This window comes from Opacimonas viscosa (assembly GCF_024199005.1).
GTDB lineage: Bacteria > Pseudomonadota > Gammaproteobacteria > Enterobacterales > Alteromonadaceae > Opacimonas > Opacimonas viscosa.
In genome coordinates this window covers 115,343-173,013 of the sequence record NZ_JANATA010000001.1, presented here as the reverse complement: position 1 = coordinate 173,013, position 57,671 = coordinate 115,343, and the positions used below count along the sequence as shown (strand labels likewise).

Annotated in this window: 57 protein-coding genes and 6 tRNA genes (2 of these 63 running past the window's edge); 31 read left to right on the top strand and 32 right to left on the bottom strand. The window is 40.6% G+C overall.

What is annotated here, in order from left to right; all coding sequences use genetic code 11:
• From NLF92_RS00825 to pedF, 5 genes are all read right to left on the bottom strand, one after another.
• Positions 1–410, bottom strand: the 5' portion of a protein-coding gene (locus tag NLF92_RS00825; RefSeq protein ID WP_284700324.1) for a 4Fe-4S binding protein. It extends 1,675 nt beyond the left edge of the window; 410 of the gene's 2,085 nt are visible here — the first part of the coding sequence; its start codon is at positions 408–410; its stop codon lies off the left edge, out of view.
• A 73-nt stretch (positions 411–483) separates the two neighbouring features.
• Complete coding sequence (exaC, locus tag NLF92_RS00820) at positions 484–2,004, bottom strand: acetaldehyde dehydrogenase ExaC (protein WP_254097875.1); 1,521 nt, start codon at positions 2,002–2,004, stop codon at positions 484–486.
• A gap of 357 nt (positions 2,005–2,361) precedes the next feature.
• Complete coding sequence (locus NLF92_RS00815; RefSeq protein WP_254097873.1) at positions 2,362–4,146, bottom strand: methanol/ethanol family PQQ-dependent dehydrogenase; 1,785 nt, start codon at positions 4,144–4,146, stop codon at positions 2,362–2,364.
• A 213-nt stretch (positions 4,147–4,359) separates the two neighbouring features.
• Positions 4,360–5,238, bottom strand: coding sequence for a substrate-binding periplasmic protein (locus NLF92_RS00810; protein ID WP_254097871.1), 879 nt, complete (start codon positions 5,236–5,238; stop codon positions 4,360–4,362).
• Positions 5,222–5,653, bottom strand: a complete 432-nt coding sequence (gene pedF, locus NLF92_RS00805) for a cytochrome c-550 PedF (RefSeq protein ID WP_254097869.1) — start codon at positions 5,651–5,653, stop codon at positions 5,222–5,224. The genes NLF92_RS00810 and pedF overlap by 17 nt, the downstream gene beginning before the upstream one ends.
• Before the next feature lie 206 nt (positions 5,654–5,859).
• Between pedF and NLF92_RS00800 the strand changes: the two genes are divergently transcribed.
• The 4 genes from NLF92_RS00800 to NLF92_RS00785 are packed head-to-tail and all read left to right on the top strand — an operon-like array spanning position 5,860 to position 9,501.
• Entirely contained in the window at positions 5,860–7,020 is a 1,161-nt protein-coding gene (locus tag NLF92_RS00800; RefSeq protein WP_254097867.1) for an ABC transporter substrate-binding protein, read from the top strand.
• Between the two features lie 32 nt (positions 7,021–7,052).
• Positions 7,053–7,994 (top strand): PQQ-dependent catabolism-associated beta-propeller protein, encoded by a 942-nt coding sequence (locus NLF92_RS00795; protein ID WP_254098311.1) that lies wholly within the window; start codon positions 7,053–7,055, stop codon positions 7,992–7,994.
• Positions 7,991–8,719 (top strand): ATP-binding cassette domain-containing protein, encoded by a 729-nt coding sequence (locus tag NLF92_RS00790; protein ID WP_254097865.1) that lies wholly within the window; start codon positions 7,991–7,993, stop codon positions 8,717–8,719. Before NLF92_RS00795 ends, NLF92_RS00790 begins: the two co-directional genes overlap by 4 nt.
• Complete coding sequence (locus NLF92_RS00785; RefSeq protein WP_254097863.1) at positions 8,716–9,501, top strand: ABC transporter permease; 786 nt, start codon at positions 8,716–8,718, stop codon at positions 9,499–9,501. The genes NLF92_RS00790 and NLF92_RS00785 overlap by 4 nt, the downstream gene beginning before the upstream one ends.
• 6 nt (positions 9,502–9,507) lie before the next feature.
• Here NLF92_RS00785 and NLF92_RS00780 read toward each other — a convergent pair whose 3' ends face one another.
• Positions 9,508–9,702 carry a hypothetical protein gene (locus NLF92_RS00780; protein WP_254097861.1) on the bottom strand — a complete coding sequence of 65 codons (195 nt, stop codon included), beginning with the start codon at positions 9,700–9,702 and terminating at the stop codon, positions 9,508–9,510.
• Positions 9,703–9,810: 108 nt separating this feature from the next.
• On the opposite strand from NLF92_RS00780, the gene NLF92_RS00775 reads away from it, so the two are divergent.
• From NLF92_RS00775 to rssA, 18 genes are all read left to right on the top strand, one after another.
• On the top strand, positions 9,811–11,262 hold the full coding sequence (locus tag NLF92_RS00775) for a flavin-containing monooxygenase (RefSeq protein ID WP_254097859.1): 1,452 nt from the start codon (positions 9,811–9,813) through the stop codon (positions 11,260–11,262).
• Between the two features lie 73 nt (positions 11,263–11,335).
• Positions 11,336–12,178: an SDR family NAD(P)-dependent oxidoreductase gene (locus NLF92_RS00770; RefSeq protein WP_254097857.1), complete on the top strand. Its 843-nt coding sequence runs from the start codon at positions 11,336–11,338 to the stop codon at positions 12,176–12,178.
• Positions 12,179–12,197: 19 nt separating this feature from the next.
• Positions 12,198–13,076: an alpha/beta fold hydrolase gene (locus NLF92_RS00765; RefSeq protein ID WP_254097855.1), complete on the top strand. Its 879-nt coding sequence runs from the start codon at positions 12,198–12,200 to the stop codon at positions 13,074–13,076.
• Positions 13,077–13,143: 67 nt separating this feature from the next.
• On the top strand, positions 13,144–14,730 hold the full coding sequence (locus NLF92_RS00760; protein ID WP_254097853.1) for a cation:proton antiporter family protein: 1,587 nt from the start codon (positions 13,144–13,146) through the stop codon (positions 14,728–14,730).
• A gap of 148 nt (positions 14,731–14,878) precedes the next feature.
• Positions 14,879–15,346: a bacterioferritin gene (gene bfr / locus NLF92_RS00755; protein WP_254097851.1), complete on the top strand. Its 468-nt coding sequence runs from the start codon at positions 14,879–14,881 to the stop codon at positions 15,344–15,346.
• Between the two features lie 9 nt (positions 15,347–15,355).
• A complete protein-coding gene (bfr, locus tag NLF92_RS00750) occupies positions 15,356–15,823 on the top strand; it encodes a bacterioferritin (protein ID WP_254097849.1) in 468 nt (155 codons plus the stop codon).
• A gap of 515 nt (positions 15,824–16,338) precedes the next feature.
• Entirely contained in the window at positions 16,339–17,775 is a 1,437-nt protein-coding gene (gene ccoN, locus NLF92_RS00745; protein ID WP_254097847.1) for a cytochrome-c oxidase, cbb3-type subunit I, read from the top strand.
• 10 nt (positions 17,776–17,785) lie between these two features.
• The gene (ccoO, locus tag NLF92_RS00740) at positions 17,786–18,391 is read left to right on the top strand and encodes a cytochrome-c oxidase, cbb3-type subunit II (protein WP_254098309.1); all 606 of its coding nucleotides are present in this window, start codon (positions 17,786–17,788) and stop codon (positions 18,389–18,391) included.
• A complete protein-coding gene (locus NLF92_RS00735) occupies positions 18,391–18,564 on the top strand; it encodes a cbb3-type cytochrome oxidase subunit 3 (RefSeq protein WP_254097845.1) in 174 nt (57 codons plus the stop codon). The genes ccoO and NLF92_RS00735 overlap by 1 nt, the downstream gene beginning before the upstream one ends.
• A gap of 2 nt (positions 18,565–18,566) precedes the next feature.
• Positions 18,567–19,529, top strand: coding sequence for a cytochrome-c oxidase, cbb3-type subunit III (ccoP, locus tag NLF92_RS00730; RefSeq protein WP_254097843.1), 963 nt, complete (start codon positions 18,567–18,569; stop codon positions 19,527–19,529).
• Between the two features lie 110 nt (positions 19,530–19,639).
• Positions 19,640–20,143: a FixH family protein gene (locus NLF92_RS00725; RefSeq protein ID WP_254097841.1), complete on the top strand. Its 504-nt coding sequence runs from the start codon at positions 19,640–19,642 to the stop codon at positions 20,141–20,143.
• A 7-nt stretch (positions 20,144–20,150) separates the two neighbouring features.
• Positions 20,151–22,589, top strand: a complete 2,439-nt coding sequence (locus NLF92_RS00720; RefSeq protein ID WP_254097839.1) for a heavy metal translocating P-type ATPase — start codon at positions 20,151–20,153, stop codon at positions 22,587–22,589.
• A gap of 93 nt (positions 22,590–22,682) precedes the next feature.
• Positions 22,683–22,916 (top strand): cbb3-type cytochrome oxidase assembly protein CcoS, encoded by a 234-nt coding sequence (gene ccoS / locus NLF92_RS00715; RefSeq protein ID WP_254097837.1) that lies wholly within the window; start codon positions 22,683–22,685, stop codon positions 22,914–22,916.
• Positions 22,909–23,565: a sulfite exporter TauE/SafE family protein gene (locus NLF92_RS00710; protein ID WP_254097835.1), complete on the top strand. Its 657-nt coding sequence runs from the start codon at positions 22,909–22,911 to the stop codon at positions 23,563–23,565. The genes ccoS and NLF92_RS00710 overlap by 8 nt, the downstream gene beginning before the upstream one ends.
• Before the next feature lie 26 nt (positions 23,566–23,591).
• The gene (gene fnr, locus NLF92_RS00705; protein WP_254097833.1) at positions 23,592–24,317 is read left to right on the top strand and encodes a fumarate/nitrate reduction transcriptional regulator Fnr; all 726 of its coding nucleotides are present in this window, start codon (positions 23,592–23,594) and stop codon (positions 24,315–24,317) included.
• Between the two features lie 126 nt (positions 24,318–24,443).
• Positions 24,444–25,367, top strand: a complete 924-nt coding sequence (gene uspE, locus NLF92_RS00700) for a universal stress protein UspE (RefSeq protein ID WP_254097831.1) — start codon at positions 24,444–24,446, stop codon at positions 25,365–25,367.
• A 41-nt stretch (positions 25,368–25,408) separates the two neighbouring features.
• Positions 25,409–26,314 carry a tRNA 2-thiocytidine(32) synthetase TtcA gene (ttcA, locus tag NLF92_RS00695; RefSeq protein WP_254097829.1) on the top strand — a complete coding sequence of 302 codons (906 nt, stop codon included), beginning with the start codon at positions 25,409–25,411 and terminating at the stop codon, positions 26,312–26,314.
• Positions 26,311–27,213: a patatin-like phospholipase RssA gene (gene rssA / locus NLF92_RS00690; protein WP_254097827.1), complete on the top strand. Its 903-nt coding sequence runs from the start codon at positions 26,311–26,313 to the stop codon at positions 27,211–27,213. Before ttcA ends, rssA begins: the two co-directional genes overlap by 4 nt.
• A gap of 6 nt (positions 27,214–27,219) precedes the next feature.
• Here the strand turns inward: rssA and NLF92_RS00685 are convergent, their stop codons facing one another.
• From NLF92_RS00685 to uvrY, 14 genes are all read right to left on the bottom strand, one after another.
• Complete coding sequence (locus NLF92_RS00685; protein ID WP_254097825.1) at positions 27,220–27,873, bottom strand: DUF2987 domain-containing protein; 654 nt, start codon at positions 27,871–27,873, stop codon at positions 27,220–27,222.
• A complete protein-coding gene (locus NLF92_RS00680; protein WP_254097823.1) occupies positions 27,870–28,817 on the bottom strand; it encodes a glucosaminidase domain-containing protein in 948 nt (315 codons plus the stop codon). Before NLF92_RS00680 ends, NLF92_RS00685 begins: the two co-directional genes overlap by 4 nt.
• Positions 28,795–29,544: a hypothetical protein gene (locus NLF92_RS00675; RefSeq protein WP_254097821.1), complete on the bottom strand. Its 750-nt coding sequence runs from the start codon at positions 29,542–29,544 to the stop codon at positions 28,795–28,797. Before NLF92_RS00675 ends, NLF92_RS00680 begins: the two co-directional genes overlap by 23 nt.
• A 31-nt stretch (positions 29,545–29,575) precedes the next feature.
• Positions 29,576–30,214: a LysE family translocator gene (locus NLF92_RS00670; protein ID WP_254097819.1), complete on the bottom strand. Its 639-nt coding sequence runs from the start codon at positions 30,212–30,214 to the stop codon at positions 29,576–29,578.
• Positions 30,211–33,333 carry an efflux RND transporter permease subunit gene (locus tag NLF92_RS00665; RefSeq protein WP_254097817.1) on the bottom strand — a complete coding sequence of 1,041 codons (3,123 nt, stop codon included), beginning with the start codon at positions 33,331–33,333 and terminating at the stop codon, positions 30,211–30,213. The genes NLF92_RS00670 and NLF92_RS00665 overlap by 4 nt, the downstream gene beginning before the upstream one ends.
• Positions 33,326–34,390, bottom strand: a complete 1,065-nt coding sequence (locus NLF92_RS00660) for an efflux RND transporter periplasmic adaptor subunit (protein ID WP_254097815.1) — start codon at positions 34,388–34,390, stop codon at positions 33,326–33,328. Before NLF92_RS00660 ends, NLF92_RS00665 begins: the two co-directional genes overlap by 8 nt.
• Positions 34,391–34,647: 257 nt before the next feature.
• Positions 34,648–34,734 (bottom strand) — tRNA-Leu (locus NLF92_RS00655).
• 59 nt (positions 34,735–34,793) lie between these two features.
• Positions 34,794–34,869, bottom strand: a tRNA-Gly gene (locus tag NLF92_RS00650).
• A gap of 31 nt (positions 34,870–34,900) precedes the next feature.
• Positions 34,901–34,987, bottom strand: a tRNA-Leu gene (locus NLF92_RS00645).
• 21 nt (positions 34,988–35,008) lie between these two features.
• A tRNA-Cys gene (locus NLF92_RS00640) sits at positions 35,009–35,082 on the bottom strand.
• 26 nt (positions 35,083–35,108) lie between these two features.
• A tRNA-Gly gene (locus NLF92_RS00635) sits at positions 35,109–35,184 on the bottom strand.
• Positions 35,185–35,335: 151 nt separating this feature from the next.
• Positions 35,336–35,902 carry a CDP-diacylglycerol--glycerol-3-phosphate 3-phosphatidyltransferase gene (pgsA, locus tag NLF92_RS00630; protein WP_254097813.1) on the bottom strand — a complete coding sequence of 189 codons (567 nt, stop codon included), beginning with the start codon at positions 35,900–35,902 and terminating at the stop codon, positions 35,336–35,338.
• 13 nt (positions 35,903–35,915) lie between these two features.
• The gene (gene uvrC / locus NLF92_RS00625; RefSeq protein WP_254097811.1) at positions 35,916–37,742 is read right to left on the bottom strand and encodes an excinuclease ABC subunit UvrC; all 1,827 of its coding nucleotides are present in this window, start codon (positions 37,740–37,742) and stop codon (positions 35,916–35,918) included.
• Positions 37,742–38,386, bottom strand: a complete 645-nt coding sequence (gene uvrY / locus NLF92_RS00620; RefSeq protein ID WP_254097809.1) for a UvrY/SirA/GacA family response regulator transcription factor — start codon at positions 38,384–38,386, stop codon at positions 37,742–37,744. Before uvrY ends, uvrC begins: the two co-directional genes overlap by 1 nt.
• Positions 38,387–38,615: 229 nt before the next feature.
• On the opposite strand from uvrY, the gene NLF92_RS00615 reads away from it, so the two are divergent.
• Complete coding sequence (locus tag NLF92_RS00615) at positions 38,616–38,897, top strand: helix-turn-helix domain-containing protein (protein WP_254097807.1); 282 nt, start codon at positions 38,616–38,618, stop codon at positions 38,895–38,897.
• A 295-nt stretch (positions 38,898–39,192) separates the two neighbouring features.
• Here the strand turns inward: NLF92_RS00615 and NLF92_RS00610 are convergent, their stop codons facing one another.
• From NLF92_RS00610 to NLF92_RS00600, 3 genes are all read right to left on the bottom strand, one after another.
• Positions 39,193–39,729, bottom strand: coding sequence for a hypothetical protein (locus NLF92_RS00610; protein ID WP_254097805.1), 537 nt, complete (start codon positions 39,727–39,729; stop codon positions 39,193–39,195).
• Between the two features lie 9 nt (positions 39,730–39,738).
• Complete coding sequence (locus tag NLF92_RS00605; protein ID WP_254097803.1) at positions 39,739–40,452, bottom strand: SIMPL domain-containing protein; 714 nt, start codon at positions 40,450–40,452, stop codon at positions 39,739–39,741.
• 133 nt (positions 40,453–40,585) lie between these two features.
• Positions 40,586–41,395, bottom strand: coding sequence for an OmpA family protein (locus NLF92_RS00600; RefSeq protein ID WP_254097801.1), 810 nt, complete (start codon positions 41,393–41,395; stop codon positions 40,586–40,588).
• A gap of 219 nt (positions 41,396–41,614) precedes the next feature.
• Between NLF92_RS00600 and pdsR the strand changes: the two genes are divergently transcribed.
• The 3 genes from pdsR to NLF92_RS00585 all read left to right on the top strand — a co-directional run bounded on the left by pdsR (position 41,615) and on the right by NLF92_RS00585 (position 45,901).
• Positions 41,615–42,313: a proteobacterial dedicated sortase system response regulator gene (gene pdsR / locus NLF92_RS00595; protein ID WP_254097799.1), complete on the top strand. Its 699-nt coding sequence runs from the start codon at positions 41,615–41,617 to the stop codon at positions 42,311–42,313.
• The gene (gene pdsS, locus NLF92_RS00590; protein ID WP_254097798.1) at positions 42,310–44,532 is read left to right on the top strand and encodes a proteobacterial dedicated sortase system histidine kinase; all 2,223 of its coding nucleotides are present in this window, start codon (positions 42,310–42,312) and stop codon (positions 44,530–44,532) included. Before pdsR ends, pdsS begins: the two co-directional genes overlap by 4 nt.
• A 319-nt stretch (positions 44,533–44,851) precedes the next feature.
• Positions 44,852–45,901 (top strand): hypothetical protein, encoded by a 1,050-nt coding sequence (locus tag NLF92_RS00585; RefSeq protein ID WP_254097796.1) that lies wholly within the window; start codon positions 44,852–44,854, stop codon positions 45,899–45,901.
• A gap of 761 nt (positions 45,902–46,662) precedes the next feature.
• On the opposite strand, the gene NLF92_RS00580 is transcribed toward NLF92_RS00585, so the two are convergent.
• Positions 46,663–46,754: transfer RNA gene (locus NLF92_RS00580), tRNA-Ser, on the bottom strand.
• 210 nt (positions 46,755–46,964) lie between these two features.
• Between NLF92_RS00580 and NLF92_RS00575 the strand changes: the two genes are divergently transcribed.
• The 4 genes from NLF92_RS00575 to NLF92_RS00560 are packed head-to-tail and all read left to right on the top strand — an operon-like array spanning position 46,965 to position 48,655.
• Complete coding sequence (locus NLF92_RS00575; RefSeq protein WP_254097794.1) at positions 46,965–47,630, top strand: Bax inhibitor-1/YccA family protein; 666 nt, start codon at positions 46,965–46,967, stop codon at positions 47,628–47,630.
• Positions 47,631–47,677: 47 nt separating this feature from the next.
• Positions 47,678–47,986: a DsrE family protein gene (locus NLF92_RS00570; protein WP_254097792.1), complete on the top strand. Its 309-nt coding sequence runs from the start codon at positions 47,678–47,680 to the stop codon at positions 47,984–47,986.
• Positions 47,987–47,993: 7 nt separating this feature from the next.
• A complete protein-coding gene (locus tag NLF92_RS00565) occupies positions 47,994–48,323 on the top strand; it encodes a hypothetical protein (protein ID WP_254097790.1) in 330 nt (109 codons plus the stop codon).
• Positions 48,323–48,655 carry a TusE/DsrC/DsvC family sulfur relay protein gene (locus NLF92_RS00560; protein ID WP_254097788.1) on the top strand — a complete coding sequence of 111 codons (333 nt, stop codon included), beginning with the start codon at positions 48,323–48,325 and terminating at the stop codon, positions 48,653–48,655. Before NLF92_RS00565 ends, NLF92_RS00560 begins: the two co-directional genes overlap by 1 nt.
• A gap of 49 nt (positions 48,656–48,704) precedes the next feature.
• Here the strand turns inward: NLF92_RS00560 and serS are convergent, their stop codons facing one another.
• The 6 genes from serS to lrp all read right to left on the bottom strand — a co-directional run bounded on the left by serS (position 48,705) and on the right by lrp (position 55,498).
• Positions 48,705–50,000 carry a serine--tRNA ligase gene (gene serS, locus NLF92_RS00555; RefSeq protein ID WP_254097786.1) on the bottom strand — a complete coding sequence of 432 codons (1,296 nt, stop codon included), beginning with the start codon at positions 49,998–50,000 and terminating at the stop codon, positions 48,705–48,707.
• Between the two features lie 8 nt (positions 50,001–50,008).
• Entirely contained in the window at positions 50,009–50,380 is a 372-nt protein-coding gene (crcB, locus tag NLF92_RS00550; protein WP_254097784.1) for a fluoride efflux transporter CrcB, read from the bottom strand.
• A gap of 88 nt (positions 50,381–50,468) precedes the next feature.
• On the bottom strand, positions 50,469–51,791 hold the full coding sequence (locus tag NLF92_RS00545; protein ID WP_254097782.1) for a replication-associated recombination protein A: 1,323 nt from the start codon (positions 51,789–51,791) through the stop codon (positions 50,469–50,471).
• A gap of 2 nt (positions 51,792–51,793) precedes the next feature.
• Entirely contained in the window at positions 51,794–52,456 is a 663-nt protein-coding gene (gene lolA, locus NLF92_RS00540; RefSeq protein WP_254097780.1) for an outer membrane lipoprotein periplasmic chaperone LolA, read from the bottom strand.
• Position 52,457: 1 nt separating this feature from the next.
• Entirely contained in the window at positions 52,458–54,944 is a 2,487-nt protein-coding gene (locus NLF92_RS00535) for a DNA translocase FtsK (protein ID WP_254097778.1), read from the bottom strand.
• Positions 54,945–55,006: 62 nt separating this feature from the next.
• Positions 55,007–55,498: a leucine-responsive transcriptional regulator Lrp gene (lrp, locus tag NLF92_RS00530; protein WP_284700332.1), complete on the bottom strand. Its 492-nt coding sequence runs from the start codon at positions 55,496–55,498 to the stop codon at positions 55,007–55,009.
• Positions 55,499–55,619: 121 nt separating this feature from the next.
• Between lrp and ald the strand changes: the two genes are divergently transcribed.
• Positions 55,620–56,750 carry an alanine dehydrogenase gene (ald, locus tag NLF92_RS00525; protein ID WP_254097774.1) on the top strand — a complete coding sequence of 377 codons (1,131 nt, stop codon included), beginning with the start codon at positions 55,620–55,622 and terminating at the stop codon, positions 56,748–56,750.
• Between the two features lie 86 nt (positions 56,751–56,836).
• Here ald and pyrF read toward each other — a convergent pair whose 3' ends face one another.
• Positions 56,837–57,529 (bottom strand): orotidine-5'-phosphate decarboxylase, encoded by a 693-nt coding sequence (gene pyrF, locus NLF92_RS00520; RefSeq protein ID WP_254097772.1) that lies wholly within the window; start codon positions 57,527–57,529, stop codon positions 56,837–56,839.
• A 2-nt stretch (positions 57,530–57,531) separates the two neighbouring features.
• Positions 57,532–57,671 carry the end of a lipopolysaccharide assembly protein LapB gene (gene lapB / locus NLF92_RS00515; protein ID WP_254097770.1) on the bottom strand. The gene runs 1,036 nt beyond the window's last position, so the window shows 140 of its 1,176 coding nt (coding positions 1,037–1,176); its start codon lies beyond the right edge, outside the window; it ends in the stop codon at positions 57,532–57,534.

Here is a 57,671-nt window from a genome sequence, read left to right as displayed (position 1 = left end):
ATCATAAAACGTTCACGGATAGAATGTCCGGTATATTGTGTAATAAACTCCAATAATGGCTCAGGCCCTAAACCATGCACAAATATTGGTTCATTATGTTTAATGAGGCGTAAGCCCAGTAGGTTTCCGTCCGGATCTAAGCCAATGAGGATATTGATTGGCTCTCCTGTGAAACCCATGAACGGTGCAAAGTCTTGACTTTCAAAAACGTAACCAAGCAACTGGTTTAATTGATAAACCGGTGTAACAGGAATATCTGGATCTGGTGCGCCTATTCGAGTTGCAGTGGGAAATATCTCATCTATCGCAGTAGGAATATCAGTCACATCCCCTTCTTTTCCGAACGATAAATGGCTTAAAGAGATACAAAAAAATAAACATAACCACACTGAACATTTGTGTATATTCATTTGTCTATACCCTTATCATTACTGTAGAAAATAAACAGGCGACTCATGTCGCCTGTTTATCTCTGAGTAAGATTTAGAAGAAACCTAATGGATTTGTATCATAGCTCACAAGTAAGTTCTTTGTTTGTTGATAATGGTCAAGCATCATCTTATGCGTTTCTCGACCAATCCCAGATTTTTTGTAACCACCAAATGCTGCATGAGCAGGATATAAATGATAACAATTAGTCCAAACACGTCCAGCCTCAATCTTACGGCCCATACGATAAGCGCGATTTGCATCTCGCGTCCACAGACCCGCACCTAAACCAAACACTGTATCATTTGCAATTGCCAATGCTTCTTCTTCAGTTTTAAACGTTGTCACGGCGATAACAGGTCCAAAAATCTCTTCTTGGAAAATACGCATGGAGTTATCACCTTTAAGGATAGTCGGTTGAACATATGCACCATTAGTTAACGCTGCTGATTGTGTTTCCACATCACCACCAGTAACGACTTCAGCGCCTTCTTTTTTACCGATATCGATATAGGACATGATTTTGTCAAATTGTTGATTGGATGCCTGAGCACCAACCATACAATCCGTATCTAGCGGATTACCTCGAACAATCGCTTTAGTTTTAGCTAACACACGCTCCATAAACGCATCATAAATATCTTCTTGAATCAGCGCACGAGATGGACATGTACATACCTCACCTTGGTTGAAGTAACCCAACACAAAACCTTCAGCACATTTGTCAATGAACTCATCTTCTTGATTCATAATATCGCTAAAGAAGATATTAGGTGATTTACCACCTAGCTCAACAGTGGAAGGAATAAGATTTTCAGCCGCACATTTTAGAATATGTTCACCTACAGGCGTAGAACCTGTAAATGCAACTTTAGCTATGCGCGTAGAAGTTGCGAGAGCTTCACCAGCTTCTTTACCAAAACCGTTAACGACATTAATCACACCTGCAGGTAAAATATCTTGGATAATCTCCATAAGTAATAAAATAGTGGTAGGTGTCTGCTCAGCAGGTTTTAACACAACCACATTACCGGCAGCTAACGCTGGGGCGAGTTTCCATGCAGCCATTAATAATGGGAAGTTCCAAGGTATGATCTGACCGACCACGCCATAAGGTTCATGATAGTGGTAAGCGACTGTATTTTCGTCAATCTCAGATAACGTGCCTTCCTGAGCGCGAATACATCCTGCATAATAACGGAAATGGTCAATACATAATGGGACATCTGCATTTAATGTTTCACGAATAGCTTTACCATTGTCCCAAGTCTCTGCAACAGCAAGCATCTCAAGATTTTGCTCCATGCGGTCGGCAATTTGTAATAATAAATTAGAGCGTGCAGCAACAGATGTGGCTGCCCAAGAAGCTTTTGCTGCGTGTGCTGCATCTAATGCTAACTCTACATCTTCAGCGGTAGAACGTGGAACTTGACAAATATCACTGCCATCAACAGTCGATGTGTTAGTAAAATATTCACCTTTAACTGGGGCAATCCATTCGCCACCGATAAAGTTTTCATATTTTGCTTTAAAAGTTACGACAGAGCCTTCACTTCCTGGATTTGCGTAGATCATAATAACCTCGAGTAATTGAAAAGAGATACCTATAAGCATCTTTAAATAATAATTTTAATTGTTAAATTTTTATTAATTAACGGTAATATCTTGCGCAAATAAGCGCATTTGTTCTATTGATCAAAGGAGGTAAAAAAACCCTACTTTGGGAGGAGAAATAAAAGAATGAGAAAAATAATGGATTGAATTGCTTAGGTAAATTCATTTATTGGTTAGTCAAGGAACACACCTTGATATGTAATATTCTATTTGTACATATGACCTTTTATTTGGTAACTGGGCCTTATACAAAGTACACAATTTACATTAGGCAAAAAAAAGACCTCAAATGAGGTCTTTAAACTGTTTAACCGGTGATTAATTACTGGCTAAATCGTATTTCTTAGGTAATTTAAATGTCCAAACACTGCCACCTTGGTTTAAGTGCTTAACACGTTTTGCTACGTCACCACCCCATAATGGAACGGCACCGCCCCACCCTGAAAGTACTGAAATATACTGCTCACCGTCCATTTCCCATGTAACTGGTGAACCAACAATGCCTGAACCAGTATTAAACTTATACAACATTTCACCTGTTTTAGCATCAAACGCCATTAAATAACCTTCTGGGTTACCAGTGAAAACTAAGTTACCAGCAGTGGCAAGTACACCGCCCCATAATGGCGCATAGTTTTTATAAGACCAGACTGTTTCACCTGTTTTAGGATCTATTGCTTTGAGCACACCGATGTAATCATCATTAATAGATTTAATGGTAAAGCCAGCACCTAAATAAGCCGCGCCTTTTTTATATGCTGTAGGTTCATTCCAAATGGACATTTCCCACTCATTAGAAGGCACATAGAATAAACCAGTATCTTGGCTGTATGCCATTGGCATCCAGTTTTTACCACCTAAAAATGAAGGCGCTGTGACAACTGTTTTACCTTTTTTACCATCGGCCATATCCGCTGGGTTACCAGGACGATTTGCAGGAGCGTAGATAGGACGTCCATTTTCATCAAGTCCCTCTGCCCATGTAATTTTATCAACAAAAGGGAAGCCACGGATGAAATCACCATTTTCACGATTAAGTACGTAGAAATAGCCATTACGATCTGCTGTCGCTGCTGCACGCACAGTTTTACCTTGGTCATCGTAATTAAATGAAATTACCTCGTTTACACCATCATAATCCCAACCGTCATGAGGGGTTGTTTGGAAATGCCACTTAATTTTACCTGTATCAGGATCAATCGCTAAGCGTGAAGAAGAGAAATAGTTATCCCCCGGACGTAAATGAGAATTCCAAGGTGCAGGGTTACCAGTACCAAAGAATAACGAATCCGTTTCCGGATCATATGTGCCACCTAACCAAGGAGCTGCACCACCCGATTTCCATAAGTCTGCAGGCCAAGTTTGACCAGGTGCGCCACCAGAAATACCATTTTCAATTTTCTTACCATCGACGTAGATGTAGCCCATATGACCTTCTACTGTCGGACGCTCCCAGACAAGTTTGCCATTTTCTGCATCATAAGCTCTTACTTTACCGACTACACCAAATTCACCACCAGCAATTCCTGTGATAACTTTACCTTTAACCACTATAGGTGCAGCAGAGATTGAATAACCCGCTTTATAATCTTCAACCTTTTTCTTCCAAACTACTTTGCCGGTATCTTTATTTAGTGCAACAAGTTTTGCATCCAAAGTACCAAAAATAACCAAATCGCCATATAACGCCACACCACGGTTGATAACATCACAGCAAGGCATAATGCCATCGGGTAGACGCGCTTCATATTGCCAAAGTTCATCACCGGTTTTTGCATCAATCGCATAAACACGAGAGTAAGAACCCGTTATATACATAACACCATCTTTAATCATAGGTTGTGATTCTTGACCACGTTGCTTTTCACCACCCAGTGAAAAAGACCAAACTGGACGTATATCTTCAATGGTTTGGGTGTTAATTGTGGATAGCGGACTGAATCTTTGTCCTTGAAGTCCCATACCGTTGGTAACGACTTCATCTGTAGAGAGGTGATCATTAAGAATATCTTTATCTGTTACTTTTGCATTAGCCGTACCTGCGCAAGCTAAAGTAACTAACATTGATAACGAAAGTACCTTCACTTTATCTTTGTTAAACATATGTATTTCCTCTGAAATAATGATTTTAGTATTCAATATAATTTGCAAACTTGCGCAACGTATCGTTGAAAGTGTTAATAGCAAGTTAACATGATTGTAAAACGGGGAAATAATGAAACCTATCAGACAGTATGCCGATTTTTTTCATCCCTTGGGATGAGAAATGGTTGATAATTACCAACGCAGGCTTTACTTAGTATGGTTGTAAGAAACTTATTCTATCTCTTGATAATAGGTAGGTTTTTCATATATGGCAGCGTACTTTTTAAAGATTTTCTGCATTTCACCATTGCGCACCAAAGCACTGACAACATCACCGACTGCATATCCTAAGGCGCGATAATCTGTCTTAACAGCCATCCCAATATCCCATTTTTGCTTACCTATTAATGGAAATGCGTTTTCAGCTAGACGGTATTGTTGGGTATCTAGTTGACTGTGTAAGTAACTGATTTGAGAGCGCAGCCCCATAACTGCATCAACCTCCGTATCTTTCATGCCTTTAATGGCTAACACCAAATTATCATATTGTCGTGTTTGCTCTCTGAGCCCGCCTCGAAAAGCAGAGGTAAGATAAAAATGCGGTATTGAATCTATTTCTGCACCTATTTTATGATATTGAAATAATGCCATGGTAGCTACGTCAGGCAGACGTTCCTGATTAAAAACGATTTGCCAAGATTCGGTGTGGTATGGACCAAACATGTGAACCAACTCATGTGCTAACAAGCCGACATCATCACGTTTTTGCGAGTAAGCTCGGTCATAAGGAACACGTAACATGACATCAGCAACAGTGCGGTCCAAATAATGGCCTTTCCAAATATGATTGCGTAAATCATCATCTGTCGTTTCACCTGCAGTCATCCATTTCAGACGCAGTTCAACGCCAAGACTAAGTGCAATCTTTTGGGCAATGTCAATATCAATACCAGTTGCAACATCCCCTTTTCTTTCAGAAAAAGGGGCGTAGTCATCATAGACTGCGATAACAATGTATTGAGATTCTAAAATATCATCTAATGAACGTGCCTCAATATTGAAGCAACATGCACAAAATAATATTAAAAGATACTTACATCTGTTCAGCACGTGTTTCAATCCAGCTTCGAATTGCCCAAAGTGCTTCTTGATTTAAGTGTTCAGTCATTTTTGGCATATACACAGCGCCATTGCGTACAGCGCCGTTTTGTACCCTGTAGATATACCATTCGTCCCCGTCATAATCAGCTGGTAGTTCACGTAAATCTGGGGCAATACCACCACTAATCGCATCTAAACCATGACAACGTGCACAATTTTGGTTGTAGGCTGAAGCACCGACACGGTCAATTTCAGCTTTTACGTCACCTGCCAATTCACGATACGGATTTTCATCAACCCATTCCTCGCCAATAGCTGGAATAGTTGAAGTATCAATCGACTGAGGGGTAACTGGCCCATGTGCCATAACCGCACTTGAAACAAATAATAAACTTGCTAAGCTAAGTTTTTTTGTGAGATTCATATAACATTCCATTAATAAGACATTTAAAAACACCTGTAATATACGTGAATGGCAATAGGCGGTGGATGATACTTTAGCGCAAACCTTTCTCATCCTTTGGTAGGGTTTTTCATTTAAGGCATTGAACAACCAATATTTTTATCTAGTATGATGCCATGTATAACGGCATACGGCCGTTGGCAAAATTGGCTATAAGCATGACCTGTATGAGTAACAAATTATTAACACTTCTCGGTGTATTGAGTGTTTTATGGTTGTTCCCAACATCTAGCTGGGCACAAACACAACAGACATTGACCATCCATTATCTTTATTCTCTACAGGAAAGTGCTAATACTATTCCCAAAATCAACCAAGCCCCAGAGAATAACGGACTAGCAGGACTTTTAGTCGGACTACAAGATAGTAATACGACGGGTAAATTTATGGGATATAAAATCATCCTAAAAAAGCACCTCATTGATGCAACATATTCGATAAATCAGGCGCTTTCTAATATTCCCTCAGGCCCAATTTTAGTTCACCTAAACACATTGCAAACCCAACAAGTATTTACTCTCGCGACGAAAGAACATTTAGTCATAAATGTGGGTAATGCAGCCACCGAATTACGTCGCGATGTCTGTGCGAGCAATATTTTTCATACCAGTCCAAGTTATCCCATGCTGGCTGATGCCCTAGGCCAATGGTTAGTCAAAAAACAGTTAGATTCAGTATTATTAATTAGTAGCGAGGATGAACTAGCTACTGATTATGTAACTGCCATAAAGCGAACATTACAACGTTATCGTATTGCTATTATTGCAGAGAAAAACTGGTCATTTACGACAGATTTACGGCGTACTTTAGAACAAGACATACCGCTTCTTACACAAACCGCAAAAACTTATGATGCAACTATTGTCGTTGATCCTCAAGGTACATTTGGTTATTACCTACCCTACAATACTTACTACCCAAGACCGGTTGTTGGTTCTGCAGGATTACAAGTGGATAGTTGGCATGGCAGTATTGAGCAATGGGGTGCAAGACAACTACAGAATCGAGTTCAGGAAGTGGCAGGACGATTTATGACTGGTGTAGATTATACGCATTATGTGGCCGTTATTGCATTGGCTCAGGGGCTACAAAAAAACACTCAATTTACAGTCGCTCAAATGTCAGATTACCTGCGCTCTTCAGATTTTTCACTCGCTGCATATAAAGGCAGAAAGCTGTCTTTTCGACCTAAAAATGGGCAATTGCGTATGCCCTTGTCATTGTTTCATGCCAGAGGGGTTGTCTCACAATCACCACAAACTGGTTTTATGCACCCTGTTACTGAGTTAGATACACTTGGATTAACCCCAAACGAGATATGCCAATGAAAAATACACTTTGCACTGCACTAATATCAAGTATGTTGATATGCTCAACGGCATCATTACAAGCCAAAGAATTAGCCTATGTAACGAATGAAAAAAGTAACAGTTTATCAGTGATAGATCTCGATGATTATACTGTCATCAAAGAAGTCCCAGTGGGTGAGAGACCCCGAGGGTTTATCTTTAATCATGACCAAACTTTGGCGTATATTTGTGCCAGTGATTCAGATCGGATCCAAATATTTGATGTCGCAAGCGATATGATAATTGGTGAGTTACCATCAGGTGAGGATCCAGAAACAATTGCATTACATCCCAATGGCCAAACCATATATACCGCAAATGAAGATGATGCATTATTAACTGTCATTGATATTGCTTCACAAACCGTCACGACACAAATTGATGTAGGCGTGGAACCAGAAGGATTAGCCGTGAGTCCCGATGGAAAAATATTGGTAGTGACTTCAGAAACAACTAACATGGTGCATTGGATCAACACTAGCACCAATCAAAACTATGCCAATTCTTTGGTCGGTGCCAGACCTCGAGCTGCGATGTTTACTAAAGATGGTAAAGAGCTTTGGGTGACATCTGAAATTGGTGGAGAACTAACTGTATTTGATGTTGCCACCCAAACGGTTAAACATATATTCACTTTTACTATTCGTGGTATGCACAAAGACCGGATCCAACCTGTAGGCATTGTTTTAATGCAAAAAGCAAACAAAGCATTCGTCGCTTTAGGGCCGTCCAACCATGTTGCCGTTATTAATACAGCAAACATGGTGATTGAAAAATATATATTGGTTGGGCGTCGAGTGTGGCAGCTTGCTTTAAATGCTGACGAGTCATTACTACTAACCACTAATGGTGTTAGTTCTGATGTTTCAATTATCGATACACAAACAGCTAAAGTAGAAAAATCGGTTAAAGTTGGTCGTTACCCTTGGGGAGTGGCTGTTAAACAACTATGAGCATAAAAATTTCTGATATATCCTATAAATACGGGAAAAAACAAGCTTTACATAATGTTAATCTAGAGCTATGCCAAGGGTTCAACGTTTTACTCGGTCCAAATGGTGCGGGTAAATCTACACTTTTTTCTTTATTAACCGCTCAGTTTTCCATACAAAATGGGAGTATCTGTTTTGGTGGAAGCTCCTTGCACCCACCTAGCAGAGAATTATTCAAAAAAGTGGGTGTCGTTTTTCAAAATACGACACTTGACCTTGATTTGACGGTTCAACAAAATTTAACATATTTTGCGGCATTGCATGGGATTGGAAAACATACCGCCTTAGAACAGCTACAACCTATTTTATCCGCTTTATCTCTAATGCCACACCTGAATGAAAAAGTACGTCAATTAAACCAGGGACATAGACGCAGAGTTGAATTAGCCAGAGCAGTCCTGCATCAACCTCATTATTTGTTTTTAGATGAGCCTACTGTAGGTTTAGATGTACCAAGTAGAGAAGCTATTATTGCATATGTAAGGCAACTTGCAGATACCGGTGTGACCATTTTATGGACGACTCACTTATTAGATGAAGTACAAGCAGATGATGCGTTAGTTGTGTTATGTGATGGCCAAGTATTGTTATCCGAACGCTGTCAAGTGGCACTCCAATCCATGCAAAAACAATCGGTATTAGATCTTTATCAATCCCTCACCAAGAAAGTAGTCCAAGCCATATGAATTCATTACCAGCCGCATCACTTTGGTATACTTTTCAAGCCATTGTCGTCAGAGAATTATTACGGTTTTTTCAGCAAAAATCTCGTCTTTTTAGTGCCCTAGTACGTCCATTACTTTGGTTGATTGTGTTTGCTGCAGGCTTTAGAAGTGCATTGGGGCTTTCTATTACACCGCCATACGAGACATATATCCTCTATCAAGAATATATCGTACCTGGTTTGTGTGGAATGATTGTATTGTTCAATGCGATGCAGAGTTCCTTATCTATGGTGTATGACCGAGAAATGGGGAGTATGAAGGTACTACTGATGAGCCCTGCTCCAAAGGCTTTTCTTCTTTTTGCCAAATTATGTGGTGGCGCCATTTTATCCTTATTACAAGTAGTAATTTTTGTATTACTCGCATGGGGATTGGATGTAAACATTCCTTTATTAGGTTTACTTTATTCTATTCCAACAATATTTTTAACCGCCTTTTTCCTAGGCAGTTTGGGCTTGATTTTGGCAAATCATATCAAACAATTAGAGAACTTTGCTGGGGTGATGAACTTTGTTATTTTCCCTATGTTCTTTCTATCAAGTGCATTGTATCCACTCTGGAAAATTCAGGAGTCTAGTCTGTATTTATATTGGTTATGCAAATACAACCCATTTACCTTCGCTGTTGAGATGCTGCGCTTTTCTTTGTATGAACAGTATAACGTCGAACTTATTGCACTGGTTTCAGGTGTTACTTTGTTGTGTGCTTTTTTCGCCATAAATACCTTCAAAGCAAAAAAGTGATTGCCATCATGACAAACATTTAGCCTTTTCCGGAGAATGTAATTTCTGTTGGATATCCAACAAGGCAATGGTTTCGAGTTCTTTCTCACAAGCATCAGCTCTACCATCTGCTATATTTAAACTATTCACCAATTCATTAAGTAAACTTTTTTCAGCAGACAACGTTTTAATAGACTGATATTGTTGAATTAGACGTTTCATTTTTAGTTCCTTGTAAAAACCTCACTATTATTACAATATAGTAGAGCTTTATACTTTTGTATAATAATTAGTCAAAAAAATAATAATAAGTCATTAAGGACTGTTGTAGTGCATCAAATCATAATCATAGGCACAGGTTTTGGTGCCCAAGCGATTGCTCTAGCGCTGATCAAACAAAACATTACCGATTTTGTAATGCTTGAACGTCGCTCTTTTGCCGGAGGCACTTGGAAACAAAATCGTTACCCGGGGGCAGCGGTTGACGTCCAATCTCCTTTGTACTCATTATCGGCCACGCCCTACCCATGGACTCGGATGTTTGCTAAACAAGCTGAGTTAGCAAAATATACCGATGATATGTTTGACCGTTTTAATCTATGGGCTTATATAAAATTAAATCATAATGTCATACGCAGTGTCTGGGATGAAGAAGCCCAATCTTGGCAAGTCGATATTGCTGATCAGCCCAGTCTTAAAGCTCAATTTTTAATTAATGCTACAGGTCCCTTATCCACACCTGTTATACCTAATTTTATTGGCAAAGAACGTTTTAGAGGTACACATTTTCATACCAATGATTGGCCGGCTGATTTTTCTTTGCACAACAAGAAAGTCGCAATCATAGGCAGTGGTGCTTCAGCGACACAAGTGATTCCTGCTATTGTTGACCAAGTAAAACATCTTCATGTGTTTCAACGAACACCGCATTGGGTAATCTCACGACCTGATATGAAGTTCCCCAAATGGGTCCAACGGCTGTTAAATAAAAAATGGTTTTATTTTCCGTTAAGAGCAGCGATTTATTGGGCTTTAGAAACTCGTGTTATCGCGTTCAAATACTTCCCAGGTATATTGCGCTTTGTGGGAGAGTGGCCGGCACAACGGTTGTTAAAAAAACAGGTTTCTGATCCTAAATTACGCGCTGCTTTAACCCCTGATTATACGATTGGTTGCAAGCGAATTATCATGTCTGACACCTTGTATCCTGCATTGACAAAAGCCAACGTCTCCTTCCATGACAAAACCGATGGCATTGGAGAAATAACTGCCAACGGTGTGACTACCTCGCAAGGAGAATCAATAGACCTGGATGTCATTGTGTATGCGACGGGTTTTGATGCAACAGACGGATTGATATCATACCCCGTAACAGGTATTGACCAACAAACATTAAGCGATTTTTGGCACGATTATCCCAGAGCTTATCTTGGGACTTCGGTCCCTTTTTGTCCTAATTTTTTTATTATGACAGGACCAAATACTGGGATTGGTCATACGTCAGCGATTGTCGTTATCGAATCGCAAGTTGAATATATCATGCAAGCTATCAAGGCTGTACGGGACCAAAAATGCCAAAGTATTGCACCGACAGTTGAAGCAGAAGCGTCTTACACAAATTTTGTGCATTCAGAGATGGAGAATACCGTTTGGCACAAAGGCGGTTGTAACAGCTGGTACAAAAGCGCATCTGGTAAAGTCATTGCAATGTTTCCAGGTTTTAGTTTCACTTTTCGAAAATTATGTAAAAAGTTTAAACTTGGTGACCACACATTGGTATAGCCTGAAAAAAGCCGGTGTAGTTTAGTAAAACGATGGTGTACAAAACAAATATAAGAAGAAAAAAGAGGTCAACATGAGTCATTTTTATACCAACAAAACAGTCGTTATCACTGGTGCAGCGTCAGGAATGGGGCGCAGTTATGCCGTCTTGCTCGCGCAAAGAGGCGCTCGCGTTTTACTCACGGATATTGATGAAGATGAGTTATGCGTAACCGCGGAGCTGGTAGCCAAGTACAATGGGACATTGCCTTTAACTATGGTACATGACGTGAGCAAAATATCACAATGGCAAGCTTTGGCTAAACTGTGTAAAAACACCTATGATGGTTGTGATATCTTGATTAATAATGCAGGAATAGAAGGTGCAGCAGTTCCTGTTTGGGCTTCAGACATGAAAACCATAAAACGCACCATGGATGTTAATTTTTATGGTGTAGTCCAAGGTACCAAGACCTTTTTACCTCTATTAGCCGCCTCTCCTGCTTCTGCGTTAATTAATGTTTCGAGTATTTTTGGGTTTATTGGTACTCCCAATGCCTCAGACTATTGTGCGAGTAAATTTGCTGTACGAGGTTACACAGAAGCATTAATGGTTGAATTAGCACAGGTTCATCCACACATTCAGGTGCATTTAGTTCACCCAGGCGGTGTGGCAACTGACATCGCTCGCTCGGAGCGCACAGCAAAATTTAAAGAAAAATTTCTGACCACTCCTAGTGACGAAATGGTGAATTATGTTTTACAAGAAGTGGCAGCAAATAATCCTCGAATTGTTTATGGTAATCATGCGCGTAAAACCTATTGGAGTAGTAAATTACTCAGCTTATCAGCTTTGCAGAAAATGATTGGTAAAGGGATGAAAAAGCTCGCTCATCCAGATGACTATGCGAAAGATCACAAAGGTTTCAAGCTTTAGACTAAACGAGAGAATCAGCATGAATAGACGACACAAACCTATTGGGCAGCATTTATTAACGTGGGCAACAGCCCTTGAAAGTCGTCTCTATGGATTCTCGACAAAACACCAAAGAGTGGGTGAATTCTCCTATGAATACTGGGATAGTGGCGCTCAGGATAAACCTGTGTTGATTTTAATCCATGGTTTTACTGCTGATAAAATGGTTTGGTTACGCTGCGCCAGATATCTCACTAAAGTATATCGCGTTATTATTCCTGATATTGCTGGGCATGGAGGAACGGACTTTATTCCTGATCGAGGTTATGGGATCCCCAAACAAGCAGAACGTCTAAACTACTTCATCAAGAGCTTACAACTCTCCTCTAAACCTTGTATTGGAGGAAATTCGATGGGAGGCTTTTTAGCTGCTCAGTACGCGTTAACATATCCAAATGAAGTCCACAAAATCATCTGTGTAGATCCTGCAGGCATTGTTTCTCCAGAAAAAAGTACATCACAAAAACTGGCAGAGGCTGGGGACAATCCATTTTTAATGGATGATATTGAGGCCTTCCCACGCTTTTATGAACTCACTATGGCAAAACCACCCTTCTTACCACAATTAATCAAAACTGCCATTGCTTACAAATATGTCGACCGGAAAATGGACTTTACCGAAATATTTCATGATTTTTTTGCTCCAGAAGATATGCTTAATGGTAGGCTGCATCAAATATCTTGTCCGGTATTGTTACTTTGGGGCGCCAAGGACCAATTAATTCATATTAGTGCTGCACAAGTGTGGCAATCTGAAACCAATGGCATTACTGTAATCTGGGATGATTTAGGTCACATGCCAATGATGGAAGCTCCAAAACAGTGTGCTCAGGAAATGTTGAGATTTTTAGAAGCTTGAGCATAATAGCGTTTCATCATACTGTTTTATCAACACAACATTTTTTACCAGAGGCTAGCGCCACAATATGGATATTATTTTTTTACTCGTAGCATTCGGTTTTGGCTTAATTGCTAAATTTGCTCACCTCCCTCCTTTAATCGGCTTTTTGGCAGCGGGTTTCGTACTCAACGCCTTGGGTTATGAAAATAATGATTCCTTACAGATGATTGCCGATTTAGGCATTACCATCATGTTATTTACGATCGGCTTAAAATTACATATCAAAGATCTTACTACCAAATCAGTATGGTTAGGCAGCCTTGCTCATATGGGGTTGTGGATTGCCTTGGGCACCTTTTTACTTGCCGCAATGGGTGCAGTCTTTGCTTTTGAATTCTTTTCTATCAGTATGAGCACGGCGGCTTTAGTGGCTTTTGCGTTTAGTTTTAGTTCCACCGTTTGTGTCGTAAAAATTCTGGAAGAGTCAGGAGAAATAAAATCCAGACATGGCAAACTCGCTATCGGAATTCTTGTGATGCAAGATATCGTGGCTGTGGTGTTTTTAGTTTTCGCCACGGGTGTAGTCCCGAGTATTTACGCCCTTTGTTTACTCTTGCTGATCCCTGCGCAACCTTTCCTACACCGTTTATTAATGAAATCAGGACATGGTGAAATGTTACCCCTGACGGGATTCATTTTTGCTTTTGGTGCTTATCATTTATTTAGTTTGTTTGCTGTGAAAGGCGACTTGGGTGCACTCATCGCTGGTGTATTACTCGCCTCACACCCTAAAGCGAATGAGCTTTCTAAAGCTTTACTAGGATTTAAAGATCTATTTTTAATTGGCTTCTTTTTAACCATCGGTTTGACCGCAATGCCAACTTTGTCAATGGTCGCTATCGCAGTCGCTCTTTGTGTACTTCTGCTAGGGAAATTTGGTCTCTTTTTCTGGCTCTTTACAAAATTACAGTTACGCGCTAGAACCGCCTTTTTGAGTGCTTTACTGTTAGCAAATTACTCGGAATTTGGCCTAATTGTGGGGGCAGTTGCTGTTTCTGCAAACTTATTGGATGCGCAATGGCTCGTTATTTTAGCATTAGCTACTGCGCTGTCTTTTATCTTTACGTCTGTATTATACCGTCAGGCACACTCCACATTTACTCAGCATAAAGATAAATTAAAAGTTTATGAGAACCCAACGCCTTTACCTCAAGACGTTTATCCAAACCTAGCATGTGGCAGAATTTTAGTGATTGGTATGGGCCGTGTTGGTAAAGGTGCATTTTATGCTTTACATCAACAAATGGGTGAACAAGTCTGGGGGATGGATGCCGATCCACAAAAGGTCAAGGATTTAGCTGCTATAGGGAAAAATGTTATTATTGGTGATGGAGAAGATATTGATTTGTGGGAAAATTTAGATGTATCGCAACTACAGCTTGTCTTAATTGCACTACCCTCTGTAGAAGATACCATTAATATCACGTGTCAGTTGAAGCAATCTGGTTATACTGGAAAGCTAGCGGCCATCGCAAGATATGAGGATGAAGTTGCTCCGCTAGTTGACCAAGGCGTGGATCGTGTCTTTAATTTCTTCACCGAGGCCGGTTTAGGGTTTGCAGAAGAAAGTATTCAATGGGCAGGTCTGCAAGAAGAGCAGAGTTCTTCATAAAAATACGTATTGGAAAATATGCAAAACAATCTAAAAATACAGTTGCAAATGCAAACACTTATCATTTTAACTCATTGATAAATATATTTATTTTGCCAAGACAGAATGTCATTGCTATACTTTAGATATTGCCTAAAAAGGATATTTTATGAAACACTCTCCTGCTGTACTAGCAACACTTAATAAAGTGTTGACCGCTGAATTGACTTCCATCAATCAATACTTTCTCCACGCGAGAATGAACAAGAATTGGGGTTATGCGAAATTAAACACAGCGGCTTACAAGAAATCTATTCTTGATATGAAACAAGCTGACGATCTGATTGAAAGGATCCTGTTTCTAGAAGGGTTACCTAATTTACAAGCGTTAGGCAAACTCATGATTGGCGAAACACCTGAAGAAACCCTCAGTTGTGACCATCAATTTCAGAATAACTATGTGACTTTACTCAATGATGCAATCACATTATGTGAGGCTGAACAGGATTTTGTTTCCAGAACGTTATTAGTTAAATTTTTGGAACAAGAACAAGACTATTTTGATTGGCTAGACACCCAGCTTGGGCTGATTCAGTCACTATCGCTACCAAAGTACTTACAAGCGCAGTTAGATTAAGGAAAAACCATGTTACATAACACAAAAATTATCGACGCTTTAAATCACCTTCTCAGCTTTGAGCTCGCCGCGATGGATCAGTATTTTTTGCATGCCCAAATGTATGAGGATTGGGGCTACACTAAATTATATGAGCGTATTGCTCACGAATTTGATGATGAGAAAGGCCATGCCACCGTATTGATTCAGCGTATGTTGTTTCTTGAAGGTGCTCCTGATATGCAAACCCGTACAGGTTTCCAAATAGGTAGCGATGTACCGAGTATGTTAGAAAGTGACTTACGCGTTGAGTATGCGGTTGCCGATGCGCTAAGAGAGACCATAGCACTGTGTGAAGTGGAAAAAGATTTTGTCACAAGAGATATGCTGTTGACATTGTTGGACGATACTGAAATGGATCATGCACACTGGTTAGAACAACAACTCAAACAAATAAAGCATCTTGGTTTAGAAAATTATCTGCAAGCGCAACTGTAAATTTTTACTTTCGAAATCGTCCTGTGAAAACCGACAAATCTATACTTTAAGGGCAAATATTTTGCCCTTAGAGTAAGCTTCATTTTACACATTGTTTATATTTAGTAATAGTCCAAGAGATTTCACGACCAAAGTATTATTTTTTTCATGCTAAAGGACTTTTTTAAGTAACAACTCTGTAATAAATACGCCTTTGGTCGTATTTTTCATCAAAAAATCATTTATTTTTATAAATACAAGAGTAAAGTTAATTGAAATTAAGGACTTAACGCTTTAAAAATCACATTTATTGTTAGCATAATCTTACCCAAAAGTTAATTTAATGTTAACAATATTGACCTTGATCAAGACTTCATGTTTTAACCTACCATTTTCCCCTCAAAACCTTTATCATTCTCACGTTAAACGTTCTGCGTTCGATAAATATAATGCCCTTTTATCGAGCCTCAAAAGAATCGATTAACGCGAGAATTATCTCAGCAAGAAATTTAACTTACTAATGGAAGAACGACCCAATGAGCGAAGCTACTCAGGTTCAACCTGACTACAACTACAAAGTAGTTAGGCAATTTACGGTTATGACCGTTATTTGGGGTATCGTAGGTATGTCTATTGGTCTTTTAATTGCGACCCAATTATTTGCACCGGCGTTAAACTTTGACATTCCATACCTTACCTATTCACGTTTACGTCCTCTACACACCAACTCGGTCATTTTTGCGTTTGGTGGATGTGCTTTATTTGCAACATCGTATTATGTAGTGCAACGTACCAGTCAAGTCCGTCTATTTTCAGACAAACTGGCTGCGTTTACTTTTTGGGGCTGGCAGGCCGTTATTGTTCTTGCGGCAATTACCCTACCATTAGGTATGACGTCTTCAAAGGAATATGCAGAACTTGAGTGGCCAATTGATATTTTGATTACTCTGGTATGGGTCGCTTATATTATCAATTTCTTTGGTACGATGATTATTCGTAAAACATCGCATATATATGTTGCAAACTGGTTCTTCGGTGCCTTTATGCTAACAGTCGCGGTGCTGCACATTGGTAACTCAATGGCGATTCCCGTTTCATTTACAAAATCATATTCATTATACGCCGGTGCGGTTGATGCAATGATGCAATGGTGGTATGGACACAACGCTGTTGGCTTCTTCTTGACTGCGGGCTTCTTGGGCATGATGTATTATTTTGTACCAAAACAAGCTGGTCGTCCGGTTTATTCTTATCGTTTATCTATCATCCACTTCTGGGCATTAATTTCGTTATATATTTGGGCGGGTCCTCACCACTTGCATTATACGGCACTCCCTGATTGGACTCAGTCTTTAGGTATGGTGATGTCGATCATTTTATTCGTACCTTCTTGGGGCGGAATGATCAACGGTATCATGACGCTATCAGGTGCTTGGCATAAACTCCGTACGGATCCAGTATTACGCTTCTTAATCGTATCTTTATCATTTTATGGTATGTCTACGTTCGAAGGGCCGATGATGGCAATCAAAACGGTGAATGCATTATCTCATTATACTGACTGGACAATTGGGCACGTTCACTCTGGAGCCTTAGGTTGGGTTGCTATGGTATCTATTGGTTCTGTGTATCACTTGGTTCCTATCTTATTTGGTCAACCAAAAATGTATAGTACTTCATTAGTGAATGTACATTTCTGGTTAGCGACGATTGGTGTTGTTTTGTATATCGTAGCGATGTGGATGTCTGGTGTATTACAAGGCTTAATGTGGCGTGCGGTAAATGCAGACGGTACCCTCACCTACAGCTTTGTTGAATCATTGGAAGCATCTAAACCGTTTTATGTATTACGAGCTATCGGTGGTGCCTTTGTTGTCGCAGGTATGTTAATCATGGCGTTCAATTGTTATAAAACAATTCGTGCACCTAAAACTGCAGATGTGAAAACATCGTCAGTCGCAGCAACAGCATAAGGAGCACATGATGAAAAATCCACATGAGTTAATTGAAAAGAATGTTGGTTTATTAACAATCCTGGTTCTTTTCGCGATTGCTTTAGGAGCGATGGCGCAGATTACTCCATTGATGTTCCAACAGCAGACGATGGAGCCAGTCAAGAACTTACGCCCATATACAGCGTTAGAAATGGAAGGTCGTGACATTTATATACGTGAAGGTTGTGTTGGTTGCCACTCGCAAATGATTCGCCCTTTCCGTGCAGAAACTGAACGTTACGGTCACTACTCTGTTGCTGGAGAGTCTGTTTGGGAACACCCGTTCTTGTGGGGTTCTAAGCGTACTGGTCCAGATTTAGCTAGAGTCGGCGGTCGCTACTCTGATGAGTGGCACCGTGTACATTTGATTAATCCACGAAACGTGGTACCAGAATCAAACATGCCTGGTTACCCTTGGTTAGCAGAAAATGTTTTAGACGGCGAATTAACGGCTAAAAAACTGGCTGTATTCCAAGATTTTGGTGTGCCTTATACAGATGAAGATATTGCTAACGCTAAAGCAGAAGTTGCAGGTAAAACTGAAATGGAAGCTCTAATTGCTTATCTACAATCACTTGGGACTCATTTACAGTAATGGACCAGGGAATTATCGGCAGTATATTTACTGTAATCGTCTTTGTTGCTTTTATCGGCGTTGTTTATTGGGCTTTTACTAGTCGTAATAAAGAACGCTTTGATGAAGCAGCCAACTTGGTCTTTGCTGATGAAGAGAAAGACCAAACCAACAAAAAAAATCAGGAGTCTTAAACATGACTACGTTTTGGACAATATGGATATCGGTGATTACCTTAGGGTCAATTATTGGGTGTTTTTTCTTATTGCGCTGGGCACTTGCCAACAAAACAGGTGTTAAAGAAGGTGAATCAATGGGCCATGAATTTGATGGCATCATTGAAATTAACAACCAACTGCCGCGCTGGTGGACTATTTTATTTTATATCACCATCGTCTGGGGCTTTATCTATTTAGCCTTATATCCAGGCTTAGGTGCTTATAAAGGCCTATTAGGTTGGCAGAGTTCCAACCAAACTGTGACCTCTTTAGCTGAGTCTGAAGCTTCCTTAAAAGCTTCGTTAGAAAATGGTTCAATGATTCAATATGATCGTGAAATCAAATTTGCGAATGAACAGTTTGACCCTATTTTTGAAGCTTATGCTCAAATTCCCGTGGAAGACTTAGCGACTAACCCTGAACATGCAGATGCCGTAAAAGTTGGCCAGCGTCTATTTTTACAAAACTGCGCCCAATGTCACGGTTCTGATGCACGTGGTCAAAATGGTGGCTTCCCTAACCTAACAGATGATGATTGGTTGTACGGCGGTTCTGGTGCGAAAATCAAAGAAACTTTACATTTAGGTAGAAATGCATTGATGCCTGCTTGGTTGGATGCATTCGGTGAACAAGGCATTGAAGAAGTTGTTGCATATACACTGAGTCTATCAGGACGCAAAGTTGACCCAGTTTTGGCTGATGCAGGTAAATCTCGCTTTATGGCTTGTGCGGCTTGTCACGGCGCTGATGGTAAAGGCAACCAAATGATCGGTGCTCCTAACTTAACGGACACTGTTTGGTTATATGGTGGCAGTAAACGTTCAGTTACAGAAACCTTAACTTATGGTCGAAATGGTGTTATGCCAGCCTTTGATAAAACGCTAGGCAGCGATAAGATACATGTTGTCGCCGCTTACGTGTATAGCTTATCTAATAAATAAGCGAACATAGCTCCAAGAGCCTCGTGTGTACGGGGCTTTTTTTTGAGTCGTATTTATCACTATAGCGCAATAAGCTGTTATAATGATTCGTCATTTTATGGAACCTAATTATGCCCCATCCTTCTCCTCGTGAAGATACCAAACCTTGGTACAAACATTTTTGGCCATGGTTTCTAATTTGTGTACCATTGACCTCAATGTTTTTTACCGCCAATTTTGTGCGCTTTGCTGTGACGACCGAAGACAGTTTAGTTATTGATGACTATTACAAAGAAGGACGTGGTATTAATGCGCGTCTGGATAAAATTGAACGAGCTAAACGACTTTCTATCACGTCTGAATTATTCGTGACCGATGGTACTGTTGAACTGAAATTTCTCAGTGGCCAACCCGAATCTGGCTCTGCACTTGAACTGGCTTTTTTCCATGTGACCCAACAGACCAAAGATTTTACTATTTTGTTAACAAAAGATGCATCAGGAACGTATCGAGGCACTTTTGAACAAGATATTGATGGCAAATGGCGCGTAACATTGATGCCATTGGACCAAGTTTGGAAAATTCAACAAAAAGTCTCTCTACCAAGACGCAGTGCGTTTACATTTAATCCATAGGTGAACTTTGTCGACTTGTTTTCATTGTGGCCTTGATAACCCCAAAGATACTCCATATTCAGTGGTTATTTTTGAGCAACCAGAACCGATGTGTTGTCCTGGTTGTGCAGCCGTAGCTCAGTCTATCGTCGATAACCAACTTACTGATTTTTACCGTTTTCGTACAGAAAAGTCTCTGACAGCGCCATCAATCGAAGAACAAGCAGATATTTTGGCACAGTTATCACTCTACGATGAGCCAGAATTACAAGAGGATTTTGTAACCAGCACTGACGCTTTCCAAGAAGTTCAGCTCACGCTAGAAGGTATAACTTGCGCGGCTTGTGGATGGCTAATCGAACGTCACCTTGCGAAAGCACCTGGTATATTGCAAAACGCAGTCAATGTCAGTGCTGCTAGAGCCGTCATAAAATGGGACCCAAACATCACAACATTAGCCACTATTATGGCTGATCTTAAACATATTGGATATTCAGCATACCCCTTTTCACCGGAACAAGAAGAACTCTCCTACCAAAAAACACATAAACGTTTCATTAAACAATTAGGCCTTGCGGGTATCATGACTATGCAGGTAATGATGCTGTCTATGGGATTTTATTTTGATTGGTTGGGGAATATTGACGAGGATATGCGTTCTTACTTTCAATGGATCAGTTTAGTGCTAACAACACCTGTTGTTTTTTATTCAGGTTCTATTTTCTATCTTGGCGCATTAAAGGCTCTCATGTTACGCGGAGTAAACATGGACGTGCCAGTATCACTGGCAATTCTAGGAACCTATATTGCAGGAATCAAAGCCACGGTGTTGGGCACCGGTGAAGTCTTCTTTGAATCTATCTGTATGTTCGTTTTTTTCCTGCTTACCAGTCGTTTCTTAGAACATAGAGCGCGTTATCGAGCGACAGAAATAGCATCGAATACAATGCAATATATGCCCGTCTCTGCAACGTTATACCAAGCGGGTAAAACCAAGCTTATTCTGGCCAAAAAGTTAACGATTGACGATATCGTACAAGTAAAACCAGGCGAAGTTATCCCTATCGATGGGATCATTATTACTGGAGATACGCAAATCGAAGAGTCGATGCTCAGCGGAGAATTTCTTCCTGTTGATAAAGGTATAGGCGATATCGTTTATGGGGGCACTATAAACCAATCACAAACAATAACGGTTAAAGTCACTAAATCGCCCAAAGATGCACTGGTCAATCAAATTCTTAACTTGCAAGCACAAGCAATGCAACAAAAACCATCCATTGCATTGATGGCAGATAAACTCTCCCAATATTTTGTGTTAGCGGTACTAACCATTTCTTTATCCACCTTTTTTATTTGGCAATCCTTGGGAAATCCTGATGCATTTTGGATTATGATTACAATTCTCATTGCCACGTGCCCTTGTGCGCTAGGTTTAGCGACACCGAGTGCTCTCACATCCGCAATGGCGAATTTACAAAAACAAGGGGTTCTGTTAAAGAGGGCTGATGTTTTAGAAGAAATGACCGAACTCACACATATATTTTTTGACAAGACCGGCACCCTAACAGAAGGTTTATTTTCCATTAAAAAGGCTTGGATTGGGGATGATAGTGCAAAAGATGTATTTGAATCTGCAGCGTATAAAATCGCCTGTAGTCTAGAAAACGGTTCAGAGCACCCCATAGCACATGCGTTTAAAAAAGAGGATTTATATCCTGTCGAAAACCTAGAAAACCATCCACAAATGGGCTTATCTGGAACGATTAACGGTACCAAATACTATTGTGGTAAACCCGCATTCTTACCATGTATCATCCCTGATAAGTATTTAGGTGCCCATGTGTTATTGGGTACAGAAACCACACTATTGGCCGCATTTTGGCTTGATGATCAGCTCAAAGGTGACTCGTTTAGCACTGTTGTAGAATTAAATGAGCATTACACCTTAGGCGTGATCAGTGGCGATACTGAAAAAAATGTTAACGCCTTGGTAAATGACCTGTCCTTACAAGAAATCCATACCCAAGCATCTCCTGCTGATAAACTCGCTATTATCGCGAAGCATCAACGCATAGGACATAAAGTCATGATGCTAGGTGATGGGATCAATGACGCCCCAGTGCTTGCCCAAGCCAATATATCGGTTGCTGTAGGCAATGCTTCAGATTTAGCAAAGCACGCAACAGATATTATTTTCTTAAATGCGTCTATCCAGCCGGTACCTAAAATGTTGGAGTTGGCACAGCAAACAAAACGTACAATTAAACAAAATTTCTGGTGGGCTATTGGCTATAACATTTCTGTATTACCCTTTGCTATAATGGGCATGATGACACCTTGGATGGCCGCACTTGGGATGTCTTTAAGTTCGATTATTGTCGTGTATAATTCCTCTCGTTTATTACGTGAAACTGGTGTGCGTACTGATTACGCAAACCTAAAAGCACAACATAATATTAAGTGACAAAAAACAGTACTAATCATGCAAATATTCTTCAATATCAACCCAAATGAAAACAGGTTATATTGTTAATCATCCAACCAATAAGAGTCAGTAATGAGTATCATCTACGTATTAATTCCCTTAGCTATTTTGATCGTAGCACTTGCTGTAGTGATATTTTTTTGGGCTGTCAAAAACAATCAATTCGATGATCTAGAAAGACAAGGTCATAGTATCTTATTTGATGATGATATAGCGCCCAAAACCACTAGTATTGACAATAGTCCAACTCCCAAAGACAAAATGTCAGTCCCTAGCCCACAACAGAACGAGTCAAAGCGTGACTGAATATGGCTTTTACCTTACCGCATTCTTAATCGGTTTAGGTGGCAGCGTACACTGTTTAGGTATGTGTGGAGGGATTGCAGGCAGCCTGCTATTTAGTGCCACACCCAATGTAGGTCGAACTCAACTCCTATTGTCGTACAACTTTGGTCGCATATTTAGTTATTCGCTCATGGGCTTAATACTGGGCTTTGTATCAGAAAAATGGTTATTGCAAATTCAAGAAAGTCTCGTTTATCTACGCTATCTTGGTGCAATGATGTTGTTGTTGATGGGGTTATATATCAGTCAAATTTGGCAAGGTTTACGGCATTTTGAAAAACTCTTCATGCCATTCTTTACACCTTTAAAAATACTCTCAAAACGCTTCCTTCCTCTCACAAATCCCTTGAAGGCGATACCTTACGGAATGTTGTGGGGCTGGTTACCCTGTGGTTTGATTTACTCCACTCTAGCCTGGAGCATGAGTGCAGGCTCAGCTATACACAGTGCCTTAACCATGTGTTTTTTTGGCCTAGGCACACTACCGGGTCTCATCGCTATTAGCTTAACCACCGACACTCTTAAAAATCTATTGCGTCACCCATTAACCAAAAAAGTAGTTGGTTTTTTCGTATTTACGTATGGGATAGTGTTGCTATACTTAACGTGATAACTCTTACATAGAATGAACTAACAATGAAAAAAACGGAACTTTCCATTCACTGTCAATCGTGCAGTTTCAGTCACTTATGCTTACCAGTAAGTTTAAATCAGGATGAATTAGACTCTCTAGATAATATTATCGAACGTAAAACACCATTACACAAACACGATATTTTGGTAAATAAAGGGGATAAATTTCGCTCTTTATTTGCGGTTCGTTCTGGCTCATTCAAATCAGCAATTCACACCGAAGACGGCCAAGAACAAATTGTTTCTTTTCACCTTCCTGGTGATTTAATCGGATTTGATGGTTTATATTCAAAGCGCTATGGCTCCACTACAACTGCGTTAGAAACGGGTATGGTTTGTGAATTACCTTATGAAAACCTTGAGGAAATGTCGGCTCTCTACCCTAATGTAAAACAACAAATCATGATCCACATGAGTGGAGAAATTCAACAAGATCAAGAAATGATTATGTTATTAAACAAGCGCACAGCAGAACAAAAACTTCTGCATTTTCTATCATTTCTAGCTCAACGTTTTGGGGAAAGAGGTTTTTCAAAAAAAGAGTTCAACCTTTCTATGACCCGTAATGAAATTGGCAACTACTTAGGGCTGACAGTAGAAACGATTAGTCGCTTATTAACCCGTTTCCAAAAGGAAAACCTCATCAAAGTGGATGGCAAGTTAATTACGATTATTGAATCCAACAAAATTGTAGCAAAAGCAAACAACCTTGAAGAATCGTTGATATAAAGTTGGATTTAGATCAATCATTGGTCTAAATTTGAACAAACAATCCATAAAATTGTCATTTTTATAGTACAATAAAAATGTACGAAGCTATTCAAGGCTTTATAAACGGATTTTTATGGAGTAGTTATGATAAACATAGAGTCAATCATCGTGGTTATCGAACCCGAACAAACGCAACAACCTGCGCTCCAACGTGGGATTGATCTTGCGCTAAAAACTAATGCAAAATTGATGATTATGCTTTCTGTTTATCATGCAGGCTATGATTTAACGGCCATGCTCTCCAGTGCTGAACGAGAAGAATTCCGTGCAGAATATATCTCTGATCGATACAGCTGGATGGAAGAACTCCTTGAGCAATACACACTACCAGAAGGTACTTTAACTGCTGTACATTGGCACAACAAAGTCTATGAATCAGTAGTGCAGACAGCCTTGGAAGAAAATGCAGACCTTATAATTAAGTCAACCAAACACGATCCTGTTGTCACAAGCCCTGTCTTCACTCCCTTAGATTGGAATTTGATTCGTAAATCCCCTATTCCTGTTCTGATGGTAAGTACACATAACAAGACGTCTTATTCCAATATTGTTACTGCAGTGAACACGGGTGATGAAGATAGAGTGCATTCTCAACTCAACGAGAAATTAACAGGTTGTGCGGGTGATTTTGCACGATTATTCAACTCTGACGTGCATTTAGTGAATGCGTATCCGCCATCGCCAAAACCGATGTCTTTGTCGACACCTTCATTTTCTTACACTAATCTGGACCAAGCAATCAAGAATCATCACAACCAAGCATTAAATATGTTTGGTGAAAGACATCGTATTAAAATTGCAAATCGCTATGTGAAAGAAGGTTTACCAGAAGAGGTTATTGCCAAAATAATCCAATCAACGGATGCTCAGTTGCTCGTTATTGGTTCGGTGGGTCGCATAGGTAAAACTACCGAAACTATGGGTAATACAGCAGAAATCGTCTTAAATAATATCAAATGTGATGTTTTAACGATTAAACCTGACGGATTTATTCCCCCCTTACAGTAATCTGTTTATAATATGGTTTGTTAAATCAGATAAGCCATATTATGAATCACACTGACAAAAACCAGTTAGCTGCACAAAAACTCACAAAAAAACTCCAAAAAGAAACAGGTAAGGCTGTCGTTGATTTCAATATGATCGAACATAACGACAAGGTTATGGTGTGCTTATCTGGTGGTAAAGACTCTTATACGCTCCTAGACATGTTGTTACACTTACAAAAAGTGGCGCCGATTTCTTTTAGTATCGTAGCGGTTAATTTGGATCAAAAGCAGCCAGGCTTCCCTGAACATGTCTTACCTGAATACCTGTTGCAAAAGGGTATTGATTTTAAAATTGTGGAAGAAGATACCTATAGCATTGTGACGGATAAAGTCCCCGAAGGTAAAACGACTTGTGGCCTTTGTTCCAGATTACGTCGGGCTATTCTATACAAAACTGCAAAAGAATTAGGCGCGACCAAGATAGCGTTGGGCCACCATCGAGATGATATGCTCGAAACACTGATGTTGAATATGTTCTATGGCGGTAAGTTAAAAGCGATGCCTCCAAAATTAATCAGTGATAATGGTGAACATATTGTGATTCGACCGCTGGCTTATTGTCACGAAGCGGATATTGCGAAATATGCACAAAATGTCGGACATCCAATCATTCCCTGTAATCTGTGTGGTTCCCAAGAAAACTTACAGCGACAAAACATAAAGATGCTACTCCAAGACTGGGAACAACGTTTCCCTGGTAGGATCCAATCTATGGCAACCGCTCTACAAAATGTCGTCCCCTCACATTTAGCTGATTCAGAAATTTATAACTTTGCCGATTTAAAGGTAACAGGTCAACCAAACTCACAAGGTGATATTGCTTTTGATCCGTTCACACCGACGATGCATTCGAATCCGGATGATCACACTACAGAAGTGCAAACAATACAATTGGGTAATGAATGAAAATAGGCTTAGCGTTAGGCGCTGGTGCTGCGAGAGGATGGGCACATATAGGCATTATTGAAGCCCTTGAAGAACTGGGATTGGAAATTTCAGTTATTTCTGGGTGTTCTATCGGTGCATTTGTCGGCTCAGCTTATGCCAGTGGTAAATTACCGGAACTAAAAGAATGGGCGTTTTCCTTGTCTGAATGGCAGGTTCTATCATTATTAGGTGTGGGTGTAAATAAAGGTGGCCTAGCCAGCGGTGATAAAGTTTTTCTCAAACATAGTAAAGAGTTTTGTGCCCCTACTTTTGAACAAATGAAGAAGCCATTTGCTTTAACGGCGACTGATTTGTCTACAGGACGTGAAAAAATATTTAATCAAGGGAATGTTGACCAGTCCATCCGTGCATCTTGTGCTATTCCAGCTCTCTTTCCACCGGTGGCTTTTGAGGACAGATGGTTAGTAGATGGCGCAGTCGTAAATCCAGTTCCCGTCAATATATGCAAGCAGTTAGGGGCTGATTTTGTTATTGCAGTGAACTTAAGTGCTGATTTTAGACCCGAGATGCTAGACAACCATAATAAAGAGCATTTAGCTGTTCAACAAAAAACTGATGATATATTTGCCCGCAGTCAATCTATGTTTCGTTCATGGTTTTCGGCTGAAGATAAAGAGAGCAATACTCCTCCCGGGATAATGACTGTAATGAGTACGTCTTTGGATATTATGCAAGCTAGAGTAACCCGTTCTCGTCTTGCTGGTGAACCACCGCATGTTCTTATCGAACCGCATTTACGCGATGTGAGTCTCCTGGACTTTCATCGTGCTGAAGAAATGTATACGGCTGGAAGAGAGGCAGTGAACCGCCTAAGTGAACAAATTCTTTATCAATTTAATTATATAAAGAAATTATAAATCGCTTCATTTTGCAGTTAGAGCGGTTATGCGTAACGGCTTAACAGGAAGATTTAATTGTTTCAGCTGAGCTAGCTGCGGTTTCTTAATTCTTAACATACCTTGCTCTATACGTAAGTCATTATTGATCACAATATCCAGATTCGGATCTGAAAACTGGAAATTAATCCCTTCAACACTTGGCATCATAAAAGACATAAAACTGCCCATGGCATTAAAAAACGCTGAATATTGCTGATATATGTTATTAAGTTCCGAAGTGTTATACGTTGTTTTCAAAAGTGCTTTAGTAGTTTCTAGTTGTACACTCATATCGCATTGATTGGCATTTTCAGCCAAATCAATCCGGATCTTAGCTTCAGCTAACTTCAGGGCCTTTTCTGTCGGTACGGTAAATCGATATTCAGGGCTAACATTCAAGGGTAACGTCACTTTTTGTGTCACTACCTCAGCGGAATGAACGGTACATAACACGCCAGGTTTGCGCACGTTGATAAAGCCAAAAGCAAATTGTAGATCTTGGGTATCTTCGTTATTTAACTTTTTGGTATGACTATAAAAACGTTTGTACTCCACTTCTAGAGTTTCCGCCAGTGTAACGTGACTTGTCCCTACCATGACAATAGTCGCAAGCGTTAAAAAATACGGTAATAATTTCATAATAAATCCTTATTTACGCGCAGCATAGCGTGTAATTCTTCTATATATGCATCTCCTCGTTGGGAGTATGCGCGTAAACCATTAATCATGGCATAGGCTAAATCAAAATCATCTAGAGTAATATTTTGAGTACGTATATCGCGCATCGCCTCATAAGCATTGTTGCGATTTAGATTGCGCATATAGGCATACATTGCTTCTGGGAGTGACGCAAACTTGGCCACTTCATGAGAAGCGTCAGCGTCTCTGGCTGCAGGAACAAAACCGCATCCTTTTTGATAACACCAAAGGCCAAAGAAGTTGTAGCCCTGAACGGCAAAGCGTGACATCCCCCAACCTGATTCATTGGCAGTCTGGACTTGAACTAAACTGACAGGAATAACATTAATTTTAGCAAGCAGCTGTTCACGCTGTGCTATAAACGTCTTGGCTTTGACCCGATACTCTTGTAATAAAAAAGACCATGCAGCAATGATGTCTGCATTTTGGTTTTGCAGGTTTTGTATATTTTTCATCTGATCCAGAACAAACTGCCTCTGCAGTGCAATAACGGCATTGATATCCATCGCAGTAGTTTTAATGTACTTAAAGTAGAGTTTTTTCTTGGTTTTTACATCTACGATGGCTGCAAAATCAGGGATAGGCTCAACTACCTGAAAGGTTGGTTGCAAATTTATAGCCCCCTCAGCTAAGGACAAGTTGAACTCACTTATATCATGATGAATGATTTGTTTTTCAATCTGCTGAATGAGTTCAGGGCTCAGTGGTTGTACTGATGATTGTGTAGTAATGCTAGGATGTCCTATTACAGCTTTTGTTACTGGGACTTCCGTTGGTAAACCCTCAGCTTTTTTGTAATGCTGCACAACGGGATATACCGCCAAATAAGCAAACAATATGATGAGGAATAGTTTCATTAGTTTAAGCGGCAAAAGTTGCGTCATCCTTACGCTCTTCTAGAGTGTCAATATCATCTTTATCGGACATCCCAAACAAAGCAATATAGATTTTGCCCTTTAAAATGTAATACATGGGTAAGATGTAAATGAGTAGAATGCCAAATGTAGCAATCCCTAAAAATAGACCACCTAAAAACAACAAATTAAACAATGCCATTTGCGAAAAATAGTTATTGACTACACGTATAGACAAATACACAGCTGCAAGGGGTTTCATTCTCTTTTCGGCTATCAATGGTAAAACAAACATAGTGGCGATAAGTAAGTATATCCCTGGTACGACTAACAGTACCATGCCAACACTGATCCACATGCTCAAAAACACCGAAGTTAACCCTAAAACAAAAATGCGCGGGAAATAAGCCAAAATATCTAACGGTTGTAAGGATTTATTATTTGCTCCACGAACGCCCATCATCAACAAACCGGTAAAGAGTGGTGCTAGAGCAAAAGAAAAGAAAATCTCTAATTTTAACTGCAAGGATTGCTCAATCGCAAAGGGGTCAGTGATTTCAAAAAAAGATAACACAATCATCCCCAGTACTGACATTCCCAAAAACACCAGTAACAGTGCTCCCACAAAAACAGGTATTTTGCCCAGTACTAAAGGGTGGCTCTCTTTGAGGAGTGATAAAACATCTATTTGAGTCGTTTTCGCCAGGGCTGCTTTGATGGCTTGAGTATTGGGAGTATGTTGCTTGAACGATTGCATAATTTCTATTATTTGACCTTTTCGTCATTATCTACCAGTTAACGACCAAACTCAATGCTATCACGATTAATATGCCACCCATGAACCTGTCTATCCAATGAGCATAACTTTGTATTTTTCGTTGCACGATAGGGTGTGTTAACAAAACACTTAACATGCAAAACCACAAGCCTGTAGCGGTAGCCAAATAAATACCATAAAGTGATTTCATCATAAGGGGTGTAGATGGCTCAATTACGACAGTGAACAAGGAAAGAAAAAACAATGATGCCTTTGGGTTGAGACCATTGGTGATAAAACCCAGTTTAAACCCTGCCGCTGCAGACATGGTGGTTGACTCGTTTGAGGCTGGCCCTTGTAGTGAAACATTCTCGGACTGTTTGCTTGCCTGTATGGCGTTAATACCAATGTAAAGCAGATAAACAGCACAGCACCACAATAATACTTGGTACAACCAAGGGGTCGTCTTGAACAGAATATTAATACCTAGTAAGGAATAAATCACATGAATTAGGATCCCTACCCCGATCCCAATACTCGTATATATAGCAATTCGACGCGGTTGCGTTAATGCCACTTTTAATACGACAGCGAAATCAGGCCCAGGACTAGCAACTGCTAATAAATGCACTAACGCTATCGTAGTAAATTCTAACCAAACATTTGTCATAGTGAACGTTCATTAGCAACAGAGGAACTGGTACTTACGGGACGGGCTAATTTGCCATGTCTGTTTTTCGCAATCACCATATAAATCGTTGGTAACACCAATAACGTAAACAAAGTGCCTAACAACATACCTGCCACCAGTATAATCCCAATACTATTACGGGACTCAGCACCGGCACCGGTCACTAAAATCAAAGGGAAATGCCCCAATACTGTCGCGGCTGTGGTCATCAAGACCGGACGCAAACGAGTTTTGGCAGCCGCCTCAATCGCTGCTAATTTTTGGTAACCTTGTTCTTGCATATGTTTAGCAAACTCGACGATAAGAATACCATTTTTTGCTACTAACCCTACCAAGGTAATAAAGCCGACCTGAGAATATATATTGATTGTTGTGAAGTCTAAAAATGCAAACAACAAGGCTCCAGATAGTGCTAAAGGAACTGAACCAAGTAACACAACAAGGGGATCCCTAAACGAGTTAAACTGGATAGCCAATAATAAAAACACAAATATTAGAGCGATGAACAACACTTCTTCTAGTGAGTTTCCGTCTCGACGTATTTCTCTAGACTCACCCGCATAGTCCATATTATAACTGCTAGGAATAATCTCTTTGGTAATTTGTTCAAGCCTTGCTAAACCCGCTTCCTTAGTAATATCTGGCCGCGGACCCGCAAAAATTCTGAAGGCATTCTTTTGTTGAAATTTGGACAACACTCGAGGTCCAACTTCCATGTTTATATCAGCAATATCAGAGAAGGTAATCCAATCTTGGTTAGGGGTGAGTAACGGCATATTCAAGATAGCATATAGTGATTGTCGTGCCTCAGGCTCTACCATAGGGATAACGCGATAAGCTTTACCTAACAGGTCAAAACGATTAACGAAATTGCCAGACAGTAAAACACTAAGCTGATGAGAAACACTGCTAAGATCCATTGCTAAATCAGCGATTTTTTCTTTGTTCAACAATATCCGAGCCATCGGTAAATCAATTTTCAAATCAGAGTCTACAAATAAAAACTCTCCAGTAGCCCGCGCGTTTTCTAGGATTTTTTCAAGATATGGCTGCATAACGGCATGCGATTGTGTACTCATAACGACTAACTCCACACCAAAATTACCAGCTGTAGGTAGCGCAGAATCCAACACCGGAAAGGCTTTTACACCTGGTACCGTATTAAGAGAGAAAAATGCATCCCAATAAAGGTCTTGAATGTGTTGGTCTCGTTGCTCTGGTTCTACAAAATCCATACCACCGAAGGTTGCACCGGGGTTGACCAGTTGCCACATAAAAACACTTCCCGGTAGAGCAAACATTGTATCTACAACGTCATTCATTTGCTTTTCACTGTACTCTAAAGAAGCTTCTGGCGGTGCTTCTACGATAACAGATATGCTGGATTGGTCTTCGGTGGGTGCCAATTCTTTTAATGCAATGAGATAAAACGGTACAACTAATAGCGACAGAAATACAGCCATAAAAATGATTTGACGTTGCCAGCCCAAAGACCATCGTAAATAACGACCATAGATTTCAGATAACGATCCAAAAAAAGCATTGATACGTTGCGTTAATCGCCCTTCTTTCCCTTCTTCGGCATTGGCATAAGCACTCATGATCGGTGAAAGTGTCAGTGCGACTATTCCTGAAAGCAGAACAGCAATGGCCAACGTAAAAGCAAACTCTTTAAATAATGCACCGGTTAAACCACCTAGTAATCCGATTGGGGCATACACTGCAGCGAGTGTGATTGTCATAGTGATGATAGGGGTTAAAAGCTGTCTTGAGCTGATTAAAGCCGCATCAATCCGACTCATACCATTACGCATATGGCGTCCCACATTTTCCACAACAACGATGGCGTCATCTACCACTAAACCAACTGATAACACGATGGCTAGAACCGTTAGCAGATTCAGTGTAAACCCCATAGCATAAATCGCGGCAATCGCCCCTAGAATGGAAATTGGGATCGTTATCAAAGGAACGAGTGCTGTTCTTAATGACCCCATCATAATAAGTACTACTAGCCCCACCAAGATAATCGTTTCGACTAGGGTGAGAAAAATCTCTTGTAAGGCACTACGCATATAAATGGTGCCATCATAACCATCAGAAATAGACATACCTGCAGGTAATACTGTGTTGAGTTGTGCGACCCGTTGATAGAGTTCGTCACCGATAGCAAGCTCATTAGCTCCTGGAACAGGCCATACCGATAAATACAACACGGTATTCTTGTTCAAACGAGCAGATGACTCCCCTTCTTCTTCAGCTAACTCAATAATCGCAACATCACGGACTCGGATAAATGTATCCCCGCGTTGTTCAATAATTACATCTGAAAACTCCGATATCGTTTGTAAATTAGTATTCGTCATTAAGCTTAAACGACCACTTGCATTTTCTGTCTGGCCTAGCGTAGCCAATAAATTATTAGCTCGCAGCGCTTGCTGTACAGTGTCAGGAGAAATATTCAAAGATTGGAGTTTAGGCATGTCTAGCCAAATACGCATAGCTGGTGAACGGGCCCCCTCAATTCCCACTCTTTGTACATCAGGAATAGTGGATAAGACAGGAACAACTTGTCGCGTTAGATAATCCGTAGCTTCTGTACGAGTTATCCTGCCGTTGGACTCTGCAAAATTGACGGTTAAATAAAATACTGCAAAAGGACGATCTGCTCGTACAACTTGAATAGCCGGATCTTCTGCTGCTTCAGGTAATTCAAAGCGAATTTGGTCCAAACGAGCCGAAAGTTCAGCCAATGCTTTCGCACTATCCACATTGAGATTTAACCAAACTGTAACGCGACTCAAACCAGGCGTAGTAGCTGAATCAACATAATCAACACCAGGTATAGCACTTGCAGCACGTTCTATAGGATCAGTAATAAACCCTTGGACAACTTCAGCTGAAGCGCCGATATACGGCGTGGTGATCTGAATCGAAGCACTGGCAATTTGAGGAAATTGTAAAACAGGTATTTGCTGTAAAGAGCGTAAACCGATTAACAGAATAGCGAGTGATAACACAATCGCAATGACAGGTTTAGTGCTAAATACATCTAACCATGATGACTTTTGATAAGCAGAGATTTCTGAACTATTCATCGTTAGCAACCTTCACTAACAAATTCGGACTGAGTTTAAACGCCCCATCCGTAGCAACCAAGAGCGTTTGTGGTAAGTTATTCTCGACTATAATGTGATTTGTTTTTTGCTCCAACACATTCACATCAAAACGCTGTGCACGTGTTTGGCCACTATCATCTTCCACTACCCCATAAATATACGTACCAATGGGGTCATAGCGCAATGCAATCGACGGTAAACGAAGCGCTGTATGTTGTTGAGGGTTACTTAAAGAAATATTGACTTGCATATTCCCTTTAAATAAAGGCCCTTCAGTAATCGCATAACGATAAGTTAATTTTCGTGTCATTTTTGAAACTTGATTCGCACTAGATACTAATTTTACTGTGACTGACTGTTCATTAATGCTTAATTGCATGTCATCTGATAACCAAGAAGCCTTATCTAAAGGAATAGAAAAATCGACCCAATAACCAGCGTTTTCATTAAACAAACTGACTAATGGAGTCTGTGCTTGGATAAATTGTCCAACCGTTAATTCATGTAAACCAAGCTTCCCAGAAAAAGGAAAACGAATAGATTTTTTTTCGATTAAAGCACGTACTGCCGCGTATTCAGCTTCTGCAACAATTAATTCTGCATTAGCAATGTCCAAGGCTTGTTGGCCTGTAGCATTTTGTTGAAATAATTGAGTTGCCCTTTGTACATTAATTTTTGCTAACGCAATTTTTGCCTCTATCGCAGCTAATTGAGATTCTTCTTGGGATGAGGAAAGTGTAATAAATGTTGTCTGTGCCTTCACTTGTTCACCTGAAACAGCATTTACTTCGGTTATTACACCTGAAAACTCAGACATTAATGTAACTTCTTGAGTAGGTTTAACCAAACCTGAGACTTGATAAGTTGCTTGCCAATTAACGGGTGTCAGCGGGCTTACGTTGACTGTTTCACTTGGTTCAGGAAATGATTCGCCGAATGCAATAGCGGCTTGGATTTGGGTAAACTTAATAAAACCGAGGGCGATTAGAAGAGCAAAAGAAATAAATAGTGTGATAAGCCACTTTTTGACTTGCATAGACATTTCCAAAAAAATAAATAGTAGACCAACATTATACATTGAATGTAGCAAATTAGATTCATGTAAAACGAAACTTAAACAGAAAATGCGATACAAACCAAAGGATTAATAACAAACTTCAATACAGGAGGTAAACAATCATGTGAGATATGAACTGTAGCAAACGTTACAAAAAAGCAATGCTCAATAACTGTGGACTATTGATACATGAAGTATTTAGGAGAAGATATTTATATATAACTTGTATAATGTAATGGTGCCCAGGGCCGGACTTGAACCGGCACGCTGTTACCAGCGAGGGATTTTAAATCCCTTGTGTCTACCAATTTCACCACCCGGGCAAAGGATGCGCCCAAAGGCGATTCGTGATACATAAGTATTGGTACTTATGATAAGAATTTGGAGCGGGAAACGAGATTCGAACTCGCGACCCCAACCTTGGCAAGGTTGTGCTCTACCAGCTGAGCTATTCCCGCTAAGAAAACTTAAATTAAATTGTTCCACTAATGGTGCCCAGGGCCGGACTTGAACCGGCACGCTGTTACCAGCGAGGGATTTTAAATCCCTTGTGTCTACCAATTTCACCACCCGGGCAAGGTGCTCTTTCGAGTAAAGTGGAGGCGGAACCCGGAGTCGAACCGAGATCCACGGATTTGCAATCCGCTGCATAGCCATTCTGCCATTCCGCCAGAATGTAATACCAACTAAAAGAAGTTGGAGCGGGAAACGAGATTCGAACTCGCGACCCCAACCTTGGCAAGGTTGTGCTCTACCAGCTGAGCTATTCCCGCTAAGTCATTTGAAGAGATGGCGTCTCATCAAAGAGTGCGTGCATTCTACCTGTAGGAGCAAAACTGTCAACAGCAAAAGTGTATTTTTTTCGTGTTTCTTACAAATATCTGCTCGTATGCTTTATTTTTATGCAATATGTATAAATGGCGTTCAGCTGCGTGCTGAAATATGAGGCCAGGCCGCTTTTGTATAGATCCACATGGACCATAAAGAAAGAACAGTTGCGATATAAAGCATAATATAACCAAGTGATACCCAATAAATACGATACCCCATAAAATATTCCAAACCTGATAATAAACCTATCAATGCTAACATTTGTGCAGTGGTTTTCAGTTTACCAATGAAAGAGACTTGTACGTTGGCACTTAGCCCTTGCTGTCCCATCCATTCTCGTAAAGATGATATATAGACTTCACGAGCAAGCAACAGAATCGCTGGCAGGGTTATCCACAAATCATTGTAGGTATGAGTGATCATTAACAATGCGGTTGCTACAATTAATTTATCTGCAACAGGGTCAAGAAATGCACCAAATGCACTGCTTTGTTGTAATTTTCGTGCCAAGTAACCATCAAACCAATCAGTGATTGCTGCAAACCAAAAGATAAAGGCGCCTAATTCTTTGGCATAGGCATAATCTAAAAAATATACCGTCACGAAAACAGGAATAAGAACAACACGGAACATGGTGAGTAAATTTGGAATGGTATACATAGTACGTCTTTATTTATGCGTGCAAATGGTCATAAATCGTCTCAGCTAATTCTGCACTTATGCCGGGCACTTTCTGAATTTCCGCCATACTAGCACGCTTCAAGCCATGTAAGCCACCCATGTACTTTAACAAACTTTGCCGACGTTTAGCTCCCACACCAGGTATTTGTTCAAGTGATGACGTCGTTTTCACTTTTTGACGACGACTTCTATGACCAGCAATAGCAAATCTATGTGATTCATCGCGAATATGCTGAATCAAATGTAGGCCAGGTTGATCAGGATTCATTGGGATGGTTTCATGAGAGCCTGCTAGTATGAGTTTTTCTAATCCCGCTTTCCGAGAGGTTCCTTTTGCCACACCTATTAACAAAGGCATTTTCGCAAAAGGCCAATTTGCAAAATGTTTTTCTGCTTGGGCTAACTGCCCTTTTCCGCCATCTATAAAAACGATATCTGGAATTTTATCCTCATCTTGCTGAGTGTATTTGTAGCGTCGAGCTAACACTTGAGCCATTGCAGCATAATCATCGCCACCCGTGATCCCTTCAATGTTGTATCTGCGATAATCTTGAGTGAGAGGTCCATCACGATTGAACACCACACAAGAAGCAACGGTTTGTTCGCCTGACGTGTGGGATATGTCAAAACACTCCATACGTTGAATCGGCGTATCTCGGTCCAGCGTATTTTCTAAATCAAGATAACGAGCTAAGACGGATTGTTTTTGTGTATGCTGACTATCTAATGCGTTTTGTGCATTTTTATTAGCCAAATCAAGGTAGCGACGTTTCTCTTCACGAACACCTTGGAATAAAGATACTTTGTAACCGGCTTTTTCACTTAATGCTGCAGCTATCGCATTTGCATCGGTTAAAGTGATAGGGATAACTATTTGTTTGGGGATACTTTTATTCCCGGCTAAGTAAAACTGTAAGAGAAAACCTTGAAAAATTGCTTCTTCATCCAATACTTTGGGAATTTTAGGGAAGTAAGATTTTGCACCAAGTAACTTACTGTCACGAATAAACATCGCTTGAATACACGCCGTACCGTGTTTATATGCAAAACCAAACACATCTAGCTCAGCCTGACTACCACTCACCCATTGTTGTTCTTGAACTTTTCTGAGAGCGGAAATGCGGTCTCTGTAGCGTGCAGCCGACTCGAAGTTTAAAGCCTGACTCGCCTCTTCCATTTTGCCAACGAGGTTTTCAATGACCTGTTGATCTTTGCCCTTTAAAAATAACTTGGTAAGTAAAACTTGCTCGCTGTATTCTTGATCCGTCACAAATCCCTCGACACAAGGAGCTGAACAACGCGCCATTTGATGCTGTAAACACGGACGAGAACGTGCTCTGTAATATGCATCTTCGCATTGTCGAACTTGAAAAATTTTTTGAAACGAACGCAAACTTTCGCGAACTGACCAAGCACTAGGGTACGGCCCAAAATAATCACCTTTCGCTTTTTGGGGACCTCTATGGACACTTATCTTAGGGTGTTTATGGTCAGAGATATGAATAAAGGGGTAAGATTTATCATCCTTGAGTAAGACATTATACTTAGGCTTATATTTCTTTATAAAATTGTTTTCAAGAATAAATGCTTCAGTTTCACTAGAGACAACGGTGACATCCATACTCGCAATATGGCTAACTAGTGCAGATGTTTTGTTATTATGAGATTTGACAAAATATGAAGAAACGCGTTTTTTGAGGTTTTTCGCTTTACCGACGTATATAACCTCTGCATCGAGGTTATACATCCGGTAGACTCCAGGAGATGAAGTTAGTTTGTCTAAGAACTTTTTATAGTCAAATTCGTTTTTCGATGGCATTACAACGCTTCGGAGGAAATCAACTTATAGCGAATAGCTAAATGCGTTAACTCAACATCCGTGTTGATATTTAATTTATCAAACATGCGATAGCGATAGGTGTTCACCGTTTTTGCACTGATATTAAAAGAACCAGCAATTTCCGGGACCCTTTGCCCTTTGACTAACATAAGCATAATTTCTAACTCTCGGTCAGATAACTGTTCAAATGGATTTTTATCATCCATGTCCAATTTACCAATCGCAATCTGCTGTGCAATTTCTGGTGCTACGTATTTCTGACCAGCTGCCACTTTGTGGATCGCTAATATCATTTCTTCTGGAACAGCATCCTTGGTCACAAAACCATAAGCGCCCATTTGCATGACTTTAGCTGGGATCGGGTTCTCAGTGTGCATTGATAAGCAAATAACACGTGTATTTTCAGATAATCTAACAATCTGTTTAGTTGCTTCGAGGCCACCAATGCCGGGCATGTTCACATCCATCAGAACAACGTCGGGTGCGTCTTTGCGACAAAAACGCAAACCGTCTTCACCACTTTTGGCTTCACCAACCACCTCAAACTCGGGCACTTCTTCTAGTATCAAACGTAAGCCTGTTCGGACTAGCTCATGATCGTCGACTATTAATATTTTTACCACAATGTACATCCTATAAAGAAAATGTATGGCATCCTTTGCCATTGTAAACACATTAAAACACGAAAAGAATCACTAATCACGAAAAAAATTTTCGATTATGCCCTACAGACTATATATATAATTGCCACATACATACTTTAGTTGTTCGCTTACGTTTTTAATGGCGAATTAACTTGTTATTAAGTGCATTGAGTCTATACTGAAAACAAATATAAATAAGGTTTTAATTGTGACATACATTAACCATCCAGAACATCTCGGGCATATATTAAGAAACATTAGACATTCTTTTTCTTATACCCGTGCGCACATGGCTTACATATTAGGTGTTACAGAGCGGACCATTCAAAATTACGAATCAGGACATTCTAAGTTAACTATTGAAAACTGGGTACGTTGTATTTCAATATTAGAGCGTCATATGACAACTGACAAAGAAAAAGAGACATTCCAAAAAGAACATTTACCTGAGCAAGTCGCAGAAATCGTGAAAAACCTTTTACAAGATTAATGCTTTAATCTAACCTTATCAATTAAAAGAAGCCAACTTACGTTGGTTTTTTTGTGTCTTATTTTTAAGGCTTTATTCACAAAGTAAGCAAAATTTCCATCAGCGATTAAGCACCCCCCCCATTTAATATAAAAGCTCATAGCCGTCTAATAGTCCATAAGACAATTATTTCTCGACAAACAAAAAACCCGCGCTTAGCAGTTGTAAAGCTTGCAAGGAAACTTGGGAATAGCAAATACTAACCCCCCATATCTTTTATCTGTGGCATACACATCAATAAATATGGGGCGTATTATTACTCCAAGCAGGTAGCCACATCGCCTGGATTTTCAAGCGATACTCGAAAATGGTAACCACCAGGGACAACACGATTGCCTTGTAATGTACTTAATAAAACATGGCCATGCCGGTGCGTGTTTAATTCGTAGATATATTCAAACTTTCCGGTGCGTTTCAACTCCTCAATAAACAAATAGAGTTTCTCATCGTAGTACTGATTTCGTGGCAACACGGGTTTGCTATGATGAAGCATAATCTCTACATTTCCCGATTTTACTGCAAAGGTATTTAGCCAGCCAGAGGCCGCAATATTGTAGCTCTCATCATAAAGCGTTCGGTGAATGTCTAGCGTATTACCTAGTGGAATATCTATATATTTGCCATGCACCCCTTGTCTTAGGGTACAGGAAACCTTGACACTCGCCTCTGTGACTTGAATCGATTCATGATGCGCCAACCAATTCGCAAAACTCATCTCAAATGAGTCTGGCTCGTGAGCTTGTGCGTTTGGGACTATCAACCATAAGATGGTGAGGAGATATCGGTATTTCATGTTCATTTCCTAATTATCCAAATAATATTCAACGCTTGTGACTACTCGAACCGTTTTAGTGAGCTTTTTGGTGTCCGAGTACGACTCCCCAATATCCAAAATCGTAAACCGACCTTGCGAGGCATCTCGAATACCGCCAATATCCGCCCCCACATTATCCGCAAATTCTTGCGCAGCTATACGCGCGTTTTGCGTCGCTTCTTTTATCATGTCCGGTTTGATGGCGTTTAGCTGTGTGAAATGATATTCAGGCTCCTTATTGGTCAAAGCAATGCCCTTGGCAATGAGTTGATTGAGTGATGTGCGAGAGGTTTTTACCAAATCGACATTATTAGTAATAATGTTGATATCTCCCGTGAGGGTGCGTTTGGTTTCTACTAAGTTATTATCTTCATCGCGCAGATCGTAAAAGGTGATATTCGCCACATCAATCTCAACCTCATCAGGGGTAAACCCTTGTGCGATTAGTGCGTCGTATACTGCTTGGGTATCTTTTTCGTATTGCTGATACAAATATTCGGTACTGATTGAATCATCACTCGTCTTAAGTCCTTTACTGACCGTCCAATATGCCGTGTCGGCTTTAACTTCGCGCTCGGCTAAGCCTTTCACACGAATGGTATTGAATGATTCGTTGGATTTCACGAGCGTTTGGCTGATAAAAAATCCTGCCAACGCAATGCCGATGGCAATAAAAAGCATGTTGTACTGTTTTAACATCATGATAGTGTCCTAGATGGTTTGTTAAAAATAAAAAGTAGATTGAGCAATCGCTGGATTAACCCATTGAATAAAAGTGCAGTCCTTTGCCATACGTCCATTAAACACGAGCTCCACTTGATTGTTAGGCGGAGGGTTATTGCTGTGCGACTTGTACATCGGAAACGGGACGAATATCGATAGACACGCGACGGTCAAACATCAACTGCTCCATATCAATATCTAATTCAGTCATATCTAATGCAGTGTCCGTCATATTCGCCTGAGCGGTTTGCGCCTCGCCTGCACCTTTCACCATGATGTTGGGCGTTTTGTTATTGCCAAGCTTGGCTTGCAAGCCTTGCGTTAAATAGTCTTTCACCTTTTGTGCACGTGAACGAGATAAGTCATAGTTAAAGGCATCATCCCCGCGCATATCGGCATGCCCAGTGAGTGTCACTAGCCAATTATCATGACTTGCTAATAGTTCAACCAACAAATCCAACTGAGGCTGATAAATAGGTGAAATCGTACTTGCGCCTGTGGCGAACTGAATGTGGGTCAGTAACTCAGGGATAATCGCTTTCGTTGCTGGTGTCTGGTTCAGACTGACCTGTGCATACGTGGCGGCCTCAGTACTGATTTTATCGCTTAGCTGAGCAAGCTCGGTTTGCTGTGATGCAATCAGCTGCGCTTGCTTGGCATGCAACGCCTGTAAGGTTTCTATTTCATTGTGCGTATTGATATCATCAACAACCATGCCACCAAAGGCACTGCCTAATACCAAGCCAATGGGGCCTCCCACTAGCGTCCCAATCACCGCCCCTGTGCCAACGCCATAATACGACGGTACAGGCTCCACCAAAGGTGTTGGAGCATCAGGTGCGTGTGTGTTTTGCGGTGCGGCATAAAGCGAAGTTGAGCTCATGGCAAGCGCGAGAGTCGAAAGTAAGTAGGTTTTTTTCATATCTAATGTCCTTTATTTGTAAAGTAGTTGTTTATCAATTTGTGTTTCGATAGGCGCCATTAAACAGGAGGAACATGGCCATTTAAGCGTTCAAATATGGCAATGTGGTGAGCAATTGTGGCGAAAATATGGAAATTGCGGTTTGGGGCTAGCGAGAAATGAAAAAATCGTTATAGTGAATACATCTTATGAAGTAACACATTGAAAAGCTGATTATTTATGGCAAAACACATTGCCTTAGTAGAAGACGATTTGGCATTACGTGAAAACTACATCGCCGCCCTCACCGCGCAAGGGTATGAGGTCAGCACCTATGTAGACCGAACATCTGCGCAAGCGGCATTTACCCAATCATTGCCTGATTTGGCCATTATTGATATTGGTTTAGGGCATGAGCATGATGGTGGATTTGCCGTGTGTCAGTTTTTAAGACAGCAATCAGCTAGCCTGCCCATTATGTTTTTTACCGCACGAGACAATGACATTGATACCATCAGTGGCCTGCGTATGGGCGCTGATGACTATCTCACCAAAGACATCTCGTTAGCACATATGCTTGCGCGAGTTGCTGCACTGTTTCGCCGTACTGAACTCCAGCAAATGCCTACACCTGAAGCATCTGAATCAGAAACCATCAACATTGGGGATTTAGTGGTTGATAAACACCGTATGACAGTTACATGGCAAGAGACCTCCATCGTGCTAACCGTCACCGAGTTTTGGATATTGTTTGCCATTATCGAACGCCCTGGGCATGTCAAAAGTCGAGACCAGTTGATGTCAGCCTCTAAAATGGTGGTCGATGACACTACTATCACCTCCCACATCAAGCGCATTCGCAAAAAGTTTGTGCACATAGATACTGACTTTGATGCGCTAGAAACGGTGTACGGCATGGGTTATCGGTGGCGTCTGTGAGATGGCCAAAACGCATTCGCGTCGGGTTACAGGCGAAAATTCTTGTCTTCTCCTCCTTTTTATTCGCCATTCCCTATCTTGGGTATCAATATGTGTGGGAGTTAGAAACCTATTTACGCATTGGCCAAGAACAAACATTGGTGGGTACGGCACGCTCTGTTGCGACGGTGATGCATGAGCGTCCTAGTTTATTTGCCAAAGAATCCGCGTTTTTAAATGACATTGAGCCGGGAAAGGATCTCTATGCTCCCCAAATCAATCAGCCCATTCGCCTTGACGGCGCACTTCAAGATTGGTCCTCGTATCAAGCGCAGTTTATTGAGTATGATGACACCAGACTCATAGAGCAATCCACGCAATATATCCCCGAAAGCTTGGCATTTACCCATATGGTCGGCCAGTACGGTCGGTATTTATATGCAATGTTTGATGTAGTTGATGATGTGGTAATCAATCGTAATGAAAACATGCTCAGCATTCATAAAAATGATTTTTTGCAAATTGCGATGCGCGATGAGTTTGGGCAATTTCAACGTTTTATTGTGGCGCCTTATCAAAGTGGCTGGGTCAACGCCTATCGGTTAGCGCCTATGGATACATCCACCTCCACGGAGCGATATCGACCTGAAGGGCTGGAGCGACGCATTCAAGGGTTTTGGCAAAACACCACACATGGTTATCGCATCGAACTACGCTTTCCGCTTGCTATGATGCAAGGCAATATCGCCTTTGCCATCAGCGATGTCGATAATGAGGTCAGTCGTGACATTCGTTACAGCATGGGCACGGCCAATCCCGAGCGCGTCGATGAGTTAGGTACGGTGATTGTACCCTCTCCTGAAATCGAACAAATTATTCAAGGACTCGATTATGCCAATGCACGGGTCTGGATAGTCGATAAACACCAACGAGTGTTAGCACGGACAGGTGATATTCAAACCGTGGAGCAATACACAACGCTTCCAAGTGAAGATGTGGATACTTGGCTTGACCGCTTATTTACACCGATTTATGAGTATGCATTGCGCCCACTGTATGATGCGCTTTTAACCCAGCCACCCCAAGATTACATTGATGAGCTAGAAAGTGCGGTCTCCTTAGAAGGCTTGGCACTGGATAAGGCATTACAAGGCCAGCCTGCTACTCACTGGCGCTTGAGCCCAGATAACAAAGCCGTCATATTATCAGCTGCACACCCTGTCTTTATCGCAGATGATGTTATGGGAGCCGTGGTCGTTGAGCAAACCACACACGGTATTCGTACGCTTCGCAATCAAGCGCTAGAAAAGCAGTTCACTTACTTTATTGGCATTATGGTCATCGGGACATTAGCGTTATTTGGGTTAGCTTCGCATATCTCATCTCGTATCCGTAGCTTGCGCAACAGCACCGATAAAGCCATCGATAAACACGGTAAAATCACAGGCACGCTGCAAGTTCAGTCCTCAACCGATGAAATTGGGGACTTATCACGCAGTTTTGCGCACATGTTAAGTCGCCTAGGGCAGTACAACCAATACTTAGAAAATGTCGCATCACGATTATCCCATGAGCTAAGAACCCCTGTTGCAGTAGTGAAATCATCCCTAGAGAATTTAGAGCTCGTCAAAGATAAAAACAGTGAACAAGCACACGTGTTTGTGGCGCGTGCACAAGATGGACTCGCCCGTTTAAGCCATATATTACAAAGTATGAGTGAAGCGACGCGCCTAGAGCACATTATTGAGCGCACGGAAAAGCAATCCTTTGAGTTGATAGATTTTTTAGAGAACTATCTTGGCAGTTATACCCATCAAACACTTCACGATAAATCTCTCAAAATCCAGTTCGACACCCAGTTAAGTCAGCGTCCTATCAATGGTTCGCCAGAGCTATTTGCTCAGATGCTGGATAAAATCTTAGATAACGCAGTGGATTTTGCACATGCCAATACAACAATTACTGTCTCCTTTAATCAAAAAAACCATCTCACCGTAAAGAACATCGGAGATGGCATACCTCATGGCATGGCAGAGGCTTTATTTGATTCGATGGTGTCGATTAGAGGTGAATCAGAGAATGATACACAGCTGCATTTAGGCTTGGGGCTTCATATTGCTAAGATGATTGCGCAATTTCATGGATTTAATATAGGAATTTCAGAAATGCTTTGTGGCCAAGTTAGTGAAACAGGACAGGCAAAAAGCACTTTCGTCTCTTTGACAACGTCCGCCCAATAATGCTAACGCTGCTCAATCCATAGAATCATATAATATAACAGTGTCATAGGGCACTGCGCTCTCTTCTACTTCATGAAATACAGCATACGCACCTTGGGGTGACGTTTGACTAATAGCATTGAGCACCTCGTCAATATCATCAAAATCGTTCAATATCGCTTTATGCACCAATATTTAATAAATATAAATTACATTCCAAGAATGCCTTTCTCTTGGAAATTAACAAGGTTAATGTTAGCTTGAACTTTTAGTCAAGGAGGGGGAATTGTTTATCATATAAACCCATTGTGCCTTGCAAATAGTAAACTGTGGGGGTGTTATGACAAAAATGACCAATAAAGCAAAAGAAGTTACTTGCATAACAACAGAAAATCTTAGTGGCATTTCGCGTGAAGGTTTTTCATCAACTAGGATTGAATCAGTCTTTAATTTAAGGAGTCAACAAATGAAATGGCTAACCCGTATTATTATCATTACAACCATGAGTTTATCTTTGGTTATTAATGGCTTGTTACTCATCACTCAAACAGGGTTTGATTTTCTATCGGGCCTGCTCGATAACATAGGTGTAGAAACACCTGTATCAATGGTTGCAAAAGAACAAAAACGGTTAGTAAAAACAAACGAAGATTTGAAAAAGAAAAACACTCGATTAAATAAAAACATCACTGCACAAAAAACGAATATCGAAAACCAGAAGAGAACAATTAAGCGTCAAAAGGACACTATCTCAAAGCATCTAAATACGATAGACCTAGAAAAGAAAACCAACTCTAATTTGTTAGCAAAGAATGCTGTCCTACGTAAAACACTGACTAAAGATAAAAATACAATTGAGATGCAAAAAGGAGTGATAACAAAGCAAAAGTCTTCGATTAACAGACATAATGCAACCCTCATCAAGTACAAAAAGGCAATGCGAAATTATGCAAGTTTTATCAACAATAATTCTGCGAAGAGAGCCGCCAGAATTGTTTCATCTGGAACGGCAAAAACAGCAGCCGCATTAGTTCCAGCCGCTGCAAACGCAGCATTGATAGGCTCACTTGTCTTGGACGGATTTTTATTAGTGGATATGTGTGACGACATGGTTGAACTTGAAAAATCGATTTCGGAATTTGATGATGCTGAACTGCTTGAAAGTACAAAAAATATTACAGGTGAAGTATGCGCTATGAAAATAGTTGAAGTGTCAGAGAGCGAGGCAAAAGAGTTACTTACAGATTTTCACCAGTGGTCTGATGAAGCCCAAAATGCATTCTTAGAAGGACTTAAAACCGTGAGCGGTGGTGTTAAAACAAAAATCCCTGATGTATGTAGCTTCACAAATAACAAACTGTGGGGATGCGATAGTGCTAATAACAATTAACACAATAATTTACCTTTTTCTGTGATTTCAAAATGGCGGCATATCTGTATCAAAGTCACTGAGATCTAGCTCTTGTTGCTTAGATGGTTAATCAAAATTGGTTTGTCCTGATTCATTACTTGGGTGTTCTTTGGCTTACCTTTGGATTTTCCTGCAGTTAAATTGTTCCAATATATTGAGTCTTATCATTCAGAGAAAATATAAAACTGCAAAAACAACTTAAGCAAGCTGAAAACACTCAATATGAGCCCCCTAGAATCTCACTTTAATTTGAAACCTGTAAGGCTCTAATACATAACACAATTCACGTTCTAGCTTAAAACTTTCGTTGTCCAATCAAAAATTTCAGTATTTTCCTGCGGAGTATCAAAAAGCAAATGCTGTTTAATCGAGTCAAGGTTGGGTATTTTTTCAACCGCTTACAATGAGCCTATGCAAATTCCTAAAAACGATATTGTGGAATCTTGAATGAATGAACTGATAAAAACCGAATAGCTTGTACTAAGTAAAAATTATCCATCTGGTTTGAGTTGGGAGTATATGGAAAAAGAATTCTTCGGGATTTATTAGTTAGCCTAAAGAAATATATTCCTACGCAACCTAATAAACTCTAATTTGTCCCTGAAAATTCCATTAGTAAATATAAGACTGTATATTATTTAACAATAACATAACGACATCAATTGACGGTCTTATTGACGGCTCTTATCTTTACACTAATAAAAAAGCCCCTGTAAAAACAGAGGCTTATCTATAAAATATGGCGGAGAGTGAGGGATTCGAACCCCCGGTGGGTTTGACCCCACGTCTGATTTCAAGTCAGGTGCATTAAACCGAGCTCTGCCAACTCTCCAAGACAGGGCGCATATTAAAGATGTATCGGGCCCTTGTAAAGTACTAATTTAAAAAAAAAGTGCGTTTGCTGATAAAAAGTACATGTTGCGCAAAATTTCCACCAAACCCATCAGTAATTATGTTTTATTACAATTTTAGACTTGATATTGGAACAAAAGTCTATAGATTTAGTCAATAGTATTGATACATTAATCCTTTGGAGGGAAACATGAATAGAGATTCGGTATATAGTGGTTCACAACCGTCTGTCTTAGAAACAAATAAAGTATTGCGTAATACTTATATGCTATTAGCCATGACCTTAGTTTTCAGCGCAGTATGTGCCGGTATTACTATGGCTATGGGAATTGGCCCTATGATGTCTTTAGGTATGACGATTGGCGCTTTTATCACATTGTTTATTGTGCATAAGAAAGCGGAAAGTGCATCAGGTCTATTTTGGGTGTTTGCTTTTACCGGTTTATTAGGTGGTTCATTAGGCTTTATCCTAAATGCTTACATGGGACTTGCAAATGGTCCTGCACTTATCATGCAAGCATTAGGTGGCACTGCATTAATCTTCTTCGGTTTGTCAGCGTATGTGTTGACGACCAAAAAAGACTTCAGTTTCATGGGTGGATTCCTGATGGTAGGTTTAATGGTAGTTGTTATCGCAGCTATTGCTAATATCTTTTTTGCGGTTCCAGCAGTGAGTCTTGCGTTAAGTGCTGCAATTGTTTTCATCATGTCAGGTTTGATCTTGTTTGATACTAGCCGTATCATCCATGGTGGTGAAACAAATTACATCCGTGCAACGGTTAGTATGTATCTCAACATATACAACTTGTTCACTGCCCTGCTCCATTTACTTGGTGCATTTGGTAGTGATGATTAAATACTAATTTGCTATCATAAACGCTCCTAATTTGGGGCGTTTTTTTTATGTCTATATCTATTTTATGTACCACTACTTTAACATGTGATTTGTTAGAGGAATTTTTTTCCAAAGTAAGCTCACCCGTCCATCAGCTTTTTTTTCATAGTAGTGCATTGGAATCTGATTTTTCAGCTTTGGATTGCCGCTTGAAAAAAATTATTGATCATTACAACATTGTTCATGTTGGGTACTGTGGTAGCGCTCTAGAAAAACGTCAACTGAAAGGCGAACTTGTACCAAGTTATATTCAACCTACCGGCCTAACTGAGTTTTATACTCAGCTACACAGTGCCCCTAATCTTATTCAGTTCTGAGGGTACTATGGCACATATCAACGTAATTCTTACCGATAAAGTTCTCCATGGTGTTGTCTTTAACGATGCGTTTGAATTTATCGCTGCAGCTGGAAATGTTGCGCACACGGTAGCTGTATTTATCATGCCCCAAGCGCTCCCCATGTTTGCTTTAACATCGAGTATAAAACCCCTTCCGTCAAAAGCATTACAGAGTTTGGTCTTTTACGACGTAGAAGACATGTATATCTGTAGTGATATTAAAGATATACAGGAATATCTCCCAAACATTCCCAAGAACATAAAGTTTGCAGCATTAGAAAATGCGCTCAAACCAGGTCAAAAGGTCTATTTTTAATGGAATACCACTATAATAATGAATACTTTGCTGCTGATGATAATGGGTATTTGTTAGATCATAATACTTGGTCCGAAGGACTAGCTCAACATATAGCCGAATGTGAAGAAATCACATTAACTGATGCTCATTGGCAGATTATCTACTTCGTTAGATCATTTTATATGGAATATGATACGACTCCTGCAATACGAGCCCTAGTGAATGCGCTAAAAGCTGAATTTGGGCCAGAGGTGGGTAATTCAAGGCACCTACAACGTTTGCTACCGCAAGGTCCGGCAAAGCTAGCAAGTAAGCTTGCAGGTCTACCTAAACCAGCCAAGTGCCTTTGATTCTTTCAGGTGAAAAGGCAAGGTAAAAAAGCCTTGCCTATATAGTCATTTAAGCGACCGGAATAACGGATAAACCGTTCATCAATGGACGTAAGACTTCCGGCACAGTGACTGAACCATCTTCATTTTGATAATTTTCTAAAATCGCCACAAGTGTCCGCCCCACTGCCAAACCCGAACCATTTAATGTATGCACTAATTCAGGTTTTTTAGCATCTTTGCTGCGGTAACGAGCCTGCATTCTACGCGCCTGAAAATCTAACATATTAGAGCAAGATGAAATCTCTCTATACGTATCTTGTGCCGGTAACCACACTTCAAGGTCGTAAGTTTTACATGCACCAAATCCCATATCACCAGTACATAACAACATTTTACGATAAGGTAATTCTAACGCTTGTAAGATGTTTTCAGCATGCTGAGTCAGCTCCTCTAAAGCCGCAAATGATTCTTCTGGTTGGACAATTTGCACCAGCTCAACTTTATCGAATTGATGCTGACGTATTAATCCTTTCGTGTCTCGACCATAACTCCCTGCTTCACTGCGAAAACATGGTGTATGTGCAGTCATCTTCAACGGCAACTGAGCTTCTTCTAAAATACTATCTCGTACTATATTGGTTAAAGGAACCTCAGCAGTAGGGATCAAGGATAACCCCTGCCCCTCTTCTGTAGCAGGCTGGGTATGAAACAAGTCTTCGCCAAATTTGGGAAGCTGGCCTGTTCCATATAAACTTTCATGATTAACTAAATAGGGTACATATACTTCTTGATAACCGTGTTCAGTCGTATGCATACTCAGCATGAATTGAGCTAGTGCACGATGCATCTGTGCAACATAACCATGCATAACAACAAACCGTGAACCCGTTAGCTTTGTCGCAGTGGCAAAATCAAGGCCATTACTTAGACGTGATGCAACTTCCACGTGGTCTTGAGGCGCAAATGAGAAGGCTTTAGGCTCACCAAAACGAAAAATCTCTTGATTGTCATTTTCATCGACACCTACCGGAACAACATCATCTGGAATATTTGGAACACCAGCAGTAATCGAAGACAATTCATTAAGTAGCTCTGCAAGTTCTGCTTTCGCTGCATCTAATTTAGTGCCTAAATCACTGACTTCGGCTAACAATGGCGCAATATCCTCACCGGAAGCCTTGGCCTTGCCGATTGATTTAGAACGTACATTGCGCTCGTTTTGTAGATCTTGAGTTGCTGCTTGTAGCACTTTACGACGGGACTCTAGTGCGTTTAGTTTTGCAACATCTAATGTAAAACCACGTGAAGCCAAGCGTTCAGCGGTATCGGTTAAGTCATCACGAAAACGTTTCGGATCTAACATAAAAAATCTTATCCCTTAAAAAATGAAAATGCTAACCATGTACAAGCCGTGCATAATATAACGTTTGTACCAATATTCAAAATAGCTTTTGTCCATTCACCGATTTGGAGTAAAGCTACGGTATCAAATGAAAAAGTAGAGAATGTCGTAAGCGCTCCAAGTAAACCAATCACCAAAAACTGCCTAATAAACTCTGCGTGTTCCCCAGTATAATTTTCTAGATAACCCAAAATACTACCAATACATATTGCCCCTACAACATTCACAATAAGTACCCCGTATGGGAAATCTTTGCCAAAAAGGATAATGCTTTGTTGCACCAAAAAGTAACGTAGACACGCCCCTAATGCGCCACCTAAGCCAATAAAAAGATATATCATTTACTTATCTTGTCCTGTTTTGAGTCACTATTGAAACCCTACTTTGCATCGATTCGACCTCTGTCTGACCACGCGCAGTATCAATTTGCTATGCTTGCCGATCAGCTGAACCATCATCTGCATTGTGCTGATTCAGTTCATCTAGAAAACTGATTTTTTGCTTTAATTTTTTTTCTAAACCACGTTCACTTGGCATATAAAAATCAGGCGTTGGTAATTGTTCTGGTAAATATGTTTGGCCAGCACTTACTGCATGGGGCTCGTTATGTGAATAACGATAGCCCACACCATGGCCTTGTTTTTGGGCTATGGCAGTAGGTGCATTGCGTAGATGGTTAGGTACCGGAGCGTCACTGGTTTCTGTTGCTAACTTTTTAGCCTGTTTAAATGCCGCATACAGTGCATTACTTTTCGGCGCTAAAGCACAATACACACAAGCTTGGGCAATGGCGCGTTCGCCTTCTGCAGGACCTACCCGATGAAACGTATCCCAAGCATCTAGGCACAAAGATAATGCTTTTGGATCAGCTAAACCAATATCCTCAGAGGCAATTGCTAACAAGCGACGCATAATCGGTGTAACATCATTACTACTCACCAGAAAACGAGCAAACCAATACAAAGCGCCATCGACACTTGAGCCTCTGACCGATTTGTGGAAGGCAGACAAAACATCATAAAAATGATCACCTTGCTGGTCAAATTGTCCTACTTTTGCGCCTGCAGCCTGGACGATTTCTGAAATATTGATGCAAGACCCTTTGGCTAAACCCGCGGCTAGTTCCACAAAAAGCAATGCTTTTCGGGCATCTCCTCCCACCATTTTACATAATCCATGTAATGCTTCATCAGAGATACTAACTCCCTGAGCAAGCAGTTCAGGATCATGGCTCATAGCGTGTTCGACAATCTGTGCGATTTCGGCAGGTGCTAATGCGTTCAGAATATACACTCTGCATCTGGATAAAAGTGCGTTATTACAAGAAAAAGCTGGGTTTTCTGTTGTCGCACCAATAAAAGTGATAAGACCAGACTCTATATGAGGAAGAAACGCATCTTGTTGTGCTTTATTAAAACGGTGGACTTCATCGACAAAGACAATGGTTGGACTACTCATTTGTGCTCGTTCCATGGCATCCCTAATATCTTTAACACCACTAGTCACTGCCGATAAACGAATAAACTGTGCATTCGCTTCATGCGCAATAATCTCTGCCAGCGTCGTTTTACCCGTTCCAGGAGGCCCCCATAACAACATGGAGTGGATTTGTTGCTGAGCAATTGCTTGACCTAACGGTGCGTCATGAGCAGTTAGATGGGTTTGACCAAAGTAATGCGCCATACATTTTGGGCGCATCCTCGCTGCTAAAGGCGCGTGAGATGGCGGAATGGATGAAAATAAATCAGACATAATTAAGGTGTTTTAACCGCAGGTACCGCAACCACTCGCTGATCATCTATCGTGAAATATTCAGGGATAGTATAAGTAAAAGTATCCTCTGGTAAGACAATATTCATTTTCGCATCGGAAAACACAAAACGACTAACCTGTCCTTGAGCATCTACAAAAGACATCCCCATTAGCACGTTATTAGCGAAAGTTAGTGTTAATGTCTGAATCAATGCACCAGGGGCTTTTGCGCTTACTTCGAACAACATTTGCTCTTTTTGAACCTGCTGAACCACTGTGAAATTTCCCCACTGACTAGCGTCATCTGTTAGTAGTAACAACAATGGATTATGCTCAATCATTTTACTCAAATCATAAATAGAAACTTGTTCTAAAAATGGATCGATTAAGTACACCAAGCCATCTTTAGAGAGCAAACGTGTCTCGTCTGGCGTAGTGACTTGCCAATCCAGATAAGTAGGTTTAGCAATGGCCAACACCCCTGAAGCTTGTTGTAATAATTCCCCAGTCTCCGAACTAACATTTTGCACAAAAGCAGACTGAAACGTATTTAAATGTGTCAAACGTTGTTGTAATGCTTTACTGGCAGATATTTCTTGAGCACCTAAAGATAGGCTAAGGGTACTTAATATTATAAAAAAACTAGCTAAATATGTTTTTAACATCTTAATCTCTCGGCGCTGGAGGTGCTAACACCTCCCGATTTCCATTGTGACCTGGGGCTGATACAACGCCACTTTGTTCCATTTGCTCAACCAAACGAGCGGCTCGGTTGTAACCGATTCTAAATTTCCGCTGTACACTTGACACTGATGCTTTTCGTGTTTCAGTAACAAACGCAACCGCTTCATCGTAAAATACATCAAACTCTTGGTCTCCACCTTCTGGTTGTTCGCCAGGAAGTAAAATCTCAGTGGATGCTTCACCATTAAGTATCTCATCAATATACTCTGGTTCTCCACGCTTTTTCCAGTCGCCCACTACAGCATGAACTTCGTGGTCATCGACAAAAGCACCATGTACCCGAGTCGGTACTCCCGTACCTGGTGGTAGATATAACATATCGCCCATGCCGAGTAACGTTTCCGCTCCTTGTTGGTCAAGGATCGTGCGCGAATCAATTTTGCTCGAAACTTGGAATGCGATTCGGGTTGGGATATTGGCCTTGATCAGACCCGTAATGACGTCAACCGAAGGGCGTTGTGTCGCTAATACTAAATGAATACCAGCCGCACGTGCCTTTTGTGCAATACGGGCAATGAGTTCTTCTACTTTTTTGCCCACAATCATCATCATGTCAGCAAATTCATCCACGACCACGACTATAGCAGGTAACTTTGTTAAATCTGGTGCTTCGGTATCCATACTGTCACCATTTTGCCACAAGGGATCTTTGATGGGAGCACCATCCTCAATGGCTTTGAGTACCTTCGCATTAAACCCTTTAAGGTTTCTAACGCCTAACGCCGACATCAGACGATACCGACGCTCCATTTCACCAACACACCAGCGCAACGCATTGGCTGCTTCTTTCATATCCGTGACTACTTCTGCGAGTAAATGTGGGATCCCTTCATATACCGATAATTCAAGCATTTTAGGATCAATCATGATCATACGCACATCTTCAGGAGAAGACTTGTACAACAAACTCAAAATCATCACGTTTACACCAACTGATTTACCAGAACCCGTAGTACCGGCAACCAATACATGTGGCATTTTTGCTAAATCAACAATGACAGGTTTACCTGAAATATCAGCCCCTAGCACCATTGTTAAATCAGAAGATGACGACTGGAAAGCATCACACTCAATTACTTCACTCAAGCGAACCATTTCACGGTTTTTATTTGGTAATTCTAGACCAATCACTGATTTACCTGGAATAACCTCAACAACACGGACAGAAATCGCAGACATAGCACGGGCTAAATCTTTCGATAAAGTGGTAATCTTACTCACTTTTACCCCAGGGGCGAGATCAAGCTCAAAGCGAGTAATTACTGGACCAGGAAAGACGCCGACAACTTTCGCTTCTATATTAAAATCCGCCAATTTTTCTTCAACTAAGCGAGAAACACCGTCTAACTCTTCTTGGGTAATGGGGTTATTCACTTTGTCAGCACGATCCAATAGTGCAAACGAAGGCCTCTCCCCTTCTGGTTTTTCTGCATGAGGATCAATGACTTTAGTTTTGACGAGAGGTGAATTTACCATGGTTACCGTCGGTGATTGATGCGCAACAGGTGTGTCAATCACATTATCCAATGAGGGTTCCTGACGAATATCAGATGCAATATCGCCCAAAGTCATTTCGTCTAAATTCACCTCGGTATCTTGAGCAATGGTCGAAATATTGGGTACTTCTTCCTCAAGTGTATCATTGGCTGTGTATAATGTTTCTTGTTTGATATTGAAAGGACGGTCTTCAACAGACGGTTTTGCTGGCTTTAATGTGGCAATAGAAACTGCAAACTCTGCATCAGCCTGCGCTGCTTTTTCAGCTTTTAATTGGGCATGTTGTTCACGTCTGAGTGCCGCTTTTTGTTGATAATTTTGCCATAATTTTTTAGGGGCTATGTAGATAGATTCGATAGACCAAATAACACAAGCCCCCAAAGAATCTACGACGGTAATCCAAGAAATCCCACTTAATAAAGTAAAACCGGTTAAGAAAAAAGCTAACAGTAAGAGGGTTGTTCCAGTGAGATTAAAGTAAGGTAATAACGCTTGTGAGATGACATCTCCAAATAAACCACCTGCGGAAAAGTAATACATGTCATCAAAATTGATACTCGCCAAACCACTCAAACCAATAACAACAAATAATAAGCCAATGACACGCAAACCGATATTAAGAAAGTCTAATTGCAGGATATTTTTAACTTGTTGAAATGCAAACCAACCTAAAAAGGCAAAACCAAAGGGTAAGGTATAGGCTAAAAAACCAAACGTGAAAAAGCATAAATCTGCTAACTTTGCGCCAACAGGACCCATCCAGTTTTGAATAGAGGGTTGTAAACCGGTCTGGGACCAACCTGGGTCTGCTTGGTGAAACGACATTAGAGCAAGAAATAGAAACAGGGCTATGATGGTAAAGACAATCATAAATGTTTCATAAATGCGTTGGGTGCCAGACAAGTTAGTCATATGTATCCGTTATTTGTTACGGTTTCGTTTTTTTCAGTAGTTTATCATAGGTGTCGAGAAACTTAAGGTTTTGCCTGCGCTATTTTCAGATTTTGTGTATGTTTCACTTCTTCCATAACGACATAAGAACGCGATTCTCTGACACCAGGTAAACGCAGTAATGTATCACCAAGTAAATTGCGATAACTGGCCATATCAGCGACGCGAGTTTTTAACAAGAAATCAAAATTACCAGAAACTAAATGACATTCTTGAATATCGTCTTGTTGTTGCACCGCATCAGAAAAATCAGCAAAAATATCTGGAGAAGTCTTTTCTAGAGAAATCTCCACAAAAACCAACATCGCTGCCCCTAGTTTTACTGGGTCTAACTGTGCATTGTAACTTAATATATAGCCTTGTTGTTCCAGTCTTTTTACCCGTTCAAGGCAAGGGCTAGGACTTAAACCTACGTGTTTTGCTAGATCCACATTAGCAATACGCGCATCGCGTTGTAAAGTAATCAGAATATTCCGGTCAATATTATCGAGATGTTTCGGTGTTTTTATCAGCAAAATAATTATCCGTAAAGCCATCAATTTACCGTATTATATATCGAATAAAGCCTTAAATAAAAATTTAAAATTGTCATTTTAATATTAAAATAGCATTTTAAATTATTACTTGAGTAAGCTTATGTTAATCGGTGTACCAAAAGAAATTAAAAATCATGAATATCGAGTTGGCTTAACGCCTGCAGCCGCCCAAGAATATATCCAAAACGGTCATAGTGTTCTCATAGAATCACTCGCTGGTGACGGTATCGGTTTCTCGGATAATGACTATATTGCTGCAGGAGCGACTATTACAGCATCAGCAGCAGACGTTTTTGCTAATGCTGACATGATTATCAAGGTAAAAGAACCCCAACCCAATGAGTGTAAAATGTTGCGAGAAGGTCAAATTTTATATACCTACTTGCATCTAGCACCTGATCCTCAGCAAACTGAACTTTTGGTGGCTTCTAAAGCGACCTGTATTGCTTATGAGACCGTCACTGATAACAATGGTGCTTTGCCATTATTGGCACCTATGAGCGAAGTAGCAGGTCGCATGGCCATTCAAGCCGGTGCTCATTATTTAGAAAAAGCTCAAGGTGGTAATGGCACCTTACTTGGTGGAGTACCTGGCGTGGCCCCTGGCAATGTCGTAATCATTGGTGGTGGCGTTGTGGGTACGAATGCCGCAAAAATGGCGCTTGGCCTGGGCGCAGATGTCACCATTCTTGACCGCTCATTACCCCGTCTACGTGAACTAGATGATATATTTGGCGGTGCAGTACGTACCATATATTCCACAACTGAAGCGATTGATTCTTATTCAAGAACGGCAGATCTAGTGGTTGGCGCAGTATTAATCCCAGGAGCGGCGGCGCCTAAACTTTTGACTACCGAACATATCAAAAATATGAAAAAAGGCAGTGTGCTAGTTGATGTTGCAATTGACCAAGGTGGTTGTTTTGCCACCTCTAAAGCTACGACACACCAAGAGCCGGTGTATGTTATTGATGATGTGGTACATTATTGCGTCGCTAATATGCCAGGTGGTGTTGCCCGAACGTCTACGTTAGCGTTGAACAACGCGACTTTGCCATTTGGACTGCAAATCGCTAATAAAGGCTATAAGCAAGCACTATTGGATAACGAACATTTACTCAATGGGCTTAACGTCCATCAAGGTAAAGTGACTTACAAAGCGGTGGTAGATGCTTTAGGTGAAACTCTTAACTTGACATATGTTGATGCGAGAAGTGCATTAAATTTATAAGCAATAAGTACCTAGCTAAATATAAAAGCCCAGTGTGAAGTGAATACAGAACATTGGGCTTTTTTTATACCTTCGCTTAAGATAACTCAGATTGAAGCATTGATATCTTGCAGGGCAACAAGTGGATCTTTAGCCTGAGTAATCGGCCTTCCGATAACCATATATGATACGCCAGCTTGCATGGCTTGTGGTGGAGTCATAATGCGTATTTGATCACCAACCGCACTCCCCTCTGGTCTGATTCCTGGTGTCACCAAAAGAAAGTCATCGGCACAAACACTGCGTAAAAGTTTGGCTTCTTGTGCTGAACACACCACACCATCTAAACCAGACTGTTGGGTTAACAATGCTAACTTTTGGACTTGATCTAAGACTGATACATTCGGAGTTATCGCATGTAATTGCGTTTCATCCATCGAGGTTAATACCGTCACAGCAATCAATTTAGGTCGTTTGGCGCCGTTCGACTCTAACGCTTGCATAGCTTGTGACATCATTTTTGCACCACCGCTAGCATGTACATTCACCATCCACACACCTAAATCGGCAGCAGCCACACAAGCCTTTGCTACCGTATTGGGTATGTCGTGAAACTTTAAATCCAAAAATACATCAAAACCTTTGTCAACTAACGGTTTTACAGCTTGCGGACCAAAATGAGTAAACATTTCTTTGCCAATTTTTAACTTACACAAATCAGGAGATACCTGATCAACAAAATTATTCAAATCCGATAATTTTGCAAAATCACATGCTACAACTACTTTTGAATCAATCACTTTTATTCACCATCTAAACCTTTTATTGGTTTTACAACACTCCAGTGCTTACACGAAGGACATAACCAATAAATTTGTCTGCCAGAAAAGCCGCAATTAGTACAACGGTACTTGGGACGTTGCTTTATTTGTTCTTCTACTA

Coding starts and splice junctions, on each gene's coding strand:
- pdsR (WP_254097799.1), top strand. CDS start 41,615: ATGGCAAAACACATTGCCTTAGTAGAAGACGATTTGGCATTACGTGAA.
- NLF92_RS00565 (WP_254097790.1), top strand. CDS start 47,994: ATGGCACATATCAACGTAATTCTTACCGATAAAGTTCTCCATGGTGTT.
- NLF92_RS00665 (WP_254097817.1), bottom strand. CDS start 33,333: ATGAATAGTTCAGAAATCTCTGCTTATCAAAAGTCATCATGGTTAGAT.
- ttcA (WP_254097829.1), top strand. CDS start 25,409: ATGAATCACACTGACAAAAACCAGTTAGCTGCACAAAAACTCACAAAA.
- NLF92_RS00795 (WP_254098311.1), top strand. CDS start 7,053: ATGTTGATATGCTCAACGGCATCATTACAAGCCAAAGAATTAGCCTAT.
- ccoP (WP_254097843.1), top strand. CDS start 18,567: ATGACTACGTTTTGGACAATATGGATATCGGTGATTACCTTAGGGTCA.
- NLF92_RS00770 (WP_254097857.1), top strand. CDS start 11,336: ATGAGTCATTTTTATACCAACAAAACAGTCGTTATCACTGGTGCAGCG.
- serS (WP_254097786.1), bottom strand. CDS start 50,000: ATGTTAGATCCGAAACGTTTTCGTGATGACTTAACCGATACCGCTGAA.
- uspE (WP_254097831.1), top strand. CDS start 24,444: ATGATAAACATAGAGTCAATCATCGTGGTTATCGAACCCGAACAAACG.
- uvrC (WP_254097811.1), bottom strand. CDS start 37,742: ATGCCATCGAAAAACGAATTTGACTATAAAAAGTTCTTAGACAAACTA.
- rssA (WP_254097827.1), top strand. CDS start 26,311: ATGAAAATAGGCTTAGCGTTAGGCGCTGGTGCTGCGAGAGGATGGGCA.
- NLF92_RS00685 (WP_254097825.1), bottom strand. CDS start 27,873: ATGAAATTATTACCGTATTTTTTAACGCTTGCGACTATTGTCATGGTA.
- NLF92_RS00570 (WP_254097792.1), top strand. CDS start 47,678: ATGTCTATATCTATTTTATGTACCACTACTTTAACATGTGATTTGTTA.
- pgsA (WP_254097813.1), bottom strand. CDS start 35,902: ATGTATACCATTCCAAATTTACTCACCATGTTCCGTGTTGTTCTTATT.
- ccoO (WP_254098309.1), top strand. CDS start 17,786: ATGAAAAATCCACATGAGTTAATTGAAAAGAATGTTGGTTTATTAACA.
- fnr (WP_254097833.1), top strand. CDS start 23,592: ATGAAAAAAACGGAACTTTCCATTCACTGTCAATCGTGCAGTTTCAGT.
- bfr (WP_254097849.1), top strand. CDS start 15,356: ATGTTACATAACACAAAAATTATCGACGCTTTAAATCACCTTCTCAGC.
- NLF92_RS00735 (WP_254097845.1), top strand. CDS start 18,391: ATGGACCAGGGAATTATCGGCAGTATATTTACTGTAATCGTCTTTGTT.
- ald (WP_254097774.1), top strand. CDS start 55,620: ATGTTAATCGGTGTACCAAAAGAAATTAAAAATCATGAATATCGAGTT.
- NLF92_RS00545 (WP_254097782.1), bottom strand. CDS start 51,791: ATGTCTGATTTATTTTCATCCATTCCGCCATCTCACGCGCCTTTAGCA.
- bfr (WP_254097851.1), top strand. CDS start 14,879: ATGAAACACTCTCCTGCTGTACTAGCAACACTTAATAAAGTGTTGACC.
- NLF92_RS00605 (WP_254097803.1), bottom strand. CDS start 40,452: ATGATGTTAAAACAGTACAACATGCTTTTTATTGCCATCGGCATTGCG.
- NLF92_RS00800 (WP_254097867.1), top strand. CDS start 5,860: ATGAGTAACAAATTATTAACACTTCTCGGTGTATTGAGTGTTTTATGG.
- NLF92_RS00760 (WP_254097853.1), top strand. CDS start 13,144: ATGGATATTATTTTTTTACTCGTAGCATTCGGTTTTGGCTTAATTGCT.
- NLF92_RS00535 (WP_254097778.1), bottom strand. CDS start 54,944: ATGACTAACTTGTCTGGCACCCAACGCATTTATGAAACATTTATGATT.
- NLF92_RS00815 (WP_254097873.1), bottom strand. CDS start 4,146: ATGTTTAACAAAGATAAAGTGAAGGTACTTTCGTTATCAATGTTAGTT.
- pedF (WP_254097869.1), bottom strand. CDS start 5,653: ATGAATCTCACAAAAAAACTTAGCTTAGCAAGTTTATTATTTGTTTCA.
- lolA (WP_254097780.1), bottom strand. CDS start 52,456: ATGTTAAAAACATATTTAGCTAGTTTTTTTATAATATTAAGTACCCTT.
- NLF92_RS00610 (WP_254097805.1), bottom strand. CDS start 39,729: ATGAAATACCGATATCTCCTCACCATCTTATGGTTGATAGTCCCAAAC.
- NLF92_RS00785 (WP_254097863.1), top strand. CDS start 8,716: ATGAATTCATTACCAGCCGCATCACTTTGGTATACTTTTCAAGCCATT.
- exaC (WP_254097875.1), bottom strand. CDS start 2,004: ATGATCTACGCAAATCCAGGAAGTGAAGGCTCTGTCGTAACTTTTAAA.
- NLF92_RS00560 (WP_254097788.1), top strand. CDS start 48,323: ATGGAATACCACTATAATAATGAATACTTTGCTGCTGATGATAATGGG.
- NLF92_RS00660 (WP_254097815.1), bottom strand. CDS start 34,390: ATGCAAGTCAAAAAGTGGCTTATCACACTATTTATTTCTTTTGCTCTT.
- ccoS (WP_254097837.1), top strand. CDS start 22,683: ATGAGTATCATCTACGTATTAATTCCCTTAGCTATTTTGATCGTAGCA.
- NLF92_RS00765 (WP_254097855.1), top strand. CDS start 12,198: ATGAATAGACGACACAAACCTATTGGGCAGCATTTATTAACGTGGGCA.
- NLF92_RS00600 (WP_254097801.1), bottom strand. CDS start 41,395: ATGAAAAAAACCTACTTACTTTCGACTCTCGCGCTTGCCATGAGCTCA.
- NLF92_RS00675 (WP_254097821.1), bottom strand. CDS start 29,544: ATGCAATCGTTCAAGCAACATACTCCCAATACTCAAGCCATCAAAGCA.
- crcB (WP_254097784.1), bottom strand. CDS start 50,380: ATGATATATCTTTTTATTGGCTTAGGTGGCGCATTAGGGGCGTGTCTA.
- NLF92_RS00670 (WP_254097819.1), bottom strand. CDS start 30,214: ATGACAAATGTTTGGTTAGAATTTACTACGATAGCGTTAGTGCATTTA.
- NLF92_RS00790 (WP_254097865.1), top strand. CDS start 7,991: ATGAGCATAAAAATTTCTGATATATCCTATAAATACGGGAAAAAACAA.
- NLF92_RS00725 (WP_254097841.1), top strand. CDS start 19,640: ATGCCCCATCCTTCTCCTCGTGAAGATACCAAACCTTGGTACAAACAT.
- NLF92_RS00780 (WP_254097861.1), bottom strand. CDS start 9,702: ATGAAACGTCTAATTCAACAATATCAGTCTATTAAAACGTTGTCTGCT.
- NLF92_RS00575 (WP_254097794.1), top strand. CDS start 46,965: ATGAATAGAGATTCGGTATATAGTGGTTCACAACCGTCTGTCTTAGAA.
- NLF92_RS00585 (WP_254097796.1), top strand. CDS start 44,852: ATGACAAAAATGACCAATAAAGCAAAAGAAGTTACTTGCATAACAACA.
- NLF92_RS00680 (WP_254097823.1), bottom strand. CDS start 28,817: ATGACGCAACTTTTGCCGCTTAAACTAATGAAACTATTCCTCATCATA.
- ccoN (WP_254097847.1), top strand. CDS start 16,339: ATGAGCGAAGCTACTCAGGTTCAACCTGACTACAACTACAAAGTAGTT.